This window comes from Mesorhizobium sp. GW821-FHT07A06 (assembly GCF_059419085.1).
The window spans coordinates 354,618-411,347 of the sequence record NZ_JBWKRC010000004.1; the positions used below are offsets into that span (position 1 = coordinate 354,618).

Below are 56,730 nucleotides of genomic sequence, written 5' to 3' on the forward strand. Positions count from 1 at the left end.
AAAGGCTTAGTGCATCCCGAGCCGCCTTTGCTCCCGACAGAACACGTGGCGATCGGCTTCTGAAGCCCTTTCGCCGGAGATTGCGGTGCTTGAATCCCTCTACCTCAACCTGGGCCAGCATGACGCACTGTCAGACGCCGAGAAGGCGCTGCTGGCCGGCGCCATGACCTTCGAACGGCATTTCGCCACCGGCCAGGACATCGTCGCTTCCGGGTCGCGGCCGACCTACTCGACTTTAATCCTTGACGGGCTGGCGGCGCGCTACAAGGTGCTGGAGAATGGCGGCCGGCAGTTCACCTCGTTGCAGGTGCCCGGCGACTTCGTCGATCTTCACGCCTTCCTGCTGAAGACCATGGATCACGGCATCGTCGCGTTGTCGCCTTGCCATGTCATGTTCGCCGATCACGCCCGGCTTCGCACCATCACCGAGCAGGCGCCGCACCTGACACGGCTGTTATGGCTGGACACGCTGGTCGACGGCGCCATCCACCGCGAATGGATCGTCGCCATGGGGCGGCGCTCCAAGACCTCGCATCTGGCCCATCTCGTCTGTGAGCTTTTCGTTCGGCTGCAAGTGGTGCAGCGGACCAACGGAATGAGCTTCCACCTGCCGCTCTCGCAAGCAGAGATGGCCGACGTGCTTGGCTTGTCGGTGGTGCACATGAACCGGGTCATCGGCGCTCTGCGAAAGGTCGGCGTTGTCAGCTGGGCAAACCACACGGTGACCATTCTCGACTGGCACCGGCTGCAGGAGATCGCCGAGTTCGATCCAACCTACCTCAGCATGATGCGGGAACCGCGCTAAAGGCATGTCGATGTCCAGGTGAGGCCGGCCTGCAAAGGATGGCTTTCAGCGCTCCCGGTCCCCAAGTGCTTCAAGCACGCTCCGCCCCGGTTCTCGAAAACCACCGCTTTCGGCGCGGCCTGACCTTCAATCTCACACCCTCGGGTAATCTCCCACGCCTCGGGGCTGCCTCCGATCCTTGGGGGTCTATGCTGCTTCCGCCGCGACGTTGACCGCCGACTCCGCAATCTGCGTCAACGCCTCATCAGTCGTCTTCTCTTCCTTCAGCGTTGCTTCAAGGAGTGCCACGGCTTCGTTCAGGCCGAGTTCACCGGCCCACGTCCTCAGCGTGCCATAGCGTGAGATCTCATAGTGTTCGACCGCCTGCGCGGCGGCCAGCAGACCGGCGTCGAGCGCGGGCGATCCCTTGTACTCCTCCATGATTTCGGCGCCTTCCTCGGTGATGCCCATGATGGCCGCACAGGTCTTGCCGACCGGCTTCTTGCCGATGACGCCGAAGACTTTCTCCAGCCTCGCAACATGGCCCTCGGTCTCGGTCCGGTGCTTTTCAAAGGCGGCCTTCAATTCGGCGCTCTGCGCGGCCTTCGCCATTTTCGGCAGCGTCGCCAGTATCTTTTTTTCGGCGAAATAGATGTCCTTCAACGTGTCGTGAAAGAGGTCGTCGAGCATTTTCTGCTTTGCCATTGTCATCTCCTTTGGTGATCCCCTCAAGGTCGACAATCTCCGGCCGCAGGATTCGTTCCCGCCGTTGCAAACGGAAAACCTTTATAAAATTCCTATTTCTTTTCGCCCTTGGCCGTCTCGAACCTTTATGGCGATCGGGTCCATATTCCGCATTGGAAAACGTCGAACGCCGTCACCGCTCAAAGTGAAGGCGCTCCGTTTCACGTAATTGTCCACCTGCTCCAGCAGGCGAGCAGTGGAAAAAATGGAAGCAAGGAAGAAGCATAATGGACATCATTGTTATCGGGATAGGGGTTTTGTTCTTTGCCCTGTCCCTAGTCTACGTCAAAGCCTGCGACAGAATTTGAGCTGAAGGGTCGGATCATGCTTTTCGATTACATCCTCGGTGGCGGCGTGACCTTGTTCCTGCTCGCCTACCTCACATACGCCCTGGTTCGTCCAGAACGCTTCTGAAGGCACGGAAAGCCACAGCCATGACACTCAACGGTTGGATACAGATCCTGGTCTTCTGCGGGATCATCGCTTTGCTGACGAAGCCGCTTGGCTTCTACATGCACCGCGTCTTCAACGGCGATCGCACGCTGCTTTCACCGATCTTCGGCCCGCTCGAGCGCGGGCTTTACCGCATTTGCGGAACCAGCGAACGCGAGGAACAGCACTGGACCAGCTATGCGGTGGCCCTGCTGCTCTTCAACCTTGCCGGCTTCCTGGTGCTCTACCTCCTGCAGCGCCTGCAGGGCAGCCTGCCCTACAACCCGGCCGGCATGAGCGCGGTCGACCCGGCGCTGGCCTTCAACACCGCCGCCAGCTTCGTCACCAACACCAACTGGCAGAACTATGGCGGCGAAAGCACCATGTCCTATCTCGTGCAGATGGCCGGGCTGACCGTTCAGAATTTCGTTTCGGCGGCCACCGGCATCGCGATTGCGGTTGCACTGATCCGCGGATTTGCTCGTGCCTCCGGCAAGTCGATCGGCAATTTCTGGGTCGACATGACCCGCTGCACGCTCTACCTGCTGCTGCCGCTGTGCATCGTGCTGACGCTTGTCTATGTCTGGCTCGGGATGCCGCAGACGCTTGGGCCTTACGTCGACGCCACCACGCTGGAAGGCGCCAAGCAGACGATCGCTCTCGGCCCGGTCGCCTCCCAGGTTGCCATCAAGATGCTCGGCACCAATGGTGGCGGGTTCTTCAATGCCAATGCGGCCCATCCGTTCGAAAATCCCGACGCGATTTCCAATCTGATCCAGGTGGTGACCATCTTCGCGCTGGGTGCCGCGCTGACCAACGTCTTCGGCCGCATGGTCGGCAACCAGCGCCAGGGCTGGGCGATCCTCGCCTCCATGGGCGTGCTGTTCATCGTCGGCGTCGCCGTCTGCTACTGGGCGGAGGCCGCGGGCAATCCGCTGGTCCATGCGCTGGGCATCGACGGCGGCAACATGGAAGGCAAGGAAACCCGCTTCGGCATCGCGCTGTCGGCGCTGTTCGCTGTCGTCACGACGGCCGCATCATGCGGTGCCGTCAACGCCATGCATGACAGCTTCACCGCCCTTGGCGGCATGATCCCGCTCATCAACATGCAACTCGGCGAGGTCATCGTCGGCGGCGTCGGCGCCGGCTTCTACGGCATCCTGATGTTCATCGTGGTCGCCGTCTTCGTTGCCGGCCTGATGGTCGGCCGCACGCCCGAATATCTCGGCAAGAAGATCGAGGCCAAGGAGGTCAAGATGGCGATGCTGGCCATACTGTGCCTGCCGCTGGCGATGCTGATCTTCACGGCGATCGCCGTTGTCCTGCCCAGCGCCGTGGCTTCGATGGCCAATGGCGGCCCGCACGGCTTCTCCGAAGTGCTCTATGCCTACACCTCGGCCGCGGCGAACAACGGTTCGGCCTTTGGCGGCCTCACCGGCAACACGCCCTGGTACAACATCACCATCGGCATCGGCATGCTGATGGGCCGCTTCCTGGTCATCATCCCCGCGCTTGCCATCGCCGGCGCGCTGGCGGCCAAGAAGACGGTGCCCGCCTCGGCCGGCACGTTCCCGACAGACGGTCCTCTGTTCGTCGGGCTGCTGGTCGGCGTCATCGTCATCGTCGGCGGCCTGACCTTCTTCCCGGCGCTTGCCGTCGGACCGATCGTCGAGCACCTGGCGATGATCCACGGGCAGACCTTCTGAGGCGATAATGCCCTGGTTCAACACCATGCGCCGCAGGACCCGGCCGCCAGCCGGCAGCGAGGGGGAGGCGAAGCCTCCTCCCTTCCCGACCGTGTCCACATTCCTGGGCATTGCGGCGGTCATGATCGTGATCTGGCTGCTGGTCTACGGCCCACCCTTTTCGGCATCCAACCGACCGGTGCCGCCCACCAACACTGAAGCCGGAGCTTCAAAATGAGTCACACAAAATCGGCCAGCATCATGGATGCCGGCATTCTCTGGCCCGCCATTGGCGGTGCCTTCCGCAAGCTCGATCCGCGCACGCTGGCTCGCAATCCGGTGATGTTCGTCGTCGCCGTCGTCTCGGCGCTGACATCGGTGTTGTTCATCAGGGATCTCATCATCGGCGGCGGCGATCTGCGCTTTACATTGCAGATCATCATCTGGCTGTGGTTCACGGTGCTGTTCGCCAATTTCGCCGAAGCCGTCGCCGAGGGGCGCGGCAAGGCCCAGGCGGATTCGCTGCGCAAGGCACGCACCGAGACCCAGGCCAAGCTTCTGGCCGGCGAGGACCGCGCCAAGTTCAGGCTGGTGCCCGGCACCAGCCTGAAGGTCGGCGACATTGTCCTGGTCGAGGCCGCAGACATCATCCCGTCCGACGGCGAAGTGGTGGAAGGCGTCGCCTCGGTCAACGAGGCGGCGATAACCGGCGAGTCCGCGCCGGTCATCCGCGAATCCGGCGGCGACCGCTCAGCGGTAACCGGCGGCACGCAGGTGCTGTCCGACTGGATCCGCGTGCGCATCACCGCCGCAGCCGGCCACACTTTCCTCGACCGCATGATCTCGCTGGTCGAAGGTGCCGAGCGCCAGAAGACACCGAACGAGATCGCGCTCAACATCCTGCTGGTCGGCATGACGCTGATCTTCGTTCTGGCCACGGCGACGATTCCGAGCTTTGCCTCCTATTCCGGCGGCTACATCTCGGTGACCGTGCTCGTTGCCCTGTTCGTCACCCTGATCCCGACCACAATCGGTGCGCTGTTGTCGGCCATCGGCATTGCCGGCATGGACCGGCTGGTGCGCTTCAATGTGCTCGCCATGTCTGGCCGTGCCGTGGAGGCCGCCGGCGACGTCGACACGCTGCTGCTCGACAAGACCGGCACGATCACGCTCGGCAACCGCCAGGCGACGGAATTCCGCCCGGTCAAGGGTGTCACCGAACAGGAACTGGCCGACGCCGCGCAGCTTGCCTCGCTCGCCGACGAGACGCCGGAAGGCCGTTCGATCGTCGTGCTGGCCAAGGAGAAATACGCCATCCGCGCCCGCGACATGGCGACCTTGCACGCCACCTTCGTGCCCTTCACCGCGCAGACCCGGATGAGCGGCGTCGACATCGATGGCTCCTCGGTTCGCAAGGGCGCGGTCGATTCCGTGCTTGCCCATGTCAACCAGTCGTCGTCAGCCAGCCACGCGACGCGGCCGAACAGCGACACGATCAGGGATCTGCAGGCGATCGCCGACGAGGTCGCCAAGTCCGGCGGCACGCCGCTGGCGGTCGAGCGGGACGGGCGCCTGCTCGGCATCGTGCACCTCAAGGACATCGTCAAGGGCGGCATCCGCGAGCGTTTCGCCGAGCTGCGCAAGATGGGCATCCGCACGGTGATGATCACCGGCGACAACCCGATGACGGCGGCGGCAATCGCGGCGGAGGCCGGCGTCGACGATTTCCTTGCCCAGGCGACGCCAGAGGACAAGCTGAAGCTGATCCGGGACGAGCAGGCCAAGGGCAAGCTGGTTGCCATGTGCGGCGACGGCACCAATGACGCGCCGGCGCTGGCGCAGGCCGATGTCGGCGTCGCCATGAACACCGGCACGGTGGCGGCGCGCGAAGCCGGCAACATGGTCGACCTCGACAGCGATCCGACCAAGCTGATCGAGATCGTCGAGATCGGCAAGGCGCTGCTGATGACGCGCGGCTCGCTGACCACCTTCTCGATCGCCAACGACGTGGCCAAGTATTTCGCCATCATCCCGGCCATGTTCGCCGTCTTCTACGTCGCGCCCGGCCAGACGACCGGCCCGCTGCAGGCGCTCAACATCATGCATCTGGCAACGCCGCAGAGTGCCATCCTGTCAGCCATCATCTTCAACGCGCTGATCATCATCGCGCTGATCCCGCTGTCGCTGCGCGGCGTCAAATACCGGGCGATCGGCGCCGGAGCGCTGCTCAGCCGCAACCTTCTCGTCTACGGCCTTGGCGGCATCATCGTGCCGTTCGTCGGCATCAAGATAATCGACATGGCCGTCACGGCCCTTGGCCTCGCATAAGGATCATTCCGATGCTCAAGCAAATCAGACCCGCGATCATCATGATCGTCTTCTTCACCGTGCTGACCGGCCTGGTCTATCCCCTGGGCATGACCGGCATCGCCCAGGCGCTGTTCCCGCGACAGGCCAATGGCAGCCTGATCGAGAGGGACGGCAAGGTCATCGGCTCCGAGCTGATCGGACAGGCCTTCGCCAGCGACAAATATTTCCATGGCAGGCCTTCGGCCGCTGGCAACGGCTATGATGCCGGCGCCTCCAGCGGTTCCAATCTCGGCCCCACCAACCCGAAGCTGATCGAGCGCATCAAGGGTGATGCCGAGAAGCTGAAGGCGGAGAATCCGAACCAGCCCGTGCCGATGGACCTGGTGACGACGTCCGGCAGCGGCCTCGATCCGCAGATCAGCCCGCTGGCCGCCTATTTCCAGGTGCCGCGCGTGGCCAAGGCCAGGGGCCTCGACGAGGCCAAGGTCAAGGCGCTTGTCGACGGCCAGGTCGAGGCAAGGGAACTCGGTTTCATGGGAGAGCCGGCGGTCAATGTGCTGGCGCTCAACATGGCGCTGGATGCGGCGAAATAAGTGATGGCCGGCACCGGGGATCGACAGCATCCCCGGCGCCATTCATGATCGGTTCTTGATGCCGGAAGAAAGAAGCAGCGAAAACAGACCTTCCCCCGACGCGCTGCTCGAGCATGCCGAGCGGGAGGGGCGCGGCCGTCTGCGGATATTCCTCGGTGCCGCGCCCGGTGTCGGCAAGACCTACGAAATGCTGATGTCGGGCCGCGCCAGGCTGACCGACGGCATCGATGTGGTGATCGGCATCGTCGAGACGCATGGCCGCAGGGAAACCCAGGCCCTGGTCGAGGGGTATGAAGTCATTCCCCGCCGCAAGGTCGACTACAAGGGGCGCATCCTCGAGGAGATGGATATCGACGCCATCCTGGCCCGGCGTCCGGCGCTGGTTCTCGTCGACGAACTCGCCCACACCAATGCTCCGGGCAGCCGTCACCCCAAGCGCTATCTCGACGTCCAGGAGATCCTGGCGCGAGGCATCGACGTGTATACGACGCTCAACATCCAGCATGTCGAAAGCCTGAATGACGTCGTGGCGCAGATCACGCGGGTCAGGGTGCGTGAAACGGTTCCCGATTCCATCATCGACCAGGCCGATGATGTCGAAATCATCGATCTGACGCCCGACGACCTGATCAAGCGGCTGGAGGAGGGCAAGGTCTATTTTCCCAACACCGCGCAGCGCGCCATCGAGAATTATTTCTCGTCAGGCAATCTGACGGCACTGCGGGAACTGGCGCTGCGCCGCACGGCCCAGCGCGTCGACGAGCAATTGCTCAATCACATGCAGTCCCATGCCATCCAGGGCCCCTGGGCCGCGGGCGAGAGGGTGCTCGTCTGCGTCGACGCAAGACCGGGCGGCGCGGCCCGCATTCGCTACGCACGCAGGCTGGCCGACCGGCTTCGCGCGCCATGGACGGCGCTTCATGTCGATACGCCTCGCTCGGCCGGCATGTCCGAGGAAGACAAGGACCGGCTCGCCACGCTCCTGCGCCTTGCCGAGCAACTCGGCGCCGAGGTGACGACCATTCCCGGCCAGAATGTCGCGCAGGATATTGTGCGCCATGCGACGGCGAACAATTTCACCCATATCGTGGTCGGGAGGCCGACGCGGTCGCGTTGGCGCGAGCTGATCGAGGGCTCGCTTACCTATGACCTGATCCGCAATGCCGGCGACATCAGCGTCCACGTCATTTCGGGAACCGAGCGGGATGCCGAGGCTAGTTCGAGAAGCGTCAGGGCGGCCGACGAGCAATGGCAATTCCAGATATGGCCCTATCTCAAGGCTACGGGGTTTGTCGCCGGCTCGCTCGCCTTCGCCGCCCTGCTCGACCAGTTTCTCGACGTTCGCAACCTCGCCATCATCTTCCTCATCGGGGTGCTGACATCGGCGGTGACCGGCGGTCTCTGGCCGGCTCTCTATGCCTGTGTCGCCAGCGCCCTTGCCTTCAACTATTTCTTCCTCGAGCCACGCTATACGCTGACGATCCGGGATCCGGAGAGCATTGTCGCGCTTGGCGTGTTCCTGGTCGTAGCCGTCATCGCCTCCAACCTGACGGCGCGCGTGCAGCGCCAGGCGGTCGCCGCCCGCTCACGGGCGCGGGCGACGGAAGATATTTATCTCTTCTCCAAGAAGCTCGCCGGCGCCGGCACGCTCGACGATGTGCTGTGGGCCACCGCCTTCCAGATCGCCTCGATGCTGAAGCTGCGCGTGGTGCTGCTGCTGCCGGAAGACGGCTCGATCACCGTCAAGGCCGGCTATCCGCCCGACGACACGCTGGCCGAGGCCGACATTGCCGCGGCCCGCTGGGCATGGGAGCACAACCGCGCCGCCGGGCGCGGCGCCGACACGTTGCCCGGCGCCAAGCGCCTCTACCTTCCCTTGCGCACGGGGCGCACCGCGATCGGTGTCGTCGGCCTCGACAATGACAAGCAAGGCCCGCTGCTGACGCCCGAGCAACAGCGCCTGCTCGATGCGCTGGCCGACCAGGCGGCGGTGGCGATCGAACGCATCCAGCTCGTCGCCGATGTCGATCGGGCCAAGCTCGCGGCCGAAGCCGACCGGCTGCGCTCGGCTTTGCTGACCTCGATTTCGCATGATCTGAAAACGCCGCTCTCAGCCATCATGGGAGCGGCCGGCACCCTCAAGGAATTCGCGCCCGATCTGCCCGAGCAGGACCGGGCGGAGCTTCTGTCGACGGTGATCGACGAATCGGAGCGGCTGAATCGCTTCATCGCCAACCTGCTCGACATGACCAAGATCGAATCCGGTGCGATGGAGCCGAATTACGCCCTCCACTATGTCGGCGATATCGTCGGCACGGCGCTCAACCGCGCCCGCAAGATCACCAGTGAACACAAGATCGAGGTCGACATTCCATCCGATCTGCCGATGCTGAAGCTCGATCCCGTGCTGTTCGAACAGGTTCTGTTCAATCTTCTCGACAATGCGTCGAAATATTCGCCGCCCGGCTCGACGATCCGCGTGCAGGGGTGGGCAGACAATGGGTCCGTCATCGTGCAGATCATCGATGAGGGACCGGGCATCCCGGCGCAGGACCTGGAACGCGTCTTCGACACTTTTTATCGGGTGCGCAAGGGTGACCAGGTGCGCGCCGGCACCGGGCTTGGCCTGTCGATCTGCCGTGGCTTCGTCGAATCGATGGGTGGCACGATCTCGGCCGCCAACCGGACCGACCGCCCCGGTGCCGCGTTCACCATCAGGATGCCGGTGCCGGCGGAGGGGCCCGATGCCGACAATCGTGGCGAAGAAGGCAGTATGGATCAGCCGTGATGACCAACTCGAATGTCAGGATACTGGTTGTCGATGACGAGCCGCCGATCCGCAAGCTGCTGCGGGTCGGGCTCGGCAGCCAGGGCTATTCGGTCAGCGAGGCGCCGAACGCCAAGGTGGCGATCGAGCTGATGGAACAGGAAAAGCCGGATCTGGTGCTGCTCGACCTCGGCCTGCCCGGCATGGGCGGGCACGATCTCCTGCGCAAATGGCGTGACGAGGGCGTCGACATTCCCGTCGTCATCCTCTCCAGCCGCACCGATGAGGCCGGTATCGTCAACGCGCTGGAACTCGGCGCCGACGACTATGTCACCAAGCCATTTGGCATGAACGAACTGGTGGCGCGCATCCGCGTGGCGCTGCGGCACAAATTTCAGCAGCAGGGCGAGAAGCCGGTTTTCCAGAGCGGCGACCTCAGCGTCGATCTGGTCAAGCGCATCGTCAAGGTCGAGGGCAAGGAGATAAAGCTCTCGCCGAAGGAATACGACATATTGCGCATCCTGGTGCAGCATGCCGGCAAGGTGCTGACCCATCATTTCATCCTGAAGCAGATCTGGGGGGACTCGACCGACGTCCAATATCTCAGGGTCTATGTCAGGCAGCTCAGGCAGAAGATCGAGAAGACCCCGGACCAGCCACGCTACATCACCACCGAGACCGGCGTTGGCTATCGTTTGCGGGTCGAGTAGGCCGATCTCCTTCGATTGAGCCCGCGTCAGCCAATGGCCTCCAGCGGCCGGTTTGCCGCCGATGAGGCCCGCAAGGCAGCCAGGCAGCCGAGAATGCCAAGCGGGACGAAGGCCAGAAACAGCCAGCTCGCGACATTGGCCGCCGCATCATGGTTCAGCCCTTGCGAAAAGCCGCTGGCATTGGCGACGATGCCGGCGAGAGCCGCGCCCACGGCATAGCCGATGCGCTGCATGGTCGGCACGGCGGCCGAGGCGATGGTCTGTTCGTCGTCCGGGGCGGAGGCGACTATGACGCGGGTCAGGAACGGCCAGGCGATGCCGAAGCCGCCGCCTTGCAGCAGGGCGCAGACCAGGATCAGCGGGATCGAGCCCAGCGGTATCGTGTAGGCGAAGCCGGCGATGCCCGCCGCGATCATCAATGCGCCGCAGACAATGATCAGCCGCTCGCGCTGTGGCGGGGCGTTGGCGACAAGGATCGACAGGATCGACCAGGCGATCGATTCAGCGGCGATGATGTAGCCGGTGGTCAGCAGCGGAATGTCATGCAGGCTGGTCAAGAGCAGCGGTCCGTAGACGCCGAAGGAACAGGTCGCGATGGAAAAGGCCGCGACCATGGTCATGCCCGCGCCCACCGGCGTCCGCCACGAGAACAGCCGCGCCGGAAAAAGCCGCGAGCGCGGCTTCAGCGCGTCGACGTAGAAGAACAGCGCCAGGCCGGCCAGGCCCAGCACGATCAGCAGCGAGGAGCGCAGCAGCGCGATATCGACGCCGGCCGAGGCGATCAGCACCACGGCGACGGCAAGACAGCCAAGCGCGGCGAACGGGAAGGGAGGAGCCTTGCCCGCTCCTGCGATGGGTCGCTTCGCTTCCGGGGTGTTCAACACGAGGAAGCTGGCCAGAGCCATGGCCGTGCCGCCGAACGTGAAGACGCCGAAGGCCCAGCGCCACGACAAAAGCTCGGTCATGATCGCGCCCAGCAACGGGCCGCTGAAGGCGGCGACGCCCCAGATCGCCGACATGATGCCGAAAAGCTGAGGCCAGATGGCGCGTGAAAACAGCCGCTCGACCGAGACGAAGGCCAGCGACACCAGCGCGCCGCCGCCCAGCCCTTCAATCAGGCGGCCGGCGAGGAACAATTGCATGGAAGGCGACGTGGCGCAGATCAGCGCGCCGGCCGCGTAGAGCAGGGCCGCCACCACCATGTTGGTGCGCAGCGCCACATAGCTCACCAGCCGTCCGGCGGCGGCGCCGGCGACGATGGCGCCAAGTTCGTAGATCGCCAGCGACCAGCCGACGAGCTGCACGCCGGCGAGTTCGCCGACCATGGCCGGCATGACGGTGGCCACCATCGTTTCATTGGTGGCATGCAGCAGGATGCCAAGGCTGATGAAGCAGAAGCGCGCCAGATCGCCGCTCGCCCACAATGCACGCCAGTCGACCCTGTTTGTGCTGATTTCAGTCATATCCACCCTATGCTTTGCATATCTCGATCACGGCGTACGGCACCAGAAGCCAGCAAGGCTTTCCGGCAGGACCATGCGCGGCCGTGGTGCCGGATGACGTGCCTATCGAGGTGCCGGTCCGGTCGGGGTGGCTTGTAGGACCTCAACCGCGGTTGAGGACAAGCGGTTTTTCAAGAGGTCAATTCTCGGTGCTGCGCAGCTGGAACTGGCTGACGCCGATGGCGAGATTGACGCCGGTCTGGGTCTGCAGGCTGAGTGGCTGGAGCGTGAAAGCCTGCGAAGAGCCGCCGACCAGAAGATTGGCGCCGGCTCCGACGGCCGCCGTGACTTCCGCGCTGGCGCCAATATAGTCGCCAGCCAGCGCACCGGGCGCGTAGATGTTCTTCAGCGGCGTCAGCACCAGCCATTGCATCACCGCCTGGCTTGTCGTGCCGATGTCGAGGCCGTATTTGTTGACGGCGCCGAAATAGGCTTCCGGCGCGAAGGTCCTGTCGGTCGGGGTGAAGGTGCAGCTGAGGTCCTTGGACGAACCGAAGATGAAGCCGGTGCCGCCTGATATGGCGCATTCAAGGGTGCCGAGTTCGATGCCGCGGTCCTGCGCCTGCGCCGGTGCCACGCCAAGCACGAATGCAATCACGGCAGCGGCGATGGCTGTCTTCGGCATGGCGTTCCCCGAGCGGTTCGGAACCGCTCTATCTTTTTTGACGCGATTCCAGACGGAAAACCGTTTCACACTTTTCCTGGAATTGCTCGAAAAATCAAACGGCGCGGAACCATCCTGTATGGTTCCGCGCCGCAAGGTAGAGAGGAGCGCTTGGCTCCTTGCGATCACTTGAGCGAGTGGATCAGCTGAAGCGAGGTCACGGCCACGGCGAGATTGACGCCGGTCTGAGCCTGGACGCTGAGCGGCTCGAGCATGAAGGCGCTGTCGAAGCCGCCAACGAGCAGGTTCGCGCCGCCGCCGGTGACGACGCTCGCCTCGGCGTTGACGCCGTAGTAGCTGCCGGCAAGGTCGCCGGCATCACGGTCGCGGGTCGCGGCGAAGACCGCCCAGATCAGCTGGCCTTGATGCGTCTGGCCGAGATCGACGCCAAGCTTGGAGATGACGCCGGTGTAAATCTCCGACGGCCCGTGGTGGTAGGGGCGGAAGACGCAGGACACGCCCTTGTTGGAGCCGACGACGAAGGATGTGCCGCCGTCGATGGTGCAGTCGAGCGTGCCGAGCTGCAGCTTGCCGGCGCTGGCCGGGGCAGCGGCGAACACCGTCGCGGCGAGGGCAGCGGCACAGGCGAGTTTCTTGATCATGGGAGCGTCCTTTCGCAATTGCCATTAAATAACGGCATCAATGGCCAGACCGTTCCGTCGAAAACTTGGCGCGAACAAGGCAAGCGCCGACGGCTTGTCGCGGGGGTTAACGCCGGGTTGCCGCATTGGCGACGATATTCAGCGCGGCGTGTCCTTTTGGACACGCAAACAGCCGCAATGGTTAGCCGGATCTGCCGAAGCCGATGTCAGCTGGCGCCGACGCCGACACGCGACAGACCATCCTTGGCCGGCTGATAGGTGGGGTCGAGGCGCACGGCCTCGCGATAGGATTTCGCCGCCTTGGCCTTGTCGCCGCGCCGCTCGTAGATCAGCGCCTGATTGGCCCAGGCCTCGGCGTTCTTGCTGTCGAGCTTGATGGCCATGTTGAAGTCGGAGAAGGCATTATCCTCGTCGCCCGTCGCCAGGTAGGAGAGACCACGGCCGTTGTAGGGCTCTGCCGCATCCGGCGCCAGCGAGATGGCGGTCGAGAAGTCCTCGATGGCGAATTTGTGCTGGCCCTGGCTCTGATAGATCAGGCCGCGATTGTGGTAGGCGCGGGCATCGGTCGTGTCGAGCTGGATCGCCTTCTGGAAATCGTTGAAGGCATCCTGGGTCCGGCCCGCCTTGCGGTAGAGATTGCCGCGGCCGATATAGGCGGCATCATAATTGCCGTTGATCTGGATCGATTTGTTGTAGTCGTCGAGCGCGGCCGCCTGATTGCCGAGGAAGCGCTGGATAAGCGCCCGGTTCGAGTAGGCCTGGTAGAAATTCGGGTTGAGCTGGATGGCCTGGTTGAAGTCCTTGAGCGCCGCCTGGTACTGGCCGCCACGGCCATAGGCCGAACCGCGCACATTGTAGCCTTCGGGATCCTGGGGATTGCGCTGGATCACCGCCGACAGCGAGGAGATGTTCTCGCTCGATCCTTGCGCCTTGTCGATGTTGTTGAACTCGCCGGTCGGGCCCGATGTCTGGCAGCCGGCAAGCACCAATCCGGAAAGCAGGGCCGCTGTCAGGGCGAAACGACGCAATGCGGTCCCGCGCTCCACGCTCGTTGCGTTCATGTCTGCCCTGTCCTCACTTGCGCCGTCGTTCAGGTCCGGTTCCCCCCTCCGGGCCGGGTCACAATGTCATAAACTGTCAGAGCGTGATTTGTGCGCCCGGATGGGCGCGAGTCGCTCTAAACAAAAAGGTGGCGGCGATTCCGCATCGCGCCACCTTGGTATCCTTCGAAAAGGACGAAATATTGGCGATGATCAGCGCGGCGGACGCGCTGCACCAGCAGCACCACCGGCAGGAACGGGACGCGGCGTCATCGGCAGCAGGCCTTCGCGCTGAGCGCGCTTGCGGGCCAGCTTGCGAGCGCGGCGGACGGCCTCTGCCTTTTCGCGGGCGCGCTTCTCGGAAGGCTTCTCGTAGTGACCGCGCATCTTCATTTCGCGGAAAATGCCTTCGCGCTGCATCTTCTTCTTGAGCGCGCGAAGCGCCTGATCAACGTTATTGTCGCGGACGAGTACCTGCACGGGCAATCCTGTCTTTCGGGTTTGATATCAACAGGCAAGTGGCCATAGCCACTAGCCTCCGCGGCGGTCGACACCACGAATTGTGGCGGCTGATAGCAGAATCAGGCCGCTCTGTCCACAGTCGAAATGAAGGACGTTTGCCAAATTGCCACGGTAGCGCCGAGATAGGGCGCCGACTACGCCGTGGCCAGGTGCAGTCGCTCGAAATCCTCGAAGAATTCGCCGTAGTCGCAGGTGATCTCGTCGCCGGCGGCGATGTCGCGCGTCGCGGTCGCTCCGCCATACTGCGAAAAGTCGGTGTTCGGCGTCGCCGAATGGTTCATGAAGCGGCCATTGTCGACCTCATAGACCATGAAACCCGGCCGATCAGGGCTCGGATAGGCGTAACGGTCGAGCAACTCCTTGAGAGGCGGGGGTGCGGCCTCGTATTTGTCCATCGGGATCAGCCGGTCGAAATCCGGGTCGAGCCGCCAGATCGAGGCGCCTTTCCGGATCGGTTCGGCGGCGAACATGCCAACGCCCTCGATTGCGCTCGCGGCCACATAGGTTCGGATCAGCATCATGGTTTCGGGACCCGTTTCGACAGGAAACGGAATCGCCAAATCGCGTGGAAAAAGCAAGACCGGCGAGCTGCGTCACTTGGACGAACAGGCCTGTTGGCGGCAAAAACCCTTCACGTCCGGTTGATCGACACGCCGCCGAACCGGCCAATGTCTTGACGTCTCGCATGGGTCTTTTTCGTCGTGGCGCAAAACGGCAAGCGCCGTCGCAAACAGCGCAAGGGTGGAAGCGCTGTTTCGCTAGTGATACACCTCGCGCGCCGGGCCTGACAAAAGCCCGGCTGCAATCCGCGAGATCTGTTGGCGCGAGGCTGGGACGTTGAAAAAATATTCGGTATTCGCCATCGCCCGTGAGGCCATGCGCGGCCACAAGGGCTGGGAGGAGCAATGGTCCTCGCCCGAGCCCAAGAAGGAATACGACGTCATCATCGTCGGCGCCGGCGGCCACGGCCTGGCCACCGCCTATTACCTCGCCACGGTGCACGGCATCACCAATGTCGCTGTGCTGGAAAAGGGCTGGCTGGGCGGCGGCAACACCGGCCGTAACACCACCATCATCCGCTCCAACTATCTCTATGACGAGAGCGCCGGCATTTACGACCACGCGCTGAAGCTGTGGGACGGGCTCAGCCAGGAGCTCAACTACAACGTCATGTATTCGGCGCGCGGCGTCATGATGCTGGCGCATAATGTGCACGACATCCAGGTGCTGAAGCGCCATGTCCATGCCAACCGGCTGAACGGCATCGACAATGAGTGGCTGACACCGGAGCAGGCGAAGGAATTCTGCCCGCCGCTCAACATCTCGAAGGACGCACGCTACCCGGTCGTCGGGGCTGCCTTGCAGCGCCGCGGCGGCACGGCGCGCCACGACGCCGTTGCCTGGGGCTATGCGCGCGGCGCCTCGGCGCGCGGCGTCCATATCATCCAGAATTGCGAGGTCACCGGCGTCAAGCGCGCGCCGAACGGCGCGGTCATGGGGGTCGACACGACACGCGGCTTCATCGGCGCCAAGAAGGTCGGCGTCGTCGCCGCGGGCCATTCCTCGGTCATCATGAACATGGCCGGCGTGCGCATGCCGCTGGAAAGCTATCCGCTGCAGGCGCTGGTGTCGGAGCCGATCAAGCCGGTCGTGCCCTGCGTGGTGATGTCCAACACGGTGCACGCCTATATCTCGCAGTCCGACAAGGGCGAGCTGGTGATCGGCGCCGGCACCGACCAGTACGTCTCCTATTCGCAGACCGGCGGCCTGCACATATTGCAGCATACGCTCGACGCCATCTGCGAGATGTTCCCGATCTTCACGCGCATGAAGATGCTACGCTCCTGGGGCGGGATCGTCGACGTGACGCCCGACCGCTCGCCGATCCTGGCCAAGACGCCGGTGCCCGGTCTCTATGTCAATTGCGGCTGGGGCACGGGCGGCTTCAAGGCCACACCTGGCTCGGGCCATGTCTTTGCCCACACCATCGCCAAGGACGATCCGCATCCGATCAACGCGCCCTTCACCATCGAACGCTTCCGCACCGGCCGCCTGATCGACGAGGCGGCCGCGGCGGCGGTGGCGCACTGATGATGATGGCCGAAATGGCTGTAGCGATGCCGCTGATGCTGGCGGGGGAACAGGGCATGTTCCATTTGCCGTCGGCGGAAGAGGTGCGGCTGCAGCCGATCACGCGCGCGGGCAACGAGGCGGGATGGCCGTTTTCGGTTGATGAGGGAACGCTTGCCTGTGTGTGGAGCGCCGGCCAGAAAGTTGTGATGTTCTTTGAAGGCCGGCCGAAGGGCCTGGATGAAGACGAAGATTTCAAACCGCGTGGCGTCATCGTCACGACCGACCCCGTGCAACTGACGCTCGGCAACATGGCCAACCGCGCTTTGTTCCGCGCCTCCTCTGATGTCGAGGAGCGGCTGCGGCTCGTCGCGCCGTTCGTGACCATGGGCCAGAAGCTTTGCGACCAACCCCCCGGCGCCCGCGTCGGCCACGGCGAATTGTAGGAACGAACAGAATGCTTCTCATCCGCTGCCCCTATTGCGAGGAAGAGCGTCCGGAACTCGAATTCCGCAACGCCGGCGAGGCGCATATAGCGCGCTCGGCCAACATTGCCAGCGAGAGCGACGACGACTTCGAGAAATTCTTCTTCATCCGCTCGAACCCCAAGGGCATCATCTATGAGCGGTGGCGGCACATGCATGGCTGCGCGCGCTTCTTCAATGCCGTGCGCGACACCGTCACCGACAAGTTCGTCATGACCTACAAGGCCGGCGAACCCAAACCCGCCAAGCTGCCGGGAGTTGCCAAATGAGCGGCGCTTTCCGCATTCCGGGCGCCGGTCGCCTCAGCCAGGCCAAGACCGCGCGGTTCAGCTTCGACGGCCAGTCCCATACCGGCATCGAGGGCGACACGCTGGCATCCGCGTTGCTTGCCAATGGCGTGCATCTGGTCGGCCGGTCGTTCAAGTATCACCGCCCGCGCGGCTTCCTGTCGGCCGGCGCGGAAGAGCCCAACGCACTGGTGCAGATCGTGCGGGACGATGCGCGCAAGACGCCGAATGTGCGCGCCACCGTGCAGGAGCTCTATGACGGGCTCGCCGCCAACTCGCAGAACCGCTGGCCGTCGCTGTCCTTCGACGTCGGCGCGGTCAACGACCTGGCGTCGCCGATGTTTTCGGCCGGCTTTTACTACAAGACCTTCATGTGGCCGAAGGCGGCCTGGAAGAGCCTTTACGAGCCCAAGATCCGCGAAGCCGCCGGCCTTGGTGTTTCTCCGGACAAGTCTGATCCCGACCATTATTCCTCGCGCTACGCGCATTGCGACGTGCTGGTGCTGGGCGGTGGTGCCGCCGGCATCGCGGCGGCTTTGGCCGCGGCCGAAACCGGCGTGCGCGTCATCCTCGCCGACGAGCAGGCCGAGTTCGGCGGCAGCCTGCGTTTCGAGACCGGCGCGAAGATCGACGGACAGAACGGTTTTACCTGGGCTCAAGCGGCGGTGGCGAAGCTCGCCGCCATGGACAATGTCCGCGTGCTCTCGCGCACGACGGCCTTTGGCTACTACGCGCAGAATTTCGTTGGCCTGGTCGAGCGCGTCAGCGATCATTTGAAAGCCCCCGGCCATGACCTGCCGCGCGAGCGGCTGTGGCAGATCCGTGCCAGGCGCGTCGTGCTGGCCTCCGGCGCCATCGAACGCCACATGGTGTTCGCGAACAATGACCGGCCGGGCATCATGCTGGCGGGCGCGGCGCGCACCTTCCTCAACCACTATGGCGTCGCGGTCGGCAGGAATGTCGGCGTCTACACCGCCAATGATTCAGCCTATGCGGCGGCGATCGACCTCAAGAAGGCCGGCGTCAACGTCGCGGCGATCGTCGATCTGCGCGACAATCCGACCGGGCCGGTGATCGACGAGGCGCGGGCGCTTGGCATCGAGATCAATTTCGGCCGCGCCGTGATCCGCGCCGGCGGCAAATTGCGGGTGTCGTCGATGACGGTGCAGCCGAAGAATGGCGGCGGCGAGCGCACCATTCCCGTCGACGCGATTCTGATGTCGGCCGGCTGGACACCCTCGGTGCATCTGTTCTCGCAGTCGCGCGGCAAGGTTGCCTTCAACGACGAGACCAAGCGCTTCGTGCCCGGCACCTATGCGCAGGATTGCGTCTCGGTCGGTGCCTGCAATGGCACCGACGGCCTCTCGGCGACGGTCGACGAAGCCTATGCGGCTGGCGCCAAGGCGGCCAAGGATGCCAGTGCCACGGGTTATGGGGCGAAGACCGCCAAGGGGACGAAGCCGAAGGTCGACGCCTCGGAAAGCTGGTCGCGCGGCATGCTGGGTGCGGCACCCGGCGCCGGGCCGGACACGACGGTGAAGGCCTTCGTCGATTTCCAGAACGACGTCACCGCCAAGGACATACGCCAGGCGGTGCATGAAGGCATGCGCTCGATCGAGCACGTCAAGCGCTTCACCACCAACGGCATGGCCACCGACCAGGGCAAAACCTCCAACATGCACGGGCTGGCGATTGCCGCCGAGACGCTGGGCAAGCCGATCCCCGAAGTCGGCCTGACGACCTTCCGCGCGCCCTATACGCCGGTGACCTTCGGCGCGATCGTCAGCCATGCGCGTGGTCCGCTGTTCGATCCGACACGCAGGACGGCGACGCATCCGTGGGCCGAAGCGCAGGGCGCCGTGTTCGAGGATGTCGGCCAGTGGAAGCGCGCCTGGTATTTTCCCAAGGCGGGCGAAGACATGCATGCGGCGGTCGACCGCGAATGCGTCGCGGTCCGCACGACAGCGGGCCTGTTCGACGCCTCGACGCTCGGCAAGATCGAAGTGGTCGGGCCTGACGCGGCCAAATTCATGGAGCTGCTCTACACCAATCCGTGGGAGAAGCTGGAGCCCGGCCGTTGCCGCTATGGCATCATGCTGCGCGAGGACGGCTTCATCTATGATGACGGTGTCGTCGGCAGGCTGGCGCCGGACCGCTTCCATGTGACGACGACGACGGGCGGGGCGCCGCGCGTCATGAACCACATGGAGGACTATCTCCAGACTGAGTTCCCGCATCTGAATGTCTGGCTGACCTCGATCACCGAACAGTGGGCGGTCATCGCGGTGCAAGGACCCAAGTCGCGCGACATCATCGCGCCGCTGGTCGAAGGCATCGACATGTCGGATGAGGCGCTGCCGCATATGTCGGTGCGCGAAGGCAGGATCTGCGGTTTGCCGACAAGGCTGTTCCGCATGTCGTTCACCGGTGAGCGCGGCTTCGAGGTCAACGTGCCGGCCGATTATGGCCAGGCCGTCTGGGAGGCGCTGTGGGCCGAGGGCCAGAAGCATGGCGCCACCGCCTACGGGACCGAGGCGATGCACGTTCTGCGCGCCGAAAAGGGCTACATCATCGTCGGCCAGGATACGGACGGCACTGTGACGCCGAACGATGCCGGTCTTGACTGGGCGGTCGGCAAGAAAAAGACCGATTTCGTCGGCATCCGCGGCATGGCGCGGCCGGATCTGGTCGCCAAGGGACGCAAGCAGCTGGTCGGCCTGAAAACCAAGGATCCCAAGGTGGTGCTGGAGGAAGGCGCACAGATCGTCGAGGATCCCAAGCAGGCGATCCCGATGAAGATGATCGGTCATGTCACCTCCAGCTACTGGTCGCAGAATTGCGGCCGCTCGATCGCGCTGGCGCTGGTCGCCGGCGGCCGTGATCGCATGGGCGACACGCTCTATGTGCCGATGCCGAACGGGGTGATCGAAGTGGAGGTTACCGGCATGGTGTTCTTCGACGAGACGGGAGGCCGCCTCAATGGCTAAGGCTGCTGCAAAGAAGACGGCTGAGGCCGCATCGCCTTCGGTGGACCGCCGCCCGGCATTGGCCGGTCGCGCCACATCGGCGACCGGCGTGAAGGTTGAAGTGCTGCCGCCGGCAGAGCGCATCTCGCTGCGTGCGCCGGAAGCTTCATTGGCGGCGCTTTCGAAGGCGCTTGGCCTGACCTTGCCGAAGAAGCCGAAGACCTCGGTGTCGAAGGCGGGCCGCACCGCTCTGTGGCTCGGCCCCGACGAATGGCTTGTCATCGACGAGGCAGGCAAGGATCCGCTAGCCGATTGCGCAGGGGTTGCCGCGCTGCATTCGGCGGTCGGCATCTCGCACCGCAACGTCGCGATCTCCGTCGCCGGCCCGGCCGCCGAAGCCGCGATCAACTCAGGCTGCCCGCAGGATCTGTCGCTCGAAGCCTTCCCGGTCGGGGCGGCGTCGCGCACCATCCTGGGCAAGGCCGAGATCGTGCTGTTGCGCACCGCCGATGACGCCTTCCGGGTCGAGTGCTGGCGTTCCTTCTCGGACTATGTCTTTACTTTCCTCTCCGAGGGAGCCCGCGACGCGGCTGGCTGATCCGGAACGTTTTGCCGCCCGCGTCCGTTGTGCGGCGACAGCTCGAGGGAGAAACGCCGATGCCGTCGAAGTCCGCGCCGAAGTCGCCGCAGCCCAAAGCCAAGACCGCGGCGGTCCGCTCGCTCGAACATGAGCGGCGCGAGGCCGACGCCGAAGAGGAACTCGAGGAAGGCCTGGAGGATACTTTCCCGGCCAGCGATCCGGTGTCGATCACCAGCTCGGCTATCCCCGGCGCGCCCGCCAAGCCCGGCAAGGCCAAGACCGTGCCTGGCCGGAAAACCCGCAAGCCCTGATTTCCCGTAATTTTGGTCGCGAGGCATCTTCCCAAGGCCTCTGTGGATGCGATATTCAAAGCGCTTTGGAGAGGGAAAATGCCGATAAAAGCTGTTGTCTGGGGCGAGAACGTCCATGAGCAGACCAATGCCGCCGTGCGCGACCTCTATCCACTGACCATGCATGGCACAATTGCCGCGGCGCTCAACCAGGACCAGGGGATCGAGGCGACCACCGCAACTCTGCAGGAACCTGAACACGGTTTGAGCGAGAAGCGCCTCGCCGCCACCGATGTGCTTCTGTGGTGGGGGCATGCCGCGCATGGCGAGGTCAAGGACGAGATCGTCGAGCGGGTGCAGAAGCGGGTCTGGGAAGGGATGGGGCTGATCGTGCTGCATTCCGGCCACTACTCGAAGATCTTCAAGCGCCTGATGGGCACGCCCTGTTCGCTGAAATGGCGCGAGGCCGGCGAACGCGAGCGCGTCTGGGCGATCAACCGCGGCCACCCGATCGCGCAAGGCATCGGCGAATGCCTTGAGATCGGCGAAACGGAAATGTATGGCGAGCCGTTCGCGGTGCCGGAGCCGCTGGAGACGGTGTTCGTCTCCTGGTACGAGGGCGGCGAGGTGTTCCGGTCCGGGCTGACCTACCAGCGCGGCGCGGGCCGCATTTTCTATTTCTCGCCCGGCCACGAGACCTATCCGATCTATCACAATGAGGGCGTGCAGCAGGTGCTGAGCAACGCCGTGCACTGGGCACACAATCCGGCGCCCGCATGGTCGGGCATCACCAATGCGCCCAACGTGCCGACGGACAAGGCCAAGGAGAAGATCGTGCAGAAGGGCCTGCGCCTGCATGCCGATGGCGACAAGGGGCTTAGTTGATTAGAGGTCTGGGCTGATGCATCGACTTCTCCTGCTCGGCACCGGCGGTATTGCCGGGCATCATGTCGAGGAATTCGCAACGTTACCCGGCTGCATCATCGTCGCTTGTGTCGATCAGGTGCCGGGCCGCGCGGCTGCATTCGCTGCTGCAAACAATATCGGCGACTTTTTCGAGAGCCTGGAGGCGGCGATCGCCTGGGGCGCGTTCGACGCCGCCATCAACGCGACGCCGGACGGCGTGCACAAGGCAACGACGCTGGCGCTGCTGGCCGCCGGCAAGCACGTCTTCTGCGAAAAGCCGTTGGCGCCAAACTATGCCGACGCGCTGGCGATGACGGAAGCGGCCGAGGCGGCCGGCGTCGTCAACATGGTCAACCTGACGTACCGCAATTCGCCGGCGATCCAGGAAGCGCGGCGCATGGTGCAGGCCGGGAAGATCGGCGAGTTGCGCCACGTCGAGGCGAGCTACCGGCAGAGCTGGCTGGTCAGTAAATCCTGGGGCGATTGGCGGGTCGAGGACAAATGGCTGTGGCGCCTGTCGAGCCGGCACGGTTCGACCGGCGTGCTGGGCGATGTCGGCATCCACATCCTCGACTTCGCCACCTATGGCGCCGCCCAGGATATCCTCAGTCTGCATGCCGATCTGGTGACGTTTCCGAAGGCCGAGGGCGACCAGATCGGCGACTACGTGCTCGACGCCAATGACAGCGTGGCGATGACGGCGCGGCTGACGTCCGGCGCACTCGCCACGATCGTGGCGAGCCGCTACACGACCGGACATGCCAATGATCTGTCGCTGGCGCTGCATGGCACCAAGGGGGCCATCAAGGTCGAGACCGACGGTAAAATATCGAGCCTGTCGGCGTGCCTTGGCGCGGATGTCGACCAGCAGCGTTGGCGCACGCTGGCGCCGCCTGACGTCAAGCGCAACGCGCGGCGCTTCGCCGATGCGCTGGATAGCCGGCAGAACGGCGATCCGTCCTTCCGGCGCGCCGCCGACATGCAGAGGCTGATCGATGCCGCCTTCGAGAGTTCAGCCGCCAAGCTGCCGATTACAACAGGCTGACATGGCCTCCCGACCGGCTTGTGCCGGCGAGGCGCGCTTCGGCGTAACTCTCTGTTTGGACGCAATTCCCAAGGGCAAGCGCTACGCGCTTGTCCCGGGAAAACCGCTGCACACTTTTCCTGGAATTGCTCTTAGAACGTGCTGGGCACGATCCAGGGATTGATGCTGATGCCGAGGCGCGGGCCCTTGTCTTCGGCCTTGTTTTCCGTGGCGGCCTTCTTCTCGACCGAGCCGGTCGATGCGCAATCGAGCTTCACATTGGTCCTGGTGTCGATGCAGGTCGTGGCCGGTAGGTGCTTGACCGGCTGGGGGGCACCGGCGGCGAAGGCGGAGCCGGAAAGGGCCAGCACTGCGGCGAGGGTGAGGAGCGTCTTTTTCATCGTCAGTCTCCGATTTCGACGGTTGAATTTTTTCCGTACATGTACGCTATTTCGTACAAATACGCCCGCCGATCGCGAAGTTCAAGTCAAGATCGTACGTGTACAATAAATCTTTTGTTAACCAAGAATCTACCCTCGGTTGGTTCGAAAGGGTGGCGAGGAAGCATGGAAAGGAAGGAGATGTCGTTCAGCAGTTGACCGATGTGTCGGTCAGTGGCGGCACGTTCTGCGTGCTGAGTGCGGCCAGTTGGAAATCGCACATGCGTTTCACGAAAGCATGCGGGTCGCCGAAGGGATAGAAGGGAAAGGTGATCAGCAGCGAGATCGTGCCGTGGCCGACCGCCCACAGCATGGTGGCAATGGCGCGTGGGTCGCCTTGCAATTTTCCGGCGGCGACGCAGGCTTCGACCCGCGTGATCAGCACCTTCATCGCCGGGTTGGCCTCGTGCATTTCTTCAAAACTCCGACCTTCCGGCGGCCTGGTCTTTTCGGTCATGAAGACGGTGCGGTATTCATTGGGGTTGCCGAGCCCGAAGGCTGCATACTCGGTCATCACCGCCTGCAAAGCCTCGATCGGATCGTCGGACGGATGCTCCTCGATGCGGCGGGCAAGGGTCTCGAATGCATCCTCTGCCAGCGCGAACAGGATGTCCTGCTTGTCGGCGAAGTAGGAATAGACCGACATCGGCGCATAGCCGACCCGCTTGGCCAGCTTGCGGATGGTCAGGCCCTCATAGCCTTCTTCCTGGACAAGCTTGTGCGCGGCCTCGACCAGTTCAGAGCGCAGCTCGGCCTTTTGTTTTTCGCGGCGTGTCTGGACGCTCGGCGGCAAGATCCCGTGCCTTCCTTGGGTTGGTGCGTGGCTAAATTATATACGCTGTACGGAAACGGACAAGGGCGTCACAGGTTCCCACACGGCAGGCTTCAGATGGCACCGACACCGCCGTCGACGGCCAGTGCATGGCCGGTCATGAACGAGTTGGCCGGGTCGGCGGCGAACAGGATGGCGGTGATGATTTCGTCGACCTCGGCCACGCGCCTCATCGGTACGCCCCGTGTCAGCTCGGCCAGGGCCTCCGCCTCCGGTGCGCCGGAGATGCGCACGAAGCCGTCCACCATCGCCGTCCTTGTATGCGCCGGGCAGACGGCGTTGACGCGCAAGCCCTTGCTGGCATATTCGATCGCTGCCGAGCGGGTCAGGCCGACGACGCCATGCTTGGCGGCGGCGTAGATCGAGAGTTTCGGTGCGCCGGACAGGCCGGCGGCCGAGGCGATGTTGACGATGGCGCCACCCTTGGCCGTGGACCTGAACTGTCGTTCCATCTGAGGGATCTGGTGCTTCATGGCGTAGAAGACGCCAAGCAGGTCGATCTCCAGCACGCGGCGGGCTTCGTCCGATGGCACCTGTGGCAGGCGCACGAAACTCTGGACGATGCCGGCATTGTTGACGGCGACATCGAGCCGGCCGAATTTCCCGACCGCCAGCCCGACCAGATCCTCGGACAGTTTCTCGTCCGCGATGTCGCCGGCAAGCGTCGCCGTTTCGGCCTGCAGCGTCGCGGCGAGATCGGCGAGCGCCCTTTCGTCGATGTCCGACAGCACCAGCCGCGCTCCCTCGGCGGCGAAGCCTTTCGCGGCACCACGACCGAGCCCGCCGGTGGCACCCGTGATCAGCACCGTTGCTCCGTCAAAGCGGCCCATCATGGCTCCCCATCATCTCTGCTCGTCGATCAGTTCCGCCGCGAGACGCGAAAGCAGCTTCACCGCCTCGCCATAGGTCCTGGCCTTTTCGGGGTTGGAGGCAGTGCCATCCAGCGCGCGCCTGTAGACACCCTGGCAGATCGCCGCCAACCGGAAGAAGGAGAAAGCGAGGAAAAAGGTCCAGTTGCCGATGCCATCCAGCCCGCGCCGGCGGCAATAAGCGGCGACGTAGGCCTCTTCGGAGGGTAACCCGAGCGCGGCGCGGTCGATACCGCCCAGGCCGCGAAAGCCGGAAGCATGCGGCAGACGCCATTGCATGCATTGATAGGCTATGTCGGCGAAGGGGTGGCCTGACGTCGACAGTTCCCAGTCGAGCACCGCCAGTACCCTTGGCTGGTCCGGCGCGAAGATCAGATTGTCCAGCCGGTAGTCGCCATGCACAAGAGAGACACGGCCGTCATCCGCGGGCATGTGCGTTTCCAGCCAGGCGATCAGCTGGTCCATGTCGGCGATGGTGCCGGTTTCCGAGGCGCGATACTGGCCGGTCCAGCGTGCCAGCTGCCGTTCGAAATAATTGCCCGGCCGGCCGAAATCGGCGAGACCCACGGCCTCGACCTCGACATCGTGCAGGGCGGCGAGCGTGGAGTTCATGGCGTCGTAGATCGCGGCGCGCTCGTCATTGTCGCGCGCCTCGGGCAGGGCCGGATCCCAGAGGATGCGGCCGTCGAGGAAATCCATGACGTAGAACATGCGGCCGATCGGCGAGTCCTCCGCCGACAGATGCAGCATTTGGGGCACCGGCACGGCGGTGCCGGCCAGCGCCTCCATCACGCGGAATTCGCGGTCGACCTGATGCGCCGATTTCAGCAATTGTCCGGGCGGCTTGGCACGCAGCACGTAGCGGCCGCTGGCCGCCGTCAGGAGATAGGTCGGGTTGGACTGGCCGGATTTGAACTTCTCGATTGACGCGAGCCCGTAAAAGCCCGGGATTTCCGCCTCGAGATAAGGCGCAAGCGCTGTCTGGTCGAGCGCGTTGGCGTCGCTCATGCGGTCTCGGGCTGGCGTTCGATCAGGGTCAGCGTCAGCCAGCGGGCTGTCAGCGCCGGCTTCTTCGAGCCCTCGATCTCGATCGTCACGTCGTGCGCCGTCTGCACCCAACCCGAGGGCCTCACCTTGACGTCGGCCAGCACGAAACGGGTGCGGATGCGCGCGCCGGTCTTCACCGGGGCCAGGAAGCGCAGCGAATCGAAGCCATGGTTGACGCCCATCTTGCCGTTTTCCAGCGGCGGCATGGTCTCGAACGTCATCGCTGAAAGCAGCGACAGCGACAGGAAGCCATGCGCGATGGTGCCGCCGAACGGCGTCTCGCGCTTGGCCCGCTCGGGGTCGCAGTGGATGAACTGGTGGTCGTCGGTGGCGTCCGCGAACTGGTCGATCATGCGTTGCGTGACCACCCGCCACGGTGAGACGCCGACTTCCTTGCCGACACTGGCCAGAAGCACATCGAGACTGATTGGTTCCACGCTCATGTCCTCCAGTTCACCTCCGGCTTCTGCGGCCGGAAAATGTCATTCCTTGAACAAGGTCAATCCATGCTGCACCGACTGCCCGCCGTCGATCGGCAGGATGGCGCCGGTGACATAGCTGCCTGCACGGCTGCACAAATAGAGCGTTGCGCCGGCAATGTCATCCGGTGCGCCGATACGGCCGATCGGAACGTGGCTGCCGACATGCCTGGCCTGCTCATCCGTGCCGGTGGCAAAGGCCGTCATGCGGCTCTGGAAGGGGCCGGGGGCAAAGGCATTGACGGTGATGCGGCGGGCGGCGAACTCAAGCGCGAGCGTACGCGTCAGGTGATGCACCGCGGCCTTGGACGCCGTGTAGGAATAGGCATCGTCGGCCAGCGGCTGCGTGCCCATCACGGAACCCAGATTGATCACCCGGGCCGGATCGCCATCGCTGGCGGCGGCTTCGAGCAGCGGCAGCAATTCGCGCGTCAGATGGAAGACCGCGGTGACATTGACGCCGAAAACCTTCGCCCATGCCGAATAAGGGAAATTTTCCAGCGGCGCTCCCCAGGAAACGCCGGCATTGTTGATCAGAATATCGAGTTTTCCGGTCCGCGCCTTGACCTCGGCGACGAGTGCGGCGATGCCAGCCTCACTCGAGACGTCGCCGGCAAAGCCCTCGGCCCGGCCTGGCGCGCCAAGCCCGTTCAGTTCGGCGGCGACCTTGATGCAATCCTCGCCCTTGCGCGAAGCGATCATCACGCCGGCGCCGGCTCTCACCAACGCCGTTGCCGCCATGCGGCCGATGCCGGTTGCCGCTCCCGTTACCAGCGCTGTCTTGCCGGCCACGGAAAACAGCTCGTCGAGATAGGCCATTCCAATCCTCCACGCTTCGCCTCGTCGTCGGGCAAAGAGTTCGCGTTGACAAGGCTATCCGAAGTACGGTCATCCTTGCCACGGGTAAAATGCCCGGCCTGCATGAAGGGTTAGCGACCGATGACGGAGATGAATCTCGGCATGACCGAGCGGCTGAAGCCGATCCACGCCCGCGTCGCGGCCATGGTGCGCGACGAGATCATGCCGCTCGACAAGGAATTCCTGGGCGAAGTGGGCAAGGCAGGCGACCGCTGGGTCTACAGCGCGCGCCAAAGCGAGATCCTCGAAGGGCTGAAGAAGACCGCAAGGGAGCGCGGCCTGTGGAACTTCTGGCTGACCGGCTCGGATCGCGGCTACGGCCTTTCCACTGTCGAATACGCCTATCTGGCCGAGGAGATGGGCAAGGCGCATTTGGGCGCCGAGACCTTCAACTGCTCGGCGCCCGACACCGGCAACATGGAAGTGCTGGAACGCTACGGTTCGGCCGACCACAAGAAAACGTGGCTGGAACCGTTGCTCGAGGGCAAGATCCGCTCGGCCTATCTGATGACCGAACCTGACGTGGCATCATCCGACGCCACCAACATTTCGATGCGTTGCGAGCGGCAGGGCGACGACTACGTCCTCAACGGCGAAAAATGGTGGGCGTCGGGCGCCGGCGACCCACGCTGCGCCATCTATATCGTCATGGTGCGGACCGGTGGCGACGAGGAACCGCGGCACCGCCGCCATTCGATGATCCTGGTGCCTTCGGACACAAAGGGCGTGACCAAGGTTCGCGCCATGCAGGTTTATGGCGACGATGACGCGCCGCATGGCCACATGCACCTTCGCTTCGACAATGTCCGGGTCCCGGCCTCGAACCTCGTTCTTGGCGAGGGCAGGGGGTTCGAGATCGCGCAAGGACGGCTCGGCCCCGGCCGTATCCATCACTGCATGCGCGCCATCGGCCAGGCCGAAATGGCACTGGAGATGCTGTGCCAGCGTTCGGTGCGACGCGAGGCCTTCGGCCAGCCCCTCGCGAAACTCGGCGCCAATTTCGACATCATCGCCGAATGCCGCATGGACATCGAGATGGCCCGGCTGCTCTGCCTCAAGGCGGCGTGGATGATCGACCAGGGCGATGCGCGCGCGGCCGCCCCCTGGATCAGCCAGATCAAGGTTATCGCGCCGCGCGTCGCGCTGAGGATCACCGACGAAGCGGTGCAGATGTTCGGCGCGCAAGGCATCAGCCAGGATACGCCGCTGGCGCGCTCATGGACGCATCTGCGCACGCTGCGTCTCGCCGACGGGCCCGACGCCGTGCATCGCCGCCAGGTGGCGCGGACTGAGCTGAGGAAATACACGCAGGAGAAGATTTGATCAGCTCGGCCCGCCGCATTCGCGGATTTCGCTGACAACCAAGGAGTGTGACAATGACCATTCCCTCCGAAATGAAGGCGCTGCTCCTGGTCGGTGACGGCTACACCAGGACGCCGAGCGGCAGCGTGCTCGAGGCGATGGAGCCCTATCTCGAACGGGGTAGCATCGCGGTGCCGGCGCCTGGACCGAGCCAGGTGCTGATCAAGGTCAGCCTGGCCTCGATCAATCCCTCCGATGTCGCCTTCATCAAGGGCCAGTACGGCCAGCCGCGCGTCAAGGGCCGTCCGGCTGGCTTCGAGGGGGTCGGCACCATCGTTGCCGGTGGCGACGAACCTTATCCGAAAAACCTCGTCGGCAAGCGCGTCGCCTTCGCCACCGGCCTCAGCAACTGGGGCTCGTGGGCGGAATACGCCGTCGCCGAGGCAGCGGCCTGCATTCCGCTGCTCGACACGGTGCGCGACGAGGACGGCGCGGCGATGATCGTCAATCCGCTCACCGCGATCGCCATGTTCGACATCGTCAAACAGGAGGGCGAAAAGGCCTTCGTCATGACCGCCGGCGCCAGCCAGCTCTGCAAGCTGATCATCGGCCTCGCCAGGGAGGAAGGCTTCCGCCCTGTCGTCACCGTGCGGCGCGACGAGCAGATCGCGCTGTTGAAGGAGATCGGCGCTACCCATGTGCTCAACGAGAAGGCGCCGGATTTCGAGGCCACGCTGCGCGAGGTGATGAAAGCCGAACAGCCGCGCATCTTCCTCGATGCTGTCACCGGGCCGCTGGCTTCCGCCATCTTCAATGCCATGCCGAAACGGGCGCGCTGGATCATCTATGGCCGGCTCGACACGGACGCCACGGTCATCCGCGAGCCCGGCCAGTTGATCTTCCAGCACAAGCATATCGAAGGCTTTTGGCTGAGCGAATGGATGCGGCAATTCAAGGAGCGGCGCGCTCCCGCGATCCTGGAAGCGCAGAAGCGTTTTTCCGACGGACGCTGGTCGACCGACGTCACGGCCGTCGTGCCGCTCGCCGAGGCAATCGCGCGGGTGCCGGCGGAGCTCGCCAAGCCCAATGGCAAGGTGTTCATTCGGCCTTGATGCCGTTCGAAGGAGTGCGGGAGCGCGAAATAGAAGGCTTTCCGAACACCTTTCCCAGCGAGGTCGTTGCAATGCCTGACCATCCGCGACGTCCCGCGAAGTTGATGGCCGCGTCTTTCAGCCCCCTATGCCGTGCTGCTTTGTCCGTGATATGCCGCCGCCATCGAATACCGGGACAGTGCCCGACTGAGCCTGTCCCGGATGTTGTTGGGGTGTCTTGATGACGATGTCCAAGCCGGTTTTCGACCGTTTGGGACTTGGCCTGTGGATCGGAGCGTTCCTGGTCGTTCTTGTCCTGGTCTTGTGGTCGCCCCATACGCGGACGGTCTGGCAAGCCTATATAGACGGCAGCGAGGCGCTGCTGGCCCGCCGGCCGCTCTACAATATCCAGTCCGAGATGGGATATCTCTATGCGCCGGCCTTTGCCGCGCTCTATGTTCCGATGGTCAAGCTCGGCCCGCATCTGGGCGGCCTGGTATGGCATACTATCGGTTTCGCGGCGCTGACCTTTGCCGCGATGCGGCAGGTGCGCAAACTCGGCGGCGGGGAATTGCCATGGCTGCTTTCCTTCGGGCTGTTCCTTGCCCTGCCGATGGCGTTGGGTGCGATCCGTAACGGCCAGGCGACTATCCTCTTGACCGGTGCCTGCTGGCTTCTCACTTTGTCGGCGCTCGAAGGACGGCGCGCCGAAACCTTTTTCTGGGCTTCGCTTGCCATCATAGCCAAGCCGACCGCGGTCATCATGCTGTTGCTGGTGGGAGCCCTGCGTTTCCGGCTGATACCGGTGCTCGTGCTGGCGGTGCTGTTCGTGCTCGCCTTACCCTACGCTTTCGCGCCCGCCGGCTATCTCAACGACCAATATCGTGATTTCGCCGGGATGCTGACCTCGATGGCGGTCGACAACACCAGCCATTTTGTCCCCACCGACTTCACGGCGCCGTTCACCAAAATGGGGCTGCCCATCCCGGAATCCGGCGCCACGATCGTGCGCATCGTCATGGCCCTGTTTACGCTTTCAGCCGTCATCTGGTTTGACCGCAAGCTCGAACGCGGAACGGCCGGCCTCGCCATCTTCCTGACGGCGACGTTCTACATGTGCGTCTTCAACCCGCGCGTCGAGCCCAACACCTATGCCATGATCGCCGTGCCAGCCGGTCTCGCTATTGCCCTGTTGTGGCGCGAGGAACGAGGCGGCGTGTTGGCCTCGGTGCTGTCCGTGATGCTGCTCCTGACAGGCTTGACGGGCGTCGAGCGCCATATCCAGGATTTCACGTACCCCTGGTTCCGGCCGATCGCGGTCACCCTTATCGCCGGTTCGCTGATCTGGTGGTTTTGGGCGAGATCCGGCAACAAGAGGGCGCGAGACATGATGACGCGAGACAAGATGATGAATGAGAGGCCTGTCGCAAATGGCTGAGTCGCGGCCTGTTCTCGATATCGTGGCGCCGTTCTTCAACGAGGCGCAATCGGCATCGGCTTTTGCCGCATTGCTCGACAAGCTTGAAGCCGCGGTGGCGCAGCGTTTCGGCATGGCAGTCCACAAGATCCTGGTCGATGACGGCAGTCGCGACGATGGCGCCGAGCGGTTTTCGCGGGCGCTGTCGGGTTCCTGGGAGATCGTGCGGCTCAGCCGCAATTTCGGCAAGGAGGTCGCGGTGCTCGCCGGCCTCGACCGGTCGCGCGGCGACATGGCGCTGGTCATGGATGCCGACCTCCAGCATTCGATGGACACCAGCCTGAAGATGATCGCGGAGCTGGTGGAAAACCCCGATATCGATGTCGTCTACGCGCAGAACGACCGCCGGGAGGCGAGCTGGCGGCGCAGCCAGCTGGCGCGGCTTTTCTACAGCCTGATCAACAGCAGCCAGCGTTTCGACATTCCCGAGAATGCGGGAGATTTTCGCGTCATGCGTGGTGCCGTGGTGCGCGCGCTGACGAGCCTGCGCGACAAGCGGCGCTTCAACAAGGGCCTGTTCGCCTGGGCCGGCTTCCGCCAGAAAGCCATACAATATTCGCCCGAGAGCCGTGCCACCGGGACGTCGAAATGGAGCCGGCTCAACCTGATCGCCTTCTCGCTGGAAGGGTTTACCTCCTTTTCCGTCATTCCGTTGCGCATCATCAGCCTGAGCGGGATGCTGGCGGCATTGGCGGGCCTCGTCTACGGAGCCAAGGTCTTCTTCGAGGTGATGTTCTACGGCATCGCCGTTCCCGGCTATCCCAGCCTTATGGTCGCCGTCGTCCTGCTCGGCGGCCTCAACCTCACCTTGCTTGGCCTGATCGGCGAATATGTCTGGGTCACGCTCTCGGAAAGCAAGGACCGGCCGGTCTATATCGTGCGCGATGTCATGCGCGGCGAGATGGCCCCTGACAGGCCGCCGGGCGCTTCCGGAACATGACGCGGCGCATCCGCCTGATCGCCGACGATTACGGCCTGGCGCCCGGCGTCTGCACCGGGATTCTCGACCTGCTCGATCGCGGACGCCTGACCGGCACCAGCTGCATGACCGGCTTTCCGGAATGGCCTGACGCGGCGGCGCGTATCAAGCCGCTGTGCGGCCGCGCGGCGGTCGGTCTGCACCTGACCCTCACCGACCAGCCGGCCATCACCGGCCGGTCGAGCCTGGCGCCGGACGGCCGGCTGCCGCCGCTGCGTTCGCTGGCATTGCCGGTCCTGCGCGGCCGCGTCGACGCGCGGGACGTCCATGCCGAGCTCGACGCGCAGTACAACCGCTTCGTCGAGGCGTTGGGCCGCCAGCCTGACTTCATCGACGGGCACCAGCACGTGCATTTCCTGCCGGCTGTGCGCACATGGCTGCGGGCGCGGTTTTCCGAAGGCGGCAGGCCGGCGCTGCGTGGTGCCCCGGCAATTGGCGGGGCCGCGGTGGCGCCTAAAGTCGCGGCAATCGCTGCCTTGGCCGCCGGCTTCAACCGGTCGATGGCGCGCGCCGGCTTCATCGTTTTCGAGCCGCTCGCGGGCATCTACGACTGGCGGCAACCCGAAAGATTTGCTCCGGTTCTGCAAGCCTCGGTCGAAGCACTGCCGCAACGGGGCCTGTTCATGTGCCATCCCGGCCATGTCGACGAGACGCTGCGGGCACGCGACCCGATGCAAGGCGTGCGCGAGGTGGAATTCTCGGTCTTGGCCTCGGACGCGTTCGGCGCGAGCCTGGCCCGCGCCGGTGTCGAGATCATGGGCGGCAAGGGATGAGCGGCGCGGACCAGCCCCGCCGTTCGACCGGCAGCAAGATCGTCCGCTTTGCCATTGTCGGGCTGGCGAACACGGCCATCGACCTTGCCGGCTTTTTCCTCCTGCTCAAGCTGCATGTCTCGCCGCTGCCGGCCAATGTCGTCTCGTGGTCCATCGCCGTCGTCTTCTCTTTCGTGGCCAATGGCTTCTGGTCGTTCGAGCGCAACCACGCTATCCGGCTGCATGACGCTTTCCTGCGTTTCGTCTCGCTTGGGGCGCTGATTTCGCTCGGCGTTTCCAGCCTGTCGATCGCACTCTTCGCTGGCATCGCCGGCGTGTGGCCGGCCAAGATCGGCGGTGTCATCGTGGCGGCAGTGCTGAATTTCCTCGCCGCGCGCTGGTCGATCGAGGGCCGGCTGCTGAAATAGCGGTACGGTCTTCCCTGACGAAGCCGCGAGCGGAAAAACAGCCATCCCGTTTCCCGGATATTGCCTACTCCGCCGGCTCCATATTGGTGTAGGCGGCTTCCTCGAGCTCACGCTTGAGGCGTGCCTCCTCATGGGTCTTTGGCGTCACGAAACGGCCAAGCAGGAGGTAGGCGACGGGCGTCAGGAACAGCGTCGAGATGGTGGCCAGTCCCAGCCCGCCGACGATCACCCAGCCGAGCGCCACGCGCGCCTCGGCGCCGGCGCCGGCGGCCAGCACCAGCGGCACGCCGCCAAGTATGGTGCAGATCATGGTCATCATAACCGGCCGCAGGCGGATGGTCGAAGCCTGCTCGATCGCTTCGCGCACGCCGAGCCCGCGGTCGCGCAGCTGGTTGGCGAATTCGACGATCAGGATGCCGTTCTTGGCCATGACGCCAACCAGCAGCACCAGGCCGATCTGGCTGTAGGCGTTGAGGCTGGTGCCGGACAAGAGCAGCGCGAAGATCGCACAGGCGAGGCCGAGCGGCACGGTCGCCATGATGATGACGGCGCTGACGAAGCTCTCGAACTGCGCGGCCAGCACCAGAAGGATGATGACCAGCGCGAAGCCGAAGATGGTGACCATGGCGCTGTTGGTCTCGCCCAGCGTCGCGGCCTCGGCCAGCGGCAGGATGCGGCTGCCCGGCGGCAAGAGCGGCGCGGCGATCTCCTCGGCGCGGCTCAGCGCGTCGCCAAGCGCGAAATTGCCCGAGAGGTTGGAGGTGATGGCCACCGATGGCTGCTGCTGCTCGCGCGACAGCGACGGCGGCACGGCGCGTTCGGTCAGCCTGGCGATGGTCGACATCGGCACGAAGCGGCCGTCGCCCGTCTTGAGGAAGACGTTTTCCAGATCGGTCGGATCGTTGATCGGATTGGTGGTGGAGACCAGCTTCACCCCATAGCTGCGGTCGGCGATGTAGACATCGACGACATCATTGCCGTCAAGCATGGCCTGCATGGTGTTGGCGAGCCCCGTGATGTCGATGCCGAGGTCGGAGGCGCGCTCGCGGTCGATGGCGACGGCCAGCTGCGGCTGCGTCGGGTCGATCGACAGGCGCGGCGTCTGGAAGCGCGGGTCCTTCTGCATCTCGGCGATGATCTTGACCGCCGCGTCGCCAAGCGCCTTGCGGTCGTTGCCGACGAGCGCGAACTGCAGGCCGTTGCCGGCGCCGCGGATGCCAAGGCTGTTGGGCTGAACCGGAAAGATGCGCACGCTCGGCACCTGCTTGGTCAGTTGGCTGATCTCGGCCATGATCTCCTGCTGGCTGCGGCTGCGCTCGTTCCAAGGGGCGAGCGTCATCACCATGAAGCCGGAATTGTAGGAGCCGTTCTGGCCGGCATTCTCGAAGGTTGAGCGGATCTCGCCGGAATCGCGCATCGGCTGGATCAGCTTCTCGATCTTCTGCATCTGCTGCGTCGTGTAGTCGAGGCTGACGCCTTGAGGGGCATTGATGCGCAGCAGCACCGCCGCGCGATCCTCGGTCGGCGTCAGTTCCTGGCGGATGGTGCCGAACAGGGTGAAGGCGGTGCCGGCAAACAGCACAGCGACCAGAACCACGATCCAGGGCGCATCGAGGCAGGCGTGCAGCGCGCGCTTGTAGGCGGCATTCAACGCACCACCGATACGGGCGCCGATGCCCTGGCCGCCTTCATGATGGAGCGATGCGTTCGTCAGCATGCGCGAGGCGAGCATCGGACAAAGCGTCAGCGCCACCACGCAGGACAGCAGCACCGACATGGCGAGCACGAAGCCGAATTCGCGGAACAGGCCGCCCGTCTGGCCCGGCAGGAACGAGATCGGCACGAAGACGGCGACCAGCGTCAGCGTCGTGGCGACGACGGCGAAGAACACCTCCTGGGCGCCGAGCACGGCGGCAGCGCGTGGTCCCATGCCTTCGTTGCGCCGTCGCACGATGTTTTCCAGAACGACGATGGCGTCGTCGACGACAAGGCCCGTGGCCAGCACGAGGGCGAGCAGCGTCAGGATGTTGACCGAGAAGCCGGCCAGGTAGATGGCGGCGATGGTGCCGATCATGGCGACCGGCATCGACAGGCCCGGGATCAGCGTCGCGCGCCAGTCGAGCAGGAAGACGTAGATGACGATCAGCACCATGGTGACCGACAGGCCGAGCGCGATCTCGACCTCGTGCACGGCGCCCTTGACGAAGACGGCGTCGTCACTGGTGACTTTGATTGCCATGCCCTTGGGAAGGTTTTCCTGCAGCTTGGCCACGGCGGCCTGGACGCCAGTCGAAATATCCAGCGTGTTCGATTCCGCCTGGCGGATGATGCCGATACCGATGCCGGTCTTGCCATCGGAACGCAACGTGGTCTGGCCGACATCGGGGCCGAGCGTGACGGTGGCGACATCGCGGATGCGCGTCGTGCCGCCGATGATGATGTTTTCGAATTCCTCGGGCGTGGTCACGTCGGCCGTGGTGCGGACGATCAGGTCCTGGTTGGTCGTGGTGATCGAACCGGCGGGCGAATCGAAAGCAACCGAGGCAAGGGCCGCCCTGAGGTCGGCCACGGTGAAACCGAGGCTGGCGAGCTTGTTCTGTTCGACATCGATGCGGAAGATCTTGTCGCGGTCGCCATAGACCTGGACGTCGGCGACGCCAGGCACGGCGGCCAGTTCGTCCTCGATCTGGTCCTGGACCACCACGGTCATGTCCTGGATCGACATGTTGTCCGAGGTCACCGCCAAGCGCATCACTGCGTCGGAATTGGCATCGGCCTTGACGATGCGGGGCGGATCGGCCGTGTCCGGCATCTGATTGGCGACGCGGCCAACGGCATCGCGCACGTCGGAGGCGGCGACGTTGAGGTCGACACCGTCGTTGAACTCGATGGTGACACGGCTCGAGCCGAAGGAGGAGGAAGAAGAGATCGACTTGACGCCGGAGACACGGGCAACGGCGCCTTCGATCGTATCGGTCAGTTCGCGGTCGACGGTCTCGGCGGCCGCCCCCTCGAAAGTGGTCGAAACGGTGACCACCGCGCGGTCGACATCGGGCAATTCACGGATCTCGACGCCGTAAAAGGCCGCGAGGCCGGCAACCGCGATGAGGACGTTGAGCACGAAGGCCATGACCGGCCTGCGAATGAACAGGGCGGTGAAGCCGGTATCGCTGGCGGCGTTGGCGGGCGCGGTCATGAGCCTTCGGCGGTGTTGGCGGCGCGCTGTTCCTGGCCGGCGATGCGAACCTCACCGCCTTCGCTGACGCTCTGAGTGCCTTCGGTGACCACCATGTCGCCGCTGTCGATCTCCGCGTCGATCAGCACGGTCTCGGTATTGCGCTGGATGATGCGCACCGGCACGCGTCTGGCCTTGCCGTCCTCGATCTGCCAGACATAGGCGCCGTCCGACCCCCACAGGATCGCCAGCGGGCTGACGGCCGGATAGGTCTCGCCGGGGAATTTCATGGTGATGGAGAACGACATGCCGGCGCGCAGCGAATCAGCCGGATTGGCGATCTTGGCCTTGACCAGCAGCGTGCGGCTCTTCTCGTCGATGTGGTTGTCGATGGCTGAAACCGTGCCGGTATAGGCGTTGCTGGGATTGGCGATCGGCGTCGCGGTCAATTGAGCGCCGACCTTGACGGCGGCGGCGAAGCGCTCGGGCACCTGGAAATCCACCAGGATCGAGGAGCGGTCGTCGAGGGTGGCGATCGCCGACTGGTTGGTCACATAGTTGCCTGCCGATATCGGCAGGATGCCGACAGTGCCGGCGATCGGTGCCAGAATGGAGCGGCGCTGCAGCGCAAGCTCGGCGTCCTGGAGCGCCAGCTTGGCATTCGACAGGGTCACCTCGGCGTCGGCCACCGCCACCGGGGTGGCGGCATTCGAGGCGCGCAGCGACTTGACGCGATCGAGCTTGGATTGCGCGTCCTGCAAAGCGAGTTTCGCCCGGTTCTGGGCGATGATCTCAGTTTCGGAATCGAGCGTCGCGATGATCTGTCCCTTGTCGACATGGCTGCCGGACTCGACCAGCAGTTCGGCAAGGCGGCCGGAACTGTAGGGATTGACGGTCACCGATGCGTTGGCGCGGCCAGTGCCGATCGCCTGCAGGCGATCGTTGATAACAGCCGAGGCGGCCGGCGATGCAACGATGGTGGCAATCTGGGCGCGGTTGCCCCCCGTCTGCCGGGAGCCACCCGCCACCGTTTCTTTCGTTGGAGGTGTCGCGCCATAGGCCCAGTCGATACCCCAGCGTGCCAGCACCTGCGGGGCGCCGGGGTAGAAGCGCGCCCATGCGGCCGCGGCGGCGACCACGATCACAAACGCAAGGACAATCTGTTTCCAGCTCGGCATCGATACTCCAGCGGCAAGAATCGTCTGCCGGTTCCAGATTGAAGAGGATGCAGCGACGATACGGGCTGGCAGCGAACACCGGCCACGCCACACCCGATATCACCGGTTTATGGCAATTATCACGCAATCGTGCACATTAAATCTCGGTAACGTGAAATCCGCGACGCCCGGTTGGAGCGGATGCGATTGGCCTAACGCAGCCCTTCCATCTCGCGGATGCGACGGGCGCCGTCGGCCTCGAGTTGTCTTGTGACGGCGCCGATCAATGTTTCGGCGACGACGAAAAGTGCCGCCGAAGAATCCCATGCCGAGGGCACGGCGGTTCGTCCGGCGATGACATGGCGGGCAAACCGGGCGATCGGCGACAGCCACTGATCGGTGAACAGCACGATCTGGACGCCGCGCTGGTGCGCCTTCTCGGCGAAGCGGACGAGACTGTCCTGGTAGCGCCTGATATCGAAGATCACCAGCACATCCCGCTTGCCCATGTCGATCAGCCGATCGCGCCACATGCTCTCCTGGCCGGCGAGGTGAAAGACATCGGGCTGGATAACGGCAAGATGGGCGGCCATGTAGCGCGCCAGCGGGTCGGTGAAGCGGCCGCCAATCAGAAATGTCTTGCCACGCCGGTCGGCAAGCCGTGCGGCTATGTCGGCAAGCTGCTTGTCGGAGAGGTGGCGGAAGGTCTCGCGCATATTGTCGAGCGTGGCTTCCAGCATCGGCGAGACCGTGCCGCCGCCGGGCGAGGGCGGGTTGAGGGTTCGTATCGCCGGCGATTGCAATTGCGCCGCCAGTTCGTCCTGCAGGGTCGACTGGAATTCCGGATAGTTCTGAAAGCCGAGCCGGGCCACGAAGCGCAGGATCGTCGGCGAGGAGACACCGGCCGCGGCCGAGAATTCGGCGACCGTCTTCAGGCCGATCATCGGATAGCTCGCGATCAGCGTCTGGGCCGCGCGCCGTTCGCCGGCCGGCATCGCGCCAATGCGGTCGGCGATCAGTTCGGCAATGCTGGAAATCATGTTTTCCCCCACCCGCTGGCCCCGCCCACGAGATCGCATTTGACAAAGCCGGGCAAACTGTATGAAATCATCCATAGGGACGCAATGAGGCAAAATACGTAACATACGATACAGCGCTCCCCGGGGACGGCAGACTATGGAGAAAGCACGGCCCGCCAGCCTTGCATCGTCTGATACCGTGGGGGTGACCAACCCTGGCGGATCAAGCCCCTTCGTGCTCACCTGCGATCACGCCTCCAACTTCCTGCCCGCCGAATTCGGTACGCTCGGCCTTGCCGCCGAGGACCTGTCCCGCCACATCGCCTGGGATCCCGGCGCGCTGCCGGTTGCGCTGCGCATGGCGCAGGCGCTCGATGCGACGCTGGTCGAAAGCCGAATTTCGCGCCTCGTCGTCGACTGCAACCGGCCGCTCGATGCGCCGGACCTTGTGCCGCCGGTCAGCGAAACGACGGTCATTCCCGGCAATGCCGGCCTGTCGGAAAAACAGCGCGCGGCGCGGGTCGCCCTGTCATGGCAGCCGTTTCACGGCGCCATCGAGCGCATCGTCGAGGAACGGCTGGCGCGCGGCCAGGAGACCCGGCTGGTTTCCGTGCATTCCTTCACGCCCGTCTACAAGGGCCGCGACCGGCCCTGGCATATCGGCATCATCCACGATGAGGACCGTCGGCTGGCCTCGCCGCTGATATCGGCGCTCAGGCGGCTTGCCGGCATCACCGTCGGCGTCAACGAACCCTATTCGCCAGCCGACCGCGTCTATTTCACGCTGGAACGGCATGCGCGCTCGCGCGGGCTACCCTGCGCGATGATCGAAATCCGCAACGATGAAATCTCCGGCGAGACCGGGCAGCGGAAATGGGCGGATCTGCTCACGGGCATTTTTTCGGATCTGGAACCAGAGGAGGCCACGCGGCCCAGATCGCATTCAGTCAGAAAGTCAGTCCAATCGGCCAGCTGAAAAACAAACAGGGGACTTCCAATGGCAGCACCGGGTTATACAGACGTTGACAAGGCGGAGGACGTCAAGCACCTCCACAGCATGGGCTATGCCCAGGAACTGGAGCGGCGGCTAAGCCGCTTTTCGAATTTCGCGGTTTCTTTCTCGATCATCTGCATCCTGTCGGGCGGTATCAATTCGCTGGCCCAGGCAACCTCCGGCGCCGGCGGCATCGGTATCGGCATCGGCTGGCTGGTCGGCTGCTTCGTGTCGCTGACCTTTGCCGTTGCCATGTCGCAGATCAGCTCGGCCTATCCGACGGCGGGCGGCTTGTATCACTGGGGTTCGATCCTCGGCAATCGCGGCACCGGCTGGGTCACGGCCTGGCTCAACCTGCTCGGCCTGATCACCGTGCTGGGCGCCATCAATGTCGGCACCTGGACGTTCTTCGTCGGCGCCTTCGGGCCAGCGCTGGGGATTGACGGCTCGCTGACCAACCAGATGATCTTCCTGGTCATCATCACCGGCGCACAAGCCTTGATCAACCATCTCGGCATCAAGCTGACGGCGAAGCTGACCGACTTCTCGGGCTACCTGATCTTCTTTGGCTCGATCCTGATCGCGGTCGTCTGCCTGTTCTCCGCCGAGACCTGGGATTTCAGCCGTCTCTTCACCTTCCACAACTATTCGGGCGACGCCGGCGCCGGTGTCTGGCCGTCCGTCTCCAATGCATGGGTGTTCGCACTCGGCCTCTTGCTGCCGATCTACACGATCACCGGCTACGACGCTTCGGCCCACACCTCCGAGGAAACCATCAAGGCGGCTTCCTCGGTGCCGCGCGCCATGGTCATGTCGGTGATCTGGTCGGCCGTTTTCGGCTATCTGTTCCTGGCCGCTTTCGTGCTGATGATCCCGAATATGGACGATGCCGCCAAGCAGGGCTGGAACGTATTCTTCTGGGCCTTCGACCAGCGCGTCAGCCCCGGCCTCAAGGAGTTCGTCTACCTCGTCGTGTTCATCGCGCAGCTTCTGTGCGGGCTCGCTACCGTCACTTCGGCGTCGCGCATGATCTTCGCCTTCTCGCGTGACGGCGGCCTGCCCGGCTCGGCGGCACTCGCCAAGGTCAGCCCGACCTATCGCACGCCGGTGGCGGCGATCTGGACGGCATCGATCCTGTCGGTGCTGTTCGTCTGGGGCTCGACGCTGGTTTCGGTCGCCGGGACCTCGGCCTACACCATCGTGGTGTCCTGCACCGTCATCTTCCTGTTCCTGTCGTTCACCGTGCCGATCGTGCTCGGGATGCTGGCCTGGGGCACGCCGAAGTGGGACAAGATGGGGCCTTGGAATATGGGGCGCGGCGTGTTCATGCTGTTCGCCTTCCTGTCGATCGTGTCGATGATCCTGATCTTCATCATCGGCATCCAGCCGCCGAACGATTGGGCGCTCTACATCACCGTGGGCTTCTTCGTTCTGACGGCGATCGTGTGGTTCGCCTTCGAACGCAACCGCTTCCAGGGGCCGCCGCTCGGCGACATCATCGCGGCGCGTCAGGCGGCGATCAAGGCGGCGGAACAGGCGGTCGGCGAAACCGGCCACTGACCTCGACCATCAAGGCCATGGCCGGCATCGAGCCGGCCATGGTTTCGTTTATCCCTTTCAATGACCAAGCACTGGAGTGCCGAAGGAATGGCCGGAAATTTCTCGTTCGATCAGTTGAAGAAAGCGGTCTCCAGCGGCGAGATCGACACGGTGCTGGCCTGCATCGTCGACATGCAGGGCCGGCTGGCGGGAAAACGGTTCCTGGCGCAGTACTTCGTCGATTCCGCGCATGACGAAACGCATGGCTGCAACTATCTCCTGGCCGCCGACATCGATATGGAGCCGGTGCCCGGCTACAAGGCGGCGAGCTGGTCGAAGGGCTATGGCGATTTCGTCATGAAGCCGGACCTTGCCACGCTGCGGCGCATTCCCTGGCTGGAAAAGACCGCGCTGGTGATCTGTGACGTGCTTGACCACCACACCCATGACGACCTGCCGCATTCGCCGCGCGCGATCCTGAAGAAGCAGGTCAAGCGGCTGCAGGAGCGCGGCTACATCGGCTACTTCGCTTCCGAACTCGAATTCTATCTGTTCAACGAGACCTACGATTCCGCACGCAAGAAGCACTGGCAGGGCCTTGATACCGCTTCGCCCTATATCGGTGACTACCAGATCGGCATCACCACCAAGGAAGAAGGTGTCATGCGCCGGCTTCGCAACGAGATGGAAGCGGCCGGTATCCCGATCGAGAACTCCAAGGGCGAATGGGGCCCGGGCCAGGAAGAGATCAATGTGCGCTACGCCGAAGCACTCGACATGGCCGACCGGCACGTCATCCTGAAGAACGGCGCCAAGGAGATCGCCGAGTCCGAAGGCAAGGCGATCTCGTTCATGTCCAAGTACAATTACGGGCTCGCCGGCAATTCCAGCCACATCCACAATTCGCTGTGGAGCGCCGACGGCAAGACGCCGCTGTTCTTCGACAAGAAGGCCGACTGGACGCTGTCGACGCTCGGCCAGCAATGGGCGGCCGGGCAACTGAAATACGCCAAGGAATTCACCTGGTTCCTGGCGCCCTACATCAACTCCTACAAGCGTTTCCAGGCCGGCACCTTCGCGCCGACCAAGATCATGTGGAGCGAGGACAACCGCACCGCCGGCTTCCGCCTGTGCGGCGAGGGCACCAAGGGCATCCGCATGGAGTGCCGCATCGGCGGCGCCGACCTCAACCCCTATCTCGCCTTCGCCGCGCTGATCGCCGCCGGCCTTGCCGGCATCGATGAGAAGCTGGAGTTGCAGAAGCCATTCGTCGGCGATGCCTATCAGGCATCTCGCCTGCCGGAGATCCCGAAGACGTTGCGCGATGCGACCGAGACGCTGGCGAAGTCGAAGATGCTGAAGCAGGCGCTCGGCGAGGACGTGCTCGAACATTATGTCCACACGGCAAAATGGGAGCAGTTCGAATACGACCGCCGCATTACGGATTGGGAACTGCACAGAGGGTTCGAGCGGTACTAGGGTAGCAGCCAACGTCGGCGCTGCCCCCACCCGTTCCCGGCGAGAATGGGAAGGGCGCCACCGTCGGAGCGCTTCCCGTCTCCTTCCCACTGGAGAAGATGCGGAGGATGAGGGTAGCGCCAACCATGTGATTTTCGATTGTTGTAAAAGTACGAGGACTTGCAAAATGACCGAAACGGTCAAACTCATTACCCCCATTGACGGCTCGATCTATGCCGAGCGGCCCGTGGCAACGGACCAGGCGATCAATGCCGCTGTCGAGCGCGCCAAGGCGGCGCAGGAGAAATGGGCCGAAACGCCGATCGTCGAGCGCGGCAAGTACATGCTGGCGATGCTCGAAGCGCTGGTCGCGATGACCGACGAGATCGTGCCCGAGATCGCCTGGCAGATGGGGCGTCCGGTGCGCTATGGCGGCGAGTTCGGCGGTGTCAAGGAACGCACCAATTACATGGTCGAGATCGCCGAGGCGGCGCTGAAATCCGTGCCGGCATCCAATCCGAAGGACGGCTTTCGGCGTTATGTGAAGAAGGATCCGCTCGGCGTGGTCATGGTGATCGCGCCCTGGAACTATCCCTATCTGACCGCCGTCAACACGATCGTGCCGGCGCTGATGGCAGGCAACGCCGTCATCCTCAAGCATGCGGCGCAGACGCTGCTGGTCGGCGAGCGCTTTCAGCAGGCCTTCGACAAGGCCGGCCTGCCCAAGGGCGTGTTCCAGAACATCGTGCTCAACCACGTCCAGACCGAAAAGCTGCTTGGTTCTGGCAAGATCGACCATGTCAATTTCACCGGTTCGGTCGGCGGCGGCCGCGCCATCGAAAAGGCGGCGGCGGGCACCTTCATGACGCTCGGCCTCGAGCTTGGCGGCAAGGATCCGGCCTATGTGCTGCCCGACGCCAAGCTGGATCACGCTGTCGCCAACCTGGTCGACGGCGCCTTCTACAATTCCGGCCAGTGCTGCTGCGGCATCGAGCGCGTCTATGTGCACGAGAAGGTCTATGACGAGTTCGTCGAGGGCTTCATCGCCGAGACCAGGAACTATGTCGTCGGCAATCCGCTGGAGCAGGCCACGACTATGGGGCCGATGGCGCAGGCGCGCTTCGCCGACCTGATCCGCGAGCAGAAGGCCGAAGCGCTGCGCAAGGGCGCCAAGGCGCACATCAACATGAAGGTGGCTAACGACAGGGCGGGCTCGCCCTATCTGGCGCCGGAGGTGCTGACCCACGTCGACCATCAGATGAGCGTCATGCGCGAGGAGAGCTTTGGCCCGATCGTCGGCATCATGAAGGTGCGCAACGACGAGGAGGCGATCGCGCTGATGAACGACAGCCCCTATGGGCTGACGGCCTCGATCTGGACCAGGGATACCGAGCATGCGGTGGCGATCGGCAACCGCGTCGAGACCGGCACGGTGTTCATGAACCGCTGCGACTATCTCGATCCGGCCCTGGTCTGGACCGGCGTCAAGGACACCGGCAAGGGTGCGGCACTGTCAGCCATCGGTTACGATAATCTGACCCGGCCGAAATCCTTCCACCTGCGCGAAGCAATCTGATTTTTCGAAAGACAAGCAATGTCCAAGCTGATCTCCAAATGGAACTACCCCACCACCGTCCGCTTCGGCGCCGGGCGCATCAAGGAATTGCCAGAGGTCCTGGCGGCCACCGGCATCAAGCGGCCGCTCTTCGTCACTGATCCGGGCCTGGCGAAACTGCCGGTCGTCGCCTCGACGCTGAAGATTCTCGACGATGCCAAGGTGCCCTACGGCGTCTTCTCGGAGGTGAGACCGAACCCGGTCGAGTCCAACCTCACCGCCGGCATTGCCGTGTTCAAGAAGGGCAAGCATGATGGCGTCATCGCCTTCGGCGGCGGCTCGGCGCTCGATCTCGGCAAGCTGATCGCCTTCCAGGCGGGCCAGACGCGGCCGGTGTGGGATTTCGAGGATGTCGGCGACTGGTGGACGCGCGCCAACTCCGACGCCATCGCTCCGATCATCGCGGTTCCGACCACGGCTGGTACCGGATCGGAGGTCGGCCGCGCCGGCGTCATCACCAATGAGGAGACGCACACCAAGAAGGTCATCTTCCATCCGAAGCTGCTGCCGGCGATCGTGATCGCCGATCCGGAGCTGTCGGTTGGCATGCCTGGCTTCATCACCGCCGGCACCGGCATGGATGCGCTTGCCCACTGCCTCGAAGCCTATTGTGCGCCGGGCTACCATCCGATGGCCGATGGCATCGCTGTGGAGGGCATTCGCCTGGTGTTCGAGAACCTGCCGAAGGCCTTCGCCAACGGCAAGGACCTCGTCGCGCGCGCCCATATGATGAGCGCGGCCGCCATGGGCGCCACCGCTTTCCAGAAGGGGCTGGGCGCCATCCACTCGCTGTCGCATCCGGTCGGCGCGCTCTACGATACCCATCACGGCATGACCAATGCCGTGTTCATGCCCTATGTGCTCGCCTTCAATCGCGACTCCATCGAGGAGCGTATTGCCCGGCTCGCCGCCTATTGCGGCATCAAGGGAGGCTTCGATGGCTTTGCCAAGGCCATCATCAAGCTGCGCAAGGAGTTGAAGGTGCCGCACGCGCTTCCGGGCCTGATCAAGGGGCTCGACATGGACAAGAAACGCAAGGCGCTGATCGCGGACATGGCGGTGGTCGATCCCACGGCCGGCGGCAACCCGGTCAAGCTCACCAAGAAGGCGGCGCTGACGCTGCTGGAAAACGCTATCGCCGGCACGATCTGACGGCGTATGACTGCCAGAAAATTGATCTGGAAAATCAGGGCGAACCAAGGGGGAAAGGATGAAATGCAAGGCAGAAAGTGTTTAGCCGGAAAAATAAGTGACGGCTAATTGCTACAGTCGGTTAAAAAGAGTTAACTTTTTCTGCTGCCGGCCAAGGGTTTCACAAAGCTTTCATCTGGCTGTCACATGAAAACGATACCGCATCGCAGGCGTTCAACAGCGTCAGTTCAACGGAGAGAACACATGTTCAAATTCACGGGGAAGGTGCTTTCCCTTTCGGCCGCGACCCTTATGGTGTCGTCGGTGATTTCGTCCGCGGCTTCGCTGGACGATCTCGTCAAGGCGGCGAAGGCCGAGGGCCAACTCACCACCATCGCGCTGCCGCATGACTGGTGCGGCTACGGCGACGTCATCGCCGGCTTCAAGGCGAAGTATCCGGAAATCACCATCAACGAACTCAACCCCGATGCCGGCTCCGGCGACGAGGTCGAGGCTATCAAGGCCAACAAGGACAACAAGGGCCCGCAGGCACCCGACGTCATCGACGTTGGCCTGTCCTTCGGCCCGACCGCCAAGGCCGACGGCCTGCTGATGCCTTACAAGGTGTCGACCTGGGACTCGATCCCGGACAGCGCCAAGGATGCCGATGGCGCCTGGTACGGTGACTATTATGGCGTTCTCTCGTTCATGGTGAACAAGGACCTGGTCAAGGAATCGCCCAAGGACTGGGCCGATCTCCTGAAGCCGGAATTCGCCAATTCGGTCGCGCTTGCCGGTGATCCGCGCGCTTCCAACCAGGCCATCCAGGCCGTCTACGCCGCCGGCCTTTCCGGTGGCGCGGCTGCTGGTGAAGCCGCCGGCACCGCTGGCCTCGACTTCTTCAAGAAGCTCAACGCCGCCGGCAATTTCGTTCCGGTCGTCGGCAAGCCGGCAACGCTCGCCCAGGGCCAGACCCCGATCCTGATCAACTGGGACTACAATGCGCTCGCCGGCCGCGATACGCTGAAGGGCAACCCGCCCGTCGACGTCATCGTGCCGAAGACCGGTGTGGTCGCCGGCGTCTATGTGCAGGCGATCAGCGCCTATGCGCCGCATCCGAACGCAGCCAAGCTGTGGATGGAATACCTCTATTCCGACGAAGGCCAGATCGGCTGGCTGAAGGGCTATTGCCACCCGATCCGCTTCAACGATCTCGCCAAGAACGGCAAGATCCCCGCGGACGTGCTGGCCAAGCTGCCGCCGGCGGAATCCTATGCCTCGGCCGCGTTCCCGACGCTCGACGAGCAGGGCAAGGCCAAGGAAGCGATCAGCAAGAACTGGGACGCCGTTGTCGGCGCCAACGTGAAGTAAGACTTGAAATCCACCGGGCGGCCGCGAGGCCGCCCGGTTTTCCCTCGAAGACGGTAGCCGGCGCATGACCGATCTTACGCTTTCAAATCAGGCACTCGCCACCAAGCCCGCGCCGCCGAACGAGGCGACCGCCTTCCGCCTGCCGACGCAATGGATCGGCGTGGCGCCCTTCTTCATCTTTGCCCTGATGTTCTTGATCCTGCCCACGCTTTATCTCGTGCTGGGCGCGTTTCAACGCGGTGACGGCTCCTTCACCCTGGACAACATCCTGCAGCTGGTCACCGACCCGTCGATCAGCGCCTCCTATTGGGTTTCGATCAAGATCAGTTTCTGGTCGGCCATCATCGGCGCCTTTGCCGGCCTCGCAATAGCCATCGCCATCGTGCGTGGCGGCCTGCCAGGCTGGACGCGCTCCGCAACCCTGACTTTTTCGGGTGTCGCCTCCAATTTTGCCGGCTTGCCGCTGGCGTTCGCGTTCCTGGCAACGCTTGGCCGCGTCGGCATCGTCACCACGCTTTTGCGTGACGTCCTCAATATCAATATCTATGCGATGGGCTTCAATTTCCTCACCACTTCGGGCCTGATCGCGGTCTATCTGTTCTTCCAGATCCCGCTGATGGTGGTCATCATCGTGCCGGCCATCGACGGATTGAAGAAGGAATGGGGCGAGGCGGCGGCCACGCTTGGCGCCACGCAGTCGCAGTATTGGCGCATGGTGGTCATTCCGGTGATATGGCCGAGTTTCCTCGGCACCGTCATCCTCCTGTTCGCCAATGCGTTCGGCGCCATCGCCACGGCTTACGCCTTTGCCGGTCCGGCGCTCAACATCGTTCCCATCAAGCTCTATTCGCAAATCAATGGTGACGTGCTGCACAATCCGCAGCTTGGCTATGCCATCGCCTTCGGCATGATCGTCATCACGGGCTTGGCCAACGTCTTCTACATCTGGTTCCGGACTCGCTCCGAAAGGTGGCTCAAATGAAGTCGGGTAAGTTCTGGGCCTGGGTCATCTTCATTGTCGGCGCGGCTTATTTCTTCATACCGCTGATGGCGACGGTCGAGTTCTCGTTGCGCATGCGCCGCGGCGTTCATTCCTTCGACGCCTATCGGATCGTGCTCGGCGACGCGCGCTTCCAGTCGACCTTCCTGTATTCGGTGATCGCGGCCATCTTCACCATCATACTCGGAGTGCTGATCGTGGTGCCGGCGGCCTATTGGATCCGGCTGCGTCTGCCGCAGCTCAGGCCGATCGTCGAATTCATCACCTTGCTGCCGCTGGTCATTCCGGCCATCGTCATCGTTTTCGGCTATATCAGGATGTACGGCTCGAATTCGCCGCTGCCGTTCCTGGGAAGCAATATGGGTGCGAACGCCCTGCTGGTCATCGGTTATGCAACGCTGTCGCTGCCTTACATGTACCGCGCCGTCGACACCGGCCTGCGCACCATCGATGTGCGCACGTTGACGGAAGCGGCCCAGATCCTGGGTGCCGGCTGGGGCACGATCATTGGCCGTGTCATCCTGCCCAATGTTCTGATTGCCGTGCTGTCGGGCGCCTTCCTCACCTTTGCCATCGTCATCGGCGAGTTCACCATGGCGAGCCTGCTCAACCGCCCGGCCTTTGGCCCCTATCTGCAGAATATCGGCGCCAACCGTGCTTATGAGCCCGCGGCTCTTGCCATCATCGCTTTCGCCATTACCTGGGGCTGCATGTCGCTCATCCAGATCCTGTCCCGCTTCGCGCCGAAATCGGCGAACCGACCGAATTGACCTGAGAGAAAAAGCCATGGCCGAGCCATTTCTGTCCATCCAGCATGTGCGAAAGTCCTACGGTTCCAATACCGTGGTCCAGGATTTCAGCCTCGATGTCGAGCCGGGCGAATTCGTCTCGTTCCTTGGACCGTCCGGCTGCGGCAAGACAACGGTGCTGCGCATGGTCGCCGGCTTCGAGGAGCCGTCGGCCGGCAAGATCGTCGTGGCCGGCAAGGACATTACGCGCCTGAAGCCCAACCAGCGCAATGTCGGCATGGTGTTCCAGGCCTACGCGCTGTTCCCGAACCTGACCGTGGCACAGAACATCGCTTTCGGGCTGAAGGTCGCCGGCATGTCGAAGGCCGATGCCGACAAGCGCGTCGCCGAGATGCTCGACATGATCAAGCTGCCGCAGATGGCCGACCGCTATCCCTACCAGCTCTCAGGCGGCCAGCAGCAGCGCATCGCGCTGGCGCGCGCGATCGCGCCGAAACCGAAGCTCCTGCTGCTCGACGAGCCGCTGTCGGCGCTGGACGCCAAGGTGCGCGTGTCGCTGCGCGAGGAAATACGCTCCATCCAGAAGAAGCTCGGCATCACCACCATCTTCGTCACCCATGACCAGGAAGAGGCGCTGTCGATCTCCGACCGCATCGCCGTCATGTATGGCGGCAAGGCCGAGCAGGTGGGCACGCCGTTCGAGATCTACAACCGGCCGGCGACCAAGTTCGTCGCCAATTTTGTCGGCACGCTCAACGTGCTCGAAGGCAAGGTCACCGACGCCGCGGCCGGCACGGTTCAGGTCAACACGCAGGAAGTCTCGCTCAAGGGCAAGCTCAACGGCTCGAAGTCCGGCGACACGCTGTCGCTGGCGCTGCGGCCGGAAGCGATTTCGCTCGGCCGCCAGCCCGGCCGCGATTCCAGCCTGTCCGGCGAGATTTCCGAAGTGCACTTCCTCGGCTCGGTGATCCGGGTTCGTGTCGGCATTGGCGGCAACACGGTGTCGCTCGATACGTTCAACAGTCCGGCCACACCGCCGCCCGCCGTTGGCGAAAAGGCCGAGATTTCGTTCTCGTCGGGCGATATGCTGGTCCTTCATTGAAAATGCCGTTGAGCGCGGACCTCAAGCCGGCGCAATGAACGGCTGCGATATCTCCTGAAAGGCAGCCAAGGCCTCCATACGCTTGGCGTGTGCGCCGAGAGCGGGGAAATCGGCCAGCGACACCAGTCCCGGATGCGCCTCGCCGATAAAACGCAGCACCGCGGCGACCGCGATATCGGCATGACCGATATGGTCGCCGAACCAATACGCTGTCGGACGTTCGGCCCGTTCGGCCTCCAGCACGGCGAGCACCGCCTCTATCTGCATGCGGCAGCGCCCGACCCAGAGCTCGGAGAGTTTCTCGTGCAGCCGCTTCTCGTAAAACAGGCTGACCGCCTTGTCGCCGAGCCCGGTGGCCAGGGCTGAGACCTTCAGCGCCTGATGACGCATGGGCTCGCTCACCGGAAACATCCTGCGATCGGCCGGAACAAGGCTGTCGAGATAGTCGAGTATCAAATGGCTTTCGATCAGCACCTCGCCATTGTCCAGCACCAAGGTCGGCACGCGCGTCAGCGGATTGTAGGGACGGATCTTCTCGGCATCGCCGAAGGCCGACCAGGGACGGTGCTCGAAGGAGATGCCATACATGGTCAGCGCGATGCCGACACGGCGCACGAAGGGCGAGTCATATTGGCCGATGAGGATCATACCGGTCTTTTAAGCGGGAGGTGGTTTGACGCCTACTGCCAGAGGGCTTGAGTTTGATGGCCAATCCACCGCATCCTGCAGGCATATCCGCGCCGGCAATCCCGTCTCACGGAAGTACCGCCCATGGCTCTTTTCGAACTGACGCTTGTCCTGCTTTTGACTGCCGTCGCGCTGACGGCGCTGTCGCGGCGGCTGGAGATACCCTATCCGTCGCTGCTGGCCTTGGCCGGGGTTGCGATCGCCTTCGTGCCCGGTGCGCCAATGATCGAGATCGATCCGGAACTGGCGCTTGCGCTGTTCATCGCGCCGGTGCTTCTCGATGCCGCCTATGACACCTCGCTGCGCGACCTGAAGCGCTACAGGCTGTCGCTGGTGCTGCTGGCGCTTGGCGCCGTTGTCTTCACCACTGTCGTCGTCGCCTTCGTCGGCTGGAAGATGGCCGGCCTGCCAATAGCGGCGGCGATCGCGCTCGGCGCCATCGTCGCGCCGCCGGACGCGGTGGCGGCATCCGCGGTACTGGGGCAATTCAAGGTGCCGCACCGCATCACCGCCATCCTGCAGGGCGAGAGCCTGCTCAACGATGCCACGGCCCTCCTGATCTACCGGCTGGCCGTTTCGTCGGCGCTCGGCTCGATCATGCTGAGCAACGCCATTCCGACGATCTTGCTGTCGACCATTGGCAGCCTGGTCGCTGGATATGTGCTTGGTCGCTTCTCGCTGCTGACGCTCACCCGCATCGAGGATGCGGCGAGCAGCACCGTGGTGCAGTTTGCCGGCACATTCGGCGTGTGGATCCTGGCCGACAGGCTCGGTCTTTCCGCCATCATCACCATCGTCGTCTACGCCATCACCATCGCGCGCCGGGCGCCGCGCCGCATGTCGGCGAGACGCCGCGTCAGCACCTATTCGGTCTGGGAGTCGGCGGTGTTCGTGCTCAACGTGCTGGCTTTCGTGCTGATGGGCCTGCAGGCACGTTCGATCGTCGGCCGGCTCTCCGGCCAAGGGCAGGGTGAAGCCTTTCTCTTTGCCGCGACGGTGCTGGTTGTCGTCATTGTGGCACGTCTCGTCTGGGTGGCGAGTTACGTTGCGATCATCCGGTGGTTCGCCCGCTTCGGCGGCGAAGACCGGAGGCGGGACGTGCCGACGTATCGCGGCGCGGTGCTCGTCGGCTGGTGCGGCATGCGCGGGCTTGTGACGCTGGTGGTGGCCATTGCCCTGCCGGCGGGTTTTCCCGGCCGCGATCCGATCGTGCTTGCCGCCTTCGCTGTGGTCCTGGGCACGCTGGTGCTGCAGGGCATGAGCCTGAAACCCCTGCTGCGGATACTCAACTTCGAACGGGATACCACGATAGACCGCGAGGTGGCCCAGGCTCGCGTCGCGATCATGCAGGCGGCACTCGACGTGTTGAGCCGCAAGAATTCGGCGGCCGCGGCTGTCGTGCGCGAACAGTACGAGGCCCAGCGTGTTATCGCCGAAAACCCGGAGGACGCACAGGCGGCAACCGAATACGACCGGTTGCGCCTCTACGCCATCAATCGCCAGCGCGACACGCTGGAGGAGTTGCGCCGCAACGGCACGATCGGCGACGAGGCCTATCATCGGCTGGAGGAAGAGATCGACTGGGCGGAGTTGGCGGCGTCGCCTGCGGGCCGGTTCCAGCCGCTGACGACGGATTAGGACGGTCCACCGCCGGACCTGACCCCCGGGGCGTTGGCAGGAGACGCCTCGCGGCGTTTTCCGGCGCGCGGAGAATACCGAAGCGATCCGGAATCGGTGCATGATCGCACAGCAGGGGCAGGGGAGGCTTCTGGCCCAAGCCGCTGCCATTCTCCTGCACATTGCAACCGATCCACCGAACCGCTACTGCCATCGCCGAAAGTGAGCCGGATAAGCAATGAAGCTGGTCAGCTACAACATCCAGTACGGGTTCGGCGGCGACGGGCGCTACGATCTTTCGCGCGCGGCGCGGGTCGTCGAGGGCGCCGACATCATTGCGTTTCAGGAGGTTGAACGTCACTGGCAGCGCAGCAATTTCGACGACCAGCCGGAACTGCTGTCGCGCCTGCTGCCCGACTATCACTGGGTTTACGGGCCGGCCTTCGACATGGATGCGAGCGAGCGGCGCGACGGCCGCCTGATCAACCGGCGCCGGCAATTCGGCACCATGGTGCTGTCAAGACTGCCGATCGTCTGGTCTCGGCTGCATGCGTTGCCGATGCGCCGGACGCTGCGGCCGCTCAACACCCGCAACGCGGCACTCGAATGCATGATCCGCACGCCCGCCGGTCCGGTGCGGGTGTTTTCCCTGCATCTCGCCCATATCGCCGCGGAAGAGCGGCTTGAACAGATCGACTATCTGCTGGCCGAGCATCGCCGCGCGCCGTCCGACGGCGGGCCGTGGAGTGGCACTGACGACGAACCTTCGCGAAACTGGACCAGCGGCGAGGCCGAGCCCGAAAATCCGTTGGCGGCGATCTGGATGGGCGATTTCAACATGGAGCCGGGCAGCGACGAATACCGCCGCATCGTCGGCAGCACGCCCTATCATCGCGGTGCCGCCTATCTCGACGGCTTCGTCGATGCGGCTTCCGTCGCCGGCGAACCGGCCGCCGATTTTCACACGCATGAGAAGATCATCGACGGCAGATTGGCAAAGCGCCGGCTCGACCATTGTTTCGTCGGCGGGGTGTTCGCCGGACGGGTGCGCTCGGTGGGATCCGACATAGGCGAGGTGGCGTCCGACCACTTCCCGGTCTGGATCGATGTCGATCTCGAGACGCCCTTCGGCTTGGGAGGTCGATAAGCCTGAAATGACGCTTTTCGTCTTCTTCGCGGTGCTTGCCGCCGCCGCCATGCACGCGATCTGGAACGCGCTGGTCAAGGTCCATCTCGACCGCTTCCTGTCGATCACGCTGATGACGCTTGGCATGGGCGCCGCCGCACTCGTGGTGCTCCCCTTCGTCGAAGTGCCGAAGGCCGAGGTGTGGCCCTACATCATCGCCTCGGTCATCTTCCACATGGGCTACCGCACCTTCCTGATCGGCGCCTACCAAGCGGGCGATTTCGCCCAGACCTATCCGCTGGCGCGCGGCACGGCCCCTTTGCTGGCCGCGATTGGCGGCATGTTCGTCGTCGCCGAAGTACCCGCGCCGCTTGCCATTGTCGGCATACTGCTTTTGTCGGCCGGCACGCTGGTGATGTCGTTTCGCGGCGGCGCGCATCTGGAGAAGCTCAATCTGCGCGCGGTCGGTTTCGCCTTCGGCACCTCGGTCTTCATCGCCAGCTACACCTTGTCCGACGGCAGCGGCGCGCGGCTGGCGGTAACGGCGCAGAGCTACGCCGCCTGGCTGTTCGTCTGCGATGCTTTTGGCGCGCTGGTGCTGTGCCTGATTTTTCGTGGCCCCAAGGCGCTTCCCGTCCTGGCGCGCGACTGGAAGACCGGGCTGTTCACCGGCGTGCTCAGCGGTGCGGCATACTGGATCGTGATGTGGGCGATGACCAAGGCGCCGATCGCCTCGGTGGCGTCGCTGCGCGAGACCTCGATCCTGTTCGCCATGATGATCTCGGTTTACGCGCTCGGCGAGAAGATGACGGGCTGGCGCGGCGCGGCCGCGCTCAGCATTGTCGCCGGCGTCATCGCCCTCAGACTGGGCTAGAGCAATTCACCGTTTCACGGAAACGGCGAACCACTCTAACTCCTTGTTTTGACGCAATTCCGGACGGAAAACCGCTCACACTTTTCCTGGAATTGCTCTAGCTAGCCCTCGTCAACCCAGCACCGTCATCACCTGGCCGCGTCGTTCCGGGCTGAAGCGGATGACGACGATGATGCAGACGGCGACCACGCCGGCGAACAGCGCCAGCGCGTAGCCATAGCTGCCGCCGGGCGCCTCGGCGATTCCCGCCTGGTACGGGCCGCCATAGGAGGCGGCAAGATTGCCGGCCTGATAGATGAAGCCGGGCAAGGTCGCCCGGACCGCGCCCGGCGAAAGCTCGTTAAGATGCACCGGGATGACGCCCCAGGCGCCCTGGACCGCGACCTGCATGACGAAGGCGCCGATGGCCAGCATGAAGGGCGTGGTGCTGTAGGCCCAGAGCGGGATCGACGGCAGGGCGATCAGGCAGGCCAGCGTGATGGCGTTGACGCGGCCGATCTTCTCGGACAGCGCGCCAAATGCCAGGCCGCCGACAATGGCGCCGAGATTGGCGACGATGGTGATCCAACTCACGGTGTGCGGGTCGAAGCCGTGCTGCTTCTTCAGGAAGGTCGGGTAGAGATCCTGCGTGCCGTGGCTGAAGAAGTTGAAGAACATCATCAGGACGACGGCATAGAGCGCGACGCCCCAGTGCTTCCGCAGCGTTTCCAGCAGCCCCGGCTTCACCGATTTGCGCGCCTCGACGAAAGCGGGCGATTCCGGCACGTGCGAGCGGATGAAGAGCACGATGAGCGCCGGCACGAAGGAGAGCAGGAACATGGCGCGCCAGCCGATCGTATAGCCGCCGATGGTCTGCTGATAAAGCAGGCCATAGACCACCGCCGCCAGCAGGTAACCTGCGGGGTAACCGCATTGCAGGATGCCCGAGACCATGCCGCGGGCGCTCGGCGGGATGGATTCCATGGCGAGCGAACTGCCGAGCCCCCATTCGCCGCCCATGGCGATGCCGAACAGAGCGCGCAGCGCCAGGAAAATACCGAGATTGGGCGAGAAGGCGGCGAGCGCGCCAATCACCGAATAGCTGACGATGTTGAGCATGAGCATGGGTTTGCGCCCATATTTATCGGCGAGCATGCCAAAGAAGCACGCACCGATGAAGCGCGTCGCCAAGGTCAGGAACAGTGCCTTTGAGACTGCCGGGACATCCGTGTGGAATTCACTTGCAATATCGGTGAGCAGGAATGTCAGAAGGAAGAAATCAAAAGCGTCGAGCGTCCAGCCCAGAAATGAGGCCAGAACGGTTTTCTTCTGCTCGGCAGTGAGATTCAAGGCATCCTCCTTTGGTCCCCCAAAGGAACGATATGTCGCCCTGCTCGCAAAAGAGAACAGCGATCAGCCGGCTTTCGAAGAGCCGCTGGTCACTTTTTCGTAAGATCGAGATCGAAGACCATCAATCCATCTGTGCCGCCTTCGAGTGCGGCGACCAGTCTTGCGCCGGCGCGTTGGTGCGCTTCATGCACGAGATAGGCGTCGCGCGCGGCGGCATCGCGGAAATCGATGGTGAAGCCATGATTGAAGCCGCGCCCGAAAGGCTCCGGGCTGACATTGGTGCTGAAGTGGACGGTGTCCATGCCGTCGATCACCTGCCGCAGCGCTTCCAGGTCGGCATGGATCGCCGCGCGCTCGCTGTCGGGGACATCATCGCGAAACCTGACGAAGACACAGTGCCTGATCATTTTCTTTCCTTTCAAGCAGCCCGGTTTCCGGAAAACACAGCCGGCGGTAGCGGTTCGCGACCGAGAATCAGGTCGGCGCCCTTTTCACCGACCATGATCGTGGGTGCATTGGTGTTGGAGGAGGGCACGCGCGGCATCACCGAGGCGTCGCAGACGCGCAAGGCTTCGATACCGCGCAGCCGCAGGTCCGATGTCACCACGGCCATGTCATCGTGGCCCATGCGGCAGGTGCCGACAGGATGGTGATCGGTCTTCGCGGTGCGGCAGGCATAGTCGACCAGCTCGTCATCGCTGGCCAGCGACGGGCCGGGCAGCACTTCGCGCAGCACGTAAGGGGCAAGCGCCTTCTGTCGCATGATCTCGCGCGCCAGCCGCAGCCCCTTGAGCGACATGGCCCGATCGTAGGGATCGGACCAGTAGTTCGGGTCGATCAGCGGATGGTCGGCCGGGTCGGCGCTCTTCAGCCGCACCGTGCCGCGCGAGCGCGGCCGCAGGAAAGCCGAGTTCAAGGTGACACCGGGATTGTTCAGCTTCTCGACGCCGGCCTCGATACCGGAGCCGAGACCCAGGTGAAACTGGATGTCGGGCGAGGCGGCGGTCGGATCGGCGTACCAGAAGCCACCGGTTTCGAACAGGCTGGAGGCTACCGGCCCCTTCTTGAGCAGCAGGTACTGCAGGCCAGCCCAGGCCGTGCGGTGCAGCTTGGTGTAGTTGTCGTAAGTATGGTCGCCGGTGCACTCGGCGATGACGAACAGATCGAGATGGTCCTGCATGTTGGAGCCGACGCCAGGCAGGTCGTGTACCGGCGTGACGCCGACCGATTTCAGATGATCGGCCGGACCGATGCCCGATTGCATCAACAG

At 63.9% G+C, this 56,730-nt stretch carries 54 protein-coding genes (1 of these 54 cut by a window edge); 34 read left to right on the forward strand and 20 right to left on the reverse strand.

What is annotated here, in order from left to right:
- Nucleotides 1-85: 85 nt before the first annotated feature.
- Nucleotides 86-805 (forward strand): Crp/Fnr family transcriptional regulator, encoded by a 720-nt coding sequence (locus AC07SZ_RS16010; protein WP_056577693.1) that lies wholly within the window; start codon nt 86-88, stop codon nt 803-805.
- A gap of 186 nt (nt 806-991) precedes the next feature.
- Here AC07SZ_RS16010 and AC07SZ_RS16015 read toward each other — a convergent pair whose 3' ends face one another.
- Nucleotides 992-1,489, reverse strand: coding sequence for a YciE/YciF ferroxidase family protein (locus AC07SZ_RS16015; protein WP_056577945.1), 498 nt, complete (start codon nt 1,487-1,489; stop codon nt 992-994).
- A 363-nt stretch (nt 1,490-1,852) separates the two neighbouring features.
- Here AC07SZ_RS16015 and kdpF point away from each other — a divergent pair, with 363 nt between their 5' ends.
- From kdpF to AC07SZ_RS16050, 7 genes are read left to right on the forward strand one after another with little or no spacing between them, the layout of a single operon-like run.
- Nucleotides 1,853-1,942: a K(+)-transporting ATPase subunit F gene (kdpF, locus tag AC07SZ_RS16020; protein ID WP_019861144.1), complete on the forward strand. Its 90-nt coding sequence runs from the start codon at nt 1,853-1,855 to the stop codon at nt 1,940-1,942.
- 20 nt (nt 1,943-1,962) lie between these two features.
- On the forward strand, nt 1,963-3,666 hold the full coding sequence (gene kdpA / locus AC07SZ_RS16025) for a potassium-transporting ATPase subunit KdpA (RefSeq protein ID WP_494915012.1): 1,704 nt from the start codon (nt 1,963-1,965) through the stop codon (nt 3,664-3,666).
- Nucleotides 3,667-3,673: 7 nt separating this feature from the next.
- Nucleotides 3,674-3,883 carry a hypothetical protein gene (locus AC07SZ_RS16030; RefSeq protein WP_056577689.1) on the forward strand — a complete coding sequence of 70 codons (210 nt, stop codon included), beginning with the start codon at nt 3,674-3,676 and terminating at the stop codon, nt 3,881-3,883.
- Nucleotides 3,880-5,973 (forward strand): potassium-transporting ATPase subunit KdpB, encoded by a 2,094-nt coding sequence (gene kdpB, locus AC07SZ_RS16035; RefSeq protein WP_056577687.1) that lies wholly within the window; start codon nt 3,880-3,882, stop codon nt 5,971-5,973. Before AC07SZ_RS16030 ends, kdpB begins: the two co-directional genes overlap by 4 nt.
- Nucleotides 5,974-5,984: 11 nt before the next feature.
- Nucleotides 5,985-6,548, forward strand: a complete 564-nt coding sequence (gene kdpC, locus AC07SZ_RS16040; protein ID WP_056577685.1) for a potassium-transporting ATPase subunit KdpC — start codon at nt 5,985-5,987, stop codon at nt 6,546-6,548.
- 58 nt (nt 6,549-6,606) lie between these two features.
- A complete protein-coding gene (locus AC07SZ_RS16045; RefSeq protein WP_056577683.1) occupies nt 6,607-9,336 on the forward strand; it encodes a DUF4118 domain-containing protein in 2,730 nt (909 codons plus the stop codon).
- Nucleotides 9,336-10,025 carry a response regulator transcription factor gene (locus AC07SZ_RS16050; RefSeq protein WP_056577682.1) on the forward strand — a complete coding sequence of 230 codons (690 nt, stop codon included), beginning with the start codon at nt 9,336-9,338 and terminating at the stop codon, nt 10,023-10,025. Before AC07SZ_RS16045 ends, AC07SZ_RS16050 begins: the two co-directional genes overlap by 1 nt.
- A 26-nt stretch (nt 10,026-10,051) precedes the next feature.
- Here AC07SZ_RS16050 and AC07SZ_RS16055 read toward each other — a convergent pair whose 3' ends face one another.
- From AC07SZ_RS16055 to AC07SZ_RS16080, 6 genes are all read right to left on the reverse strand, one after another.
- A complete protein-coding gene (locus tag AC07SZ_RS16055) occupies nt 10,052-11,488 on the reverse strand; it encodes an MFS transporter (RefSeq protein ID WP_056577680.1) in 1,437 nt (478 codons plus the stop codon).
- Nucleotides 11,489-11,666: 178 nt separating this feature from the next.
- Complete coding sequence (locus AC07SZ_RS16060) at nt 11,667-12,152, reverse strand: DUF992 domain-containing protein (protein ID WP_056577678.1); 486 nt, start codon at nt 12,150-12,152, stop codon at nt 11,667-11,669.
- Between the two features lie 164 nt (nt 12,153-12,316).
- On the reverse strand, nt 12,317-12,793 hold the full coding sequence (locus tag AC07SZ_RS16065) for a DUF992 domain-containing protein (protein WP_056577674.1): 477 nt from the start codon (nt 12,791-12,793) through the stop codon (nt 12,317-12,319).
- 206 nt (nt 12,794-12,999) lie between these two features.
- A complete protein-coding gene (locus tag AC07SZ_RS16070; RefSeq protein ID WP_494915017.1) occupies nt 13,000-13,854 on the reverse strand; it encodes a tetratricopeptide repeat protein in 855 nt (284 codons plus the stop codon).
- Nucleotides 13,855-14,046: 192 nt separating this feature from the next.
- Entirely contained in the window at nt 14,047-14,313 is a 267-nt protein-coding gene (rpsU, locus tag AC07SZ_RS16075; RefSeq protein ID WP_027056687.1) for a 30S ribosomal protein S21, read from the reverse strand.
- Nucleotides 14,314-14,489: 176 nt separating this feature from the next.
- Nucleotides 14,490-14,876, reverse strand: a complete 387-nt coding sequence (locus AC07SZ_RS16080) for an SET domain-containing protein (RefSeq protein ID WP_494915019.1) — start codon at nt 14,874-14,876, stop codon at nt 14,490-14,492.
- 316 nt (nt 14,877-15,192) lie between these two features.
- On the opposite strand from AC07SZ_RS16080, the gene AC07SZ_RS16085 reads away from it, so the two are divergent.
- From AC07SZ_RS16085 to AC07SZ_RS16120, 8 genes are all read left to right on the forward strand, one after another.
- The gene (locus AC07SZ_RS16085; RefSeq protein WP_140771954.1) at nt 15,193-16,446 is read left to right on the forward strand and encodes a sarcosine oxidase subunit beta; all 1,254 of its coding nucleotides are present in this window, start codon (nt 15,193-15,195) and stop codon (nt 16,444-16,446) included.
- Between the two features lie 2 nt (nt 16,447-16,448).
- Entirely contained in the window at nt 16,449-16,871 is a 423-nt protein-coding gene (locus AC07SZ_RS16090) for a hypothetical protein (protein WP_494915179.1), read from the forward strand.
- 11 nt (nt 16,872-16,882) lie between these two features.
- A complete protein-coding gene (locus AC07SZ_RS16095) occupies nt 16,883-17,179 on the forward strand; it encodes a sarcosine oxidase subunit delta (protein ID WP_494915022.1) in 297 nt (98 codons plus the stop codon).
- Nucleotides 17,176-20,184, forward strand: coding sequence for a sarcosine oxidase subunit alpha (locus tag AC07SZ_RS16100; protein ID WP_494915023.1), 3,009 nt, complete (start codon nt 17,176-17,178; stop codon nt 20,182-20,184). Before AC07SZ_RS16095 ends, AC07SZ_RS16100 begins: the two co-directional genes overlap by 4 nt.
- On the forward strand, nt 20,177-20,761 hold the full coding sequence (locus tag AC07SZ_RS16105; protein ID WP_056577664.1) for a sarcosine oxidase subunit gamma: 585 nt from the start codon (nt 20,177-20,179) through the stop codon (nt 20,759-20,761). The genes AC07SZ_RS16100 and AC07SZ_RS16105 overlap by 8 nt, the downstream gene beginning before the upstream one ends.
- A gap of 59 nt (nt 20,762-20,820) precedes the next feature.
- Nucleotides 20,821-21,054 carry a hypothetical protein gene (locus AC07SZ_RS16110; RefSeq protein WP_081295178.1) on the forward strand — a complete coding sequence of 78 codons (234 nt, stop codon included), beginning with the start codon at nt 20,821-20,823 and terminating at the stop codon, nt 21,052-21,054.
- A 78-nt stretch (nt 21,055-21,132) separates the two neighbouring features.
- The gene (locus tag AC07SZ_RS16115) at nt 21,133-21,918 is read left to right on the forward strand and encodes a ThuA domain-containing protein (protein WP_494915025.1); all 786 of its coding nucleotides are present in this window, start codon (nt 21,133-21,135) and stop codon (nt 21,916-21,918) included.
- A gap of 16 nt (nt 21,919-21,934) precedes the next feature.
- A complete protein-coding gene (locus AC07SZ_RS16120; protein ID WP_494915027.1) occupies nt 21,935-22,984 on the forward strand; it encodes a Gfo/Idh/MocA family protein in 1,050 nt (349 codons plus the stop codon).
- A 131-nt stretch (nt 22,985-23,115) separates the two neighbouring features.
- Here the strand turns inward: AC07SZ_RS16120 and AC07SZ_RS16125 are convergent, their stop codons facing one another.
- From AC07SZ_RS16125 to AC07SZ_RS16150, 6 genes are all read right to left on the reverse strand, one after another.
- The gene (locus AC07SZ_RS16125) at nt 23,116-23,364 is read right to left on the reverse strand and encodes a DUF680 domain-containing protein (protein WP_056577659.1); all 249 of its coding nucleotides are present in this window, start codon (nt 23,362-23,364) and stop codon (nt 23,116-23,118) included.
- Between the two features lie 187 nt (nt 23,365-23,551).
- Nucleotides 23,552-24,196, reverse strand: coding sequence for a TetR/AcrR family transcriptional regulator (locus AC07SZ_RS16130; RefSeq protein WP_494915029.1), 645 nt, complete (start codon nt 24,194-24,196; stop codon nt 23,552-23,554).
- A gap of 92 nt (nt 24,197-24,288) precedes the next feature.
- Entirely contained in the window at nt 24,289-25,065 is a 777-nt protein-coding gene (locus AC07SZ_RS16135) for an SDR family NAD(P)-dependent oxidoreductase (protein ID WP_494915030.1), read from the reverse strand.
- 12 nt (nt 25,066-25,077) lie between these two features.
- Nucleotides 25,078-26,112 (reverse strand): phosphotransferase family protein, encoded by a 1,035-nt coding sequence (locus AC07SZ_RS16140; protein ID WP_172372201.1) that lies wholly within the window; start codon nt 26,110-26,112, stop codon nt 25,078-25,080.
- A complete protein-coding gene (locus AC07SZ_RS16145; protein WP_019861112.1) occupies nt 26,109-26,594 on the reverse strand; it encodes a MaoC family dehydratase in 486 nt (161 codons plus the stop codon). Before AC07SZ_RS16145 ends, AC07SZ_RS16140 begins: the two co-directional genes overlap by 4 nt.
- Before the next feature lie 39 nt (nt 26,595-26,633).
- Complete coding sequence (locus AC07SZ_RS16150; protein ID WP_056577652.1) at nt 26,634-27,449, reverse strand: SDR family oxidoreductase; 816 nt, start codon at nt 27,447-27,449, stop codon at nt 26,634-26,636.
- 120 nt (nt 27,450-27,569) lie between these two features.
- On the opposite strand from AC07SZ_RS16150, the gene AC07SZ_RS16155 reads away from it, so the two are divergent.
- The 6 genes from AC07SZ_RS16155 to AC07SZ_RS16180 all read left to right on the forward strand — a co-directional run bounded on the left by AC07SZ_RS16155 (nt 27,570) and on the right by AC07SZ_RS16180 (nt 33,517).
- Nucleotides 27,570-28,811, forward strand: a complete 1,242-nt coding sequence (locus AC07SZ_RS16155) for an acyl-CoA dehydrogenase family protein (protein WP_056577651.1) — start codon at nt 27,570-27,572, stop codon at nt 28,809-28,811.
- A 53-nt stretch (nt 28,812-28,864) separates the two neighbouring features.
- Nucleotides 28,865-29,902: a zinc-binding dehydrogenase gene (locus AC07SZ_RS16160; protein ID WP_494915033.1), complete on the forward strand. Its 1,038-nt coding sequence runs from the start codon at nt 28,865-28,867 to the stop codon at nt 29,900-29,902.
- A gap of 220 nt (nt 29,903-30,122) precedes the next feature.
- Nucleotides 30,123-31,319: a glycosyltransferase family 87 protein gene (locus AC07SZ_RS16165; protein WP_494915035.1), complete on the forward strand. Its 1,197-nt coding sequence runs from the start codon at nt 30,123-30,125 to the stop codon at nt 31,317-31,319.
- On the forward strand, nt 31,312-32,298 hold the full coding sequence (locus AC07SZ_RS16170) for a glycosyltransferase family 2 protein (protein ID WP_494915036.1): 987 nt from the start codon (nt 31,312-31,314) through the stop codon (nt 32,296-32,298). The genes AC07SZ_RS16165 and AC07SZ_RS16170 overlap by 8 nt, the downstream gene beginning before the upstream one ends.
- The gene (locus AC07SZ_RS16175; RefSeq protein ID WP_056577643.1) at nt 32,295-33,110 is read left to right on the forward strand and encodes a ChbG/HpnK family deacetylase; all 816 of its coding nucleotides are present in this window, start codon (nt 32,295-32,297) and stop codon (nt 33,108-33,110) included. Before AC07SZ_RS16170 ends, AC07SZ_RS16175 begins: the two co-directional genes overlap by 4 nt.
- Nucleotides 33,107-33,517, forward strand: a complete 411-nt coding sequence (locus tag AC07SZ_RS16180; protein ID WP_056577641.1) for a GtrA family protein — start codon at nt 33,107-33,109, stop codon at nt 33,515-33,517. Before AC07SZ_RS16175 ends, AC07SZ_RS16180 begins: the two co-directional genes overlap by 4 nt.
- A gap of 64 nt (nt 33,518-33,581) precedes the next feature.
- Here the strand turns inward: AC07SZ_RS16180 and AC07SZ_RS16185 are convergent, their stop codons facing one another.
- From AC07SZ_RS16185 to AC07SZ_RS16195, 3 genes are all read right to left on the reverse strand, one after another.
- Nucleotides 33,582-36,713 (reverse strand): efflux RND transporter permease subunit, encoded by a 3,132-nt coding sequence (locus tag AC07SZ_RS16185; RefSeq protein ID WP_494915038.1) that lies wholly within the window; start codon nt 36,711-36,713, stop codon nt 33,582-33,584.
- Nucleotides 36,710-37,870, reverse strand: a complete 1,161-nt coding sequence (locus tag AC07SZ_RS16190) for an efflux RND transporter periplasmic adaptor subunit (RefSeq protein ID WP_056577636.1) — start codon at nt 37,868-37,870, stop codon at nt 36,710-36,712. The genes AC07SZ_RS16185 and AC07SZ_RS16190 overlap by 4 nt, the downstream gene beginning before the upstream one ends.
- 191 nt (nt 37,871-38,061) lie before the next feature.
- A complete protein-coding gene (locus tag AC07SZ_RS16195; RefSeq protein WP_056577634.1) occupies nt 38,062-38,889 on the reverse strand; it encodes a MurR/RpiR family transcriptional regulator in 828 nt (275 codons plus the stop codon).
- A gap of 136 nt (nt 38,890-39,025) precedes the next feature.
- Between AC07SZ_RS16195 and AC07SZ_RS16200 the strand changes: the two genes are divergently transcribed.
- The 9 genes from AC07SZ_RS16200 (at nt 39,026) to AC07SZ_RS16240 (ending at nt 49,827) form a co-directional block, all read left to right on the forward strand.
- Entirely contained in the window at nt 39,026-39,844 is an 819-nt protein-coding gene (locus AC07SZ_RS16200; protein WP_056577632.1) for an N-formylglutamate amidohydrolase, read from the forward strand.
- Nucleotides 39,845-39,865: 21 nt separating this feature from the next.
- Nucleotides 39,866-41,422 carry an amino acid permease gene (locus AC07SZ_RS16205; protein ID WP_056577630.1) on the forward strand — a complete coding sequence of 519 codons (1,557 nt, stop codon included), beginning with the start codon at nt 39,866-39,868 and terminating at the stop codon, nt 41,420-41,422.
- Nucleotides 41,423-41,509: 87 nt separating this feature from the next.
- Nucleotides 41,510-42,880 (forward strand): glutamine synthetase family protein, encoded by a 1,371-nt coding sequence (locus AC07SZ_RS16210; RefSeq protein WP_056577936.1) that lies wholly within the window; start codon nt 41,510-41,512, stop codon nt 42,878-42,880.
- Nucleotides 42,881-43,046: 166 nt separating this feature from the next.
- Nucleotides 43,047-44,435, forward strand: coding sequence for an aldehyde dehydrogenase family protein (locus AC07SZ_RS16215; protein ID WP_494915040.1), 1,389 nt, complete (start codon nt 43,047-43,049; stop codon nt 44,433-44,435).
- Nucleotides 44,436-44,453: 18 nt separating this feature from the next.
- Nucleotides 44,454-45,626: an iron-containing alcohol dehydrogenase gene (locus AC07SZ_RS16220; protein ID WP_056577625.1), complete on the forward strand. Its 1,173-nt coding sequence runs from the start codon at nt 44,454-44,456 to the stop codon at nt 45,624-45,626.
- Nucleotides 45,627-45,869: 243 nt separating this feature from the next.
- Nucleotides 45,870-46,976, forward strand: coding sequence for an ABC transporter substrate-binding protein (locus AC07SZ_RS16225; RefSeq protein ID WP_056577620.1), 1,107 nt, complete (start codon nt 45,870-45,872; stop codon nt 46,974-46,976).
- A 64-nt stretch (nt 46,977-47,040) separates the two neighbouring features.
- Nucleotides 47,041-47,958 (forward strand): ABC transporter permease, encoded by a 918-nt coding sequence (locus AC07SZ_RS16230; RefSeq protein ID WP_056577616.1) that lies wholly within the window; start codon nt 47,041-47,043, stop codon nt 47,956-47,958.
- On the forward strand, nt 47,955-48,746 hold the full coding sequence (locus AC07SZ_RS16235; protein ID WP_056577612.1) for an ABC transporter permease: 792 nt from the start codon (nt 47,955-47,957) through the stop codon (nt 48,744-48,746). The genes AC07SZ_RS16230 and AC07SZ_RS16235 overlap by 4 nt, the downstream gene beginning before the upstream one ends.
- Nucleotides 48,747-48,762: 16 nt before the next feature.
- Nucleotides 48,763-49,827: an ABC transporter ATP-binding protein gene (locus tag AC07SZ_RS16240; protein ID WP_056577610.1), complete on the forward strand. Its 1,065-nt coding sequence runs from the start codon at nt 48,763-48,765 to the stop codon at nt 49,825-49,827.
- 21 nt (nt 49,828-49,848) lie between these two features.
- Here the strand turns inward: AC07SZ_RS16240 and AC07SZ_RS16245 are convergent, their stop codons facing one another.
- Nucleotides 49,849-50,475: a glutathione S-transferase family protein gene (locus AC07SZ_RS16245; protein ID WP_494915042.1), complete on the reverse strand. Its 627-nt coding sequence runs from the start codon at nt 50,473-50,475 to the stop codon at nt 49,849-49,851.
- A gap of 123 nt (nt 50,476-50,598) precedes the next feature.
- On the opposite strand from AC07SZ_RS16245, the gene AC07SZ_RS16250 reads away from it, so the two are divergent.
- The 3 genes from AC07SZ_RS16250 to AC07SZ_RS16260 all read left to right on the forward strand — a co-directional run bounded on the left by AC07SZ_RS16250 (nt 50,599) and on the right by AC07SZ_RS16260 (nt 54,131).
- On the forward strand, nt 50,599-52,152 hold the full coding sequence (locus AC07SZ_RS16250) for a cation:proton antiporter (RefSeq protein WP_056577606.1): 1,554 nt from the start codon (nt 50,599-50,601) through the stop codon (nt 52,150-52,152).
- Between the two features lie 217 nt (nt 52,153-52,369).
- A complete protein-coding gene (locus tag AC07SZ_RS16255; protein WP_494915044.1) occupies nt 52,370-53,278 on the forward strand; it encodes an endonuclease/exonuclease/phosphatase family protein in 909 nt (302 codons plus the stop codon).
- A gap of 7 nt (nt 53,279-53,285) precedes the next feature.
- On the forward strand, nt 53,286-54,131 hold the full coding sequence (locus AC07SZ_RS16260) for an EamA family transporter (RefSeq protein ID WP_494915046.1): 846 nt from the start codon (nt 53,286-53,288) through the stop codon (nt 54,129-54,131).
- 111 nt (nt 54,132-54,242) lie between these two features.
- Here AC07SZ_RS16260 and AC07SZ_RS16265 read toward each other — a convergent pair whose 3' ends face one another.
- The 3 genes from AC07SZ_RS16265 to AC07SZ_RS16275 all read right to left on the reverse strand — a co-directional run.
- The gene (locus tag AC07SZ_RS16265) at nt 54,243-55,460 is read right to left on the reverse strand and encodes an MFS transporter (protein WP_494915048.1); all 1,218 of its coding nucleotides are present in this window, start codon (nt 55,458-55,460) and stop codon (nt 54,243-54,245) included.
- Nucleotides 55,461-55,549: 89 nt separating this feature from the next.
- Nucleotides 55,550-55,867, reverse strand: coding sequence for a Dabb family protein (locus AC07SZ_RS16270; RefSeq protein WP_494915049.1), 318 nt, complete (start codon nt 55,865-55,867; stop codon nt 55,550-55,552).
- 11 nt (nt 55,868-55,878) lie between these two features.
- A protein-coding gene (locus tag AC07SZ_RS16275; RefSeq protein ID WP_494915051.1) for a GMC family oxidoreductase crosses the window boundary here: on the reverse strand, nt 55,879-56,730 show its 3' portion. The gene runs 777 nt beyond the window's last position; the window shows 852 of its 1,629 coding nt (coding positions 778-1,629); its start codon lies off the right edge, out of view; the stop codon is at nt 55,879-55,881.

Coding starts and splice junctions, on each gene's coding strand:
- AC07SZ_RS16255 (WP_494915044.1), top strand. CDS start 52,370: ATGAAGCTGGTCAGCTACAACATCCAGTACGGGTTCGGCGGCGACGGG.
- AC07SZ_RS16095 (WP_494915022.1), top strand. CDS start 16,883: ATGCTTCTCATCCGCTGCCCCTATTGCGAGGAAGAGCGTCCGGAACTC.
- AC07SZ_RS16165 (WP_494915035.1), top strand. CDS start 30,123: ATGACGATGTCCAAGCCGGTTTTCGACCGTTTGGGACTTGGCCTGTGG.
- AC07SZ_RS16150 (WP_056577652.1), bottom strand. CDS start 27,449: ATGGCCTATCTCGACGAGCTGTTTTCCGTGGCCGGCAAGACAGCGCTG.
- AC07SZ_RS16030 (WP_056577689.1), top strand. CDS start 3,674: ATGCCCTGGTTCAACACCATGCGCCGCAGGACCCGGCCGCCAGCCGGC.
- AC07SZ_RS16090 (WP_494915179.1), top strand. CDS start 16,449: ATGATGGCCGAAATGGCTGTAGCGATGCCGCTGATGCTGGCGGGGGAA.
- AC07SZ_RS16045 (WP_056577683.1), top strand. CDS start 6,607: ATGCCGGAAGAAAGAAGCAGCGAAAACAGACCTTCCCCCGACGCGCTG.
- AC07SZ_RS16055 (WP_056577680.1), bottom strand. CDS start 11,488: ATGACTGAAATCAGCACAAACAGGGTCGACTGGCGTGCATTGTGGGCG.
- kdpB (WP_056577687.1), top strand. CDS start 3,880: ATGAGTCACACAAAATCGGCCAGCATCATGGATGCCGGCATTCTCTGG.
- AC07SZ_RS16240 (WP_056577610.1), top strand. CDS start 48,763: ATGGCCGAGCCATTTCTGTCCATCCAGCATGTGCGAAAGTCCTACGGT.
- AC07SZ_RS16105 (WP_056577664.1), top strand. CDS start 20,177: ATGGCTAAGGCTGCTGCAAAGAAGACGGCTGAGGCCGCATCGCCTTCG.
- AC07SZ_RS16145 (WP_019861112.1), bottom strand. CDS start 26,594: ATGAGCGTGGAACCAATCAGTCTCGATGTGCTTCTGGCCAGTGTCGGC.
- AC07SZ_RS16065 (WP_056577674.1), bottom strand. CDS start 12,793: ATGATCAAGAAACTCGCCTGTGCCGCTGCCCTCGCCGCGACGGTGTTC.
- kdpC (WP_056577685.1), top strand. CDS start 5,985: ATGCTCAAGCAAATCAGACCCGCGATCATCATGATCGTCTTCTTCACC.
- AC07SZ_RS16230 (WP_056577616.1), top strand. CDS start 47,041: ATGACCGATCTTACGCTTTCAAATCAGGCACTCGCCACCAAGCCCGCG.
- AC07SZ_RS16260 (WP_494915046.1), top strand. CDS start 53,286: ATGACGCTTTTCGTCTTCTTCGCGGTGCTTGCCGCCGCCGCCATGCAC.
- AC07SZ_RS16200 (WP_056577632.1), top strand. CDS start 39,026: ATGGAGAAAGCACGGCCCGCCAGCCTTGCATCGTCTGATACCGTGGGG.
- AC07SZ_RS16015 (WP_056577945.1), bottom strand. CDS start 1,489: ATGGCAAAGCAGAAAATGCTCGACGACCTCTTTCACGACACGTTGAAG.
- AC07SZ_RS16115 (WP_494915025.1), top strand. CDS start 21,133: ATGCCGATAAAAGCTGTTGTCTGGGGCGAGAACGTCCATGAGCAGACC.
- AC07SZ_RS16215 (WP_494915040.1), top strand. CDS start 43,047: ATGACCGAAACGGTCAAACTCATTACCCCCATTGACGGCTCGATCTAT.
- AC07SZ_RS16060 (WP_056577678.1), bottom strand. CDS start 12,152: ATGCCGAAGACAGCCATCGCCGCTGCCGTGATTGCATTCGTGCTTGGC.
- AC07SZ_RS16270 (WP_494915049.1), bottom strand. CDS start 55,867: ATGATCAGGCACTGTGTCTTCGTCAGGTTTCGCGATGATGTCCCCGAC.
- AC07SZ_RS16220 (WP_056577625.1), top strand. CDS start 44,454: ATGTCCAAGCTGATCTCCAAATGGAACTACCCCACCACCGTCCGCTTC.
- AC07SZ_RS16185 (WP_494915038.1), bottom strand. CDS start 36,713: ATGACCGCGCCCGCCAACGCCGCCAGCGATACCGGCTTCACCGCCCTG.
- AC07SZ_RS16180 (WP_056577641.1), top strand. CDS start 33,107: ATGAGCGGCGCGGACCAGCCCCGCCGTTCGACCGGCAGCAAGATCGTC.
- AC07SZ_RS16125 (WP_056577659.1), bottom strand. CDS start 23,364: ATGAAAAAGACGCTCCTCACCCTCGCCGCAGTGCTGGCCCTTTCCGGC.
- AC07SZ_RS16195 (WP_056577634.1), bottom strand. CDS start 38,889: ATGATTTCCAGCATTGCCGAACTGATCGCCGACCGCATTGGCGCGATG.
- AC07SZ_RS16155 (WP_056577651.1), top strand. CDS start 27,570: ATGACGGAGATGAATCTCGGCATGACCGAGCGGCTGAAGCCGATCCAC.
- AC07SZ_RS16100 (WP_494915023.1), top strand. CDS start 17,176: ATGAGCGGCGCTTTCCGCATTCCGGGCGCCGGTCGCCTCAGCCAGGCC.
- kdpF (WP_019861144.1), top strand. CDS start 1,853: ATGCTTTTCGATTACATCCTCGGTGGCGGCGTGACCTTGTTCCTGCTC.
- AC07SZ_RS16225 (WP_056577620.1), top strand. CDS start 45,870: ATGTTCAAATTCACGGGGAAGGTGCTTTCCCTTTCGGCCGCGACCCTT.
- AC07SZ_RS16135 (WP_494915030.1), bottom strand. CDS start 25,065: ATGGGCCGCTTTGACGGAGCAACGGTGCTGATCACGGGTGCCACCGGC.
- AC07SZ_RS16245 (WP_494915042.1), bottom strand. CDS start 50,475: ATGATCCTCATCGGCCAATATGACTCGCCCTTCGTGCGCCGTGTCGGC.
- AC07SZ_RS16110 (WP_081295178.1), top strand. CDS start 20,821: ATGCCGTCGAAGTCCGCGCCGAAGTCGCCGCAGCCCAAAGCCAAGACC.
- AC07SZ_RS16160 (WP_494915033.1), top strand. CDS start 28,865: ATGACCATTCCCTCCGAAATGAAGGCGCTGCTCCTGGTCGGTGACGGC.
- AC07SZ_RS16120 (WP_494915027.1), top strand. CDS start 21,935: ATGCATCGACTTCTCCTGCTCGGCACCGGCGGTATTGCCGGGCATCAT.
- AC07SZ_RS16050 (WP_056577682.1), top strand. CDS start 9,336: ATGACCAACTCGAATGTCAGGATACTGGTTGTCGATGACGAGCCGCCG.
- AC07SZ_RS16205 (WP_056577630.1), top strand. CDS start 39,866: ATGGCAGCACCGGGTTATACAGACGTTGACAAGGCGGAGGACGTCAAG.
- AC07SZ_RS16175 (WP_056577643.1), top strand. CDS start 32,295: ATGACGCGGCGCATCCGCCTGATCGCCGACGATTACGGCCTGGCGCCC.
- kdpA (WP_494915012.1), top strand. CDS start 1,963: ATGACACTCAACGGTTGGATACAGATCCTGGTCTTCTGCGGGATCATC.
- AC07SZ_RS16070 (WP_494915017.1), bottom strand. CDS start 13,854: ATGAACGCAACGAGCGTGGAGCGCGGGACCGCATTGCGTCGTTTCGCC.
- AC07SZ_RS16250 (WP_056577606.1), top strand. CDS start 50,599: ATGGCTCTTTTCGAACTGACGCTTGTCCTGCTTTTGACTGCCGTCGCG.
- AC07SZ_RS16080 (WP_494915019.1), bottom strand. CDS start 14,876: ATGATGCTGATCCGAACCTATGTGGCCGCGAGCGCAATCGAGGGCGTT.
- AC07SZ_RS16210 (WP_056577936.1), top strand. CDS start 41,510: ATGGCCGGAAATTTCTCGTTCGATCAGTTGAAGAAAGCGGTCTCCAGC.
- AC07SZ_RS16190 (WP_056577636.1), bottom strand. CDS start 37,870: ATGCCGAGCTGGAAACAGATTGTCCTTGCGTTTGTGATCGTGGTCGCC.
- AC07SZ_RS16235 (WP_056577612.1), top strand. CDS start 47,955: ATGAAGTCGGGTAAGTTCTGGGCCTGGGTCATCTTCATTGTCGGCGCG.
- AC07SZ_RS16140 (WP_172372201.1), bottom strand. CDS start 26,112: ATGAGCGACGCCAACGCGCTCGACCAGACAGCGCTTGCGCCTTATCTC.
- AC07SZ_RS16170 (WP_494915036.1), top strand. CDS start 31,312: ATGGCTGAGTCGCGGCCTGTTCTCGATATCGTGGCGCCGTTCTTCAAC.